Annotated in this window: 51 protein-coding genes and 4 pseudogenes (1 of these 55 cut by a window edge); 27 read left to right on the top strand and 28 right to left on the bottom strand. The window is 58.4% G+C overall.

Annotated features, from left to right (window positions below):
• Positions 1 to 400: 400 nt before the first annotated feature.
• The 3 genes from ACSFA7_RS00005 to ACSFA7_RS00015 all read right to left on the bottom strand — a co-directional run bounded on the left by ACSFA7_RS00005 (position 401) and on the right by ACSFA7_RS00015 (position 3,283).
• Positions 401 to 1,153 (bottom strand): hypothetical protein, encoded by a 753-nt coding sequence (locus ACSFA7_RS00005; protein WP_435497501.1) that lies wholly within the window; start codon positions 1,151 to 1,153, stop codon positions 401 to 403.
• A 325-nt stretch (positions 1,154 to 1,478) separates the two neighbouring features.
• Entirely contained in the window at positions 1,479 to 2,381 is a 903-nt protein-coding gene (locus ACSFA7_RS00010) for a LysR family transcriptional regulator (protein ID WP_435497502.1), read from the bottom strand.
• Positions 2,378 to 3,283, bottom strand: a complete 906-nt coding sequence (locus ACSFA7_RS00015; protein WP_435497503.1) for a LysR family transcriptional regulator — start codon at positions 3,281 to 3,283, stop codon at positions 2,378 to 2,380. Before ACSFA7_RS00015 ends, ACSFA7_RS00010 begins: the two co-directional genes overlap by 4 nt.
• 147 nt (positions 3,284 to 3,430) lie before the next feature.
• On the opposite strand from ACSFA7_RS00015, the gene ACSFA7_RS00020 reads away from it, so the two are divergent.
• The 9 genes and pseudogenes from ACSFA7_RS00020 to gudD (ACSFA7_RS00060) all read left to right on the top strand — a co-directional run.
• Positions 3,431 to 3,859 carry a nuclear transport factor 2 family protein gene (locus ACSFA7_RS00020; RefSeq protein WP_435497504.1) on the top strand — a complete coding sequence of 143 codons (429 nt, stop codon included), beginning with the start codon at positions 3,431 to 3,433 and terminating at the stop codon, positions 3,857 to 3,859.
• 44 nt (positions 3,860 to 3,903) lie between these two features.
• Positions 3,904 to 5,058 carry an ABC transporter ATP-binding protein gene (locus ACSFA7_RS00025; RefSeq protein ID WP_435497505.1) on the top strand — a complete coding sequence of 385 codons (1,155 nt, stop codon included), beginning with the start codon at positions 3,904 to 3,906 and terminating at the stop codon, positions 5,056 to 5,058.
• Between the two features lie 24 nt (positions 5,059 to 5,082).
• Positions 5,083 to 6,147: an ABC transporter substrate-binding protein gene (locus tag ACSFA7_RS00030; protein ID WP_435497506.1), complete on the top strand. Its 1,065-nt coding sequence runs from the start codon at positions 5,083 to 5,085 to the stop codon at positions 6,145 to 6,147.
• A gap of 24 nt (positions 6,148 to 6,171) precedes the next feature.
• A complete protein-coding gene (locus ACSFA7_RS00035) occupies positions 6,172 to 7,968 on the top strand; it encodes an ABC transporter permease subunit (protein ID WP_435497507.1) in 1,797 nt (598 codons plus the stop codon).
• A 245-nt stretch (positions 7,969 to 8,213) separates the two neighbouring features.
• A complete protein-coding gene (gene fahA, locus ACSFA7_RS00040) occupies positions 8,214 to 9,539 on the top strand; it encodes a fumarylacetoacetase (protein ID WP_435497508.1) in 1,326 nt (441 codons plus the stop codon).
• Positions 9,540 to 9,585: 46 nt separating this feature from the next.
• Positions 9,586 to 10,527, top strand: a complete 942-nt coding sequence (locus tag ACSFA7_RS00045; RefSeq protein ID WP_435497509.1) for a tripartite tricarboxylate transporter substrate binding protein — start codon at positions 9,586 to 9,588, stop codon at positions 10,525 to 10,527.
• A 23-nt stretch (positions 10,528 to 10,550) separates the two neighbouring features.
• Positions 10,551 to 11,093: a cupin domain-containing protein gene (locus tag ACSFA7_RS00050; protein WP_435497510.1), complete on the top strand. Its 543-nt coding sequence runs from the start codon at positions 10,551 to 10,553 to the stop codon at positions 11,091 to 11,093.
• A 256-nt stretch (positions 11,094 to 11,349) separates the two neighbouring features.
• Positions 11,350 to 11,513, top strand: a pseudogene (gene gudD, locus ACSFA7_RS00055) (glucarate dehydratase); the annotation flags it as partial.
• Positions 11,514 to 11,744 (top strand): annotated as a pseudogene (gudD, locus tag ACSFA7_RS00060) (glucarate dehydratase); the annotation flags it as partial.
• Between the two features lie 180 nt (positions 11,745 to 11,924).
• Here gudD (ACSFA7_RS00060) and ACSFA7_RS00065 read toward each other — a convergent pair.
• Positions 11,925 to 12,860, bottom strand: a complete 936-nt coding sequence (locus ACSFA7_RS00065; RefSeq protein WP_435497511.1) for a LysR family transcriptional regulator — start codon at positions 12,858 to 12,860, stop codon at positions 11,925 to 11,927.
• A 137-nt stretch (positions 12,861 to 12,997) separates the two neighbouring features.
• On the opposite strand from ACSFA7_RS00065, the gene ACSFA7_RS00070 reads away from it, so the two are divergent.
• The 4 genes from ACSFA7_RS00070 (at position 12,998) to ACSFA7_RS00085 (ending at position 18,077) form a co-directional block, all read left to right on the top strand.
• A complete protein-coding gene (locus ACSFA7_RS00070) occupies positions 12,998 to 13,927 on the top strand; it encodes a Bug family tripartite tricarboxylate transporter substrate binding protein (RefSeq protein ID WP_435497512.1) in 930 nt (309 codons plus the stop codon).
• Between the two features lie 11 nt (positions 13,928 to 13,938).
• A complete protein-coding gene (locus ACSFA7_RS00075; protein WP_435497513.1) occupies positions 13,939 to 14,751 on the top strand; it encodes an alpha/beta fold hydrolase in 813 nt (270 codons plus the stop codon).
• Positions 14,752 to 14,772: 21 nt separating this feature from the next.
• The gene (locus tag ACSFA7_RS00080) at positions 14,773 to 15,486 is read left to right on the top strand and encodes a Crp/Fnr family transcriptional regulator (protein WP_435497514.1); all 714 of its coding nucleotides are present in this window, start codon (positions 14,773 to 14,775) and stop codon (positions 15,484 to 15,486) included.
• A 296-nt stretch (positions 15,487 to 15,782) separates the two neighbouring features.
• A complete protein-coding gene (locus tag ACSFA7_RS00085; protein WP_435497515.1) occupies positions 15,783 to 18,077 on the top strand; it encodes a DUF6351 family protein in 2,295 nt (764 codons plus the stop codon).
• Positions 18,078 to 18,184: 107 nt separating this feature from the next.
• Here ACSFA7_RS00085 and ACSFA7_RS00090 read toward each other — a convergent pair whose 3' ends face one another.
• The 5 genes from ACSFA7_RS00090 to ACSFA7_RS00110 form a co-directional block, all read right to left on the bottom strand.
• Positions 18,185 to 19,186 (bottom strand): NADP-dependent oxidoreductase, encoded by a 1,002-nt coding sequence (locus tag ACSFA7_RS00090; protein ID WP_435497516.1) that lies wholly within the window; start codon positions 19,184 to 19,186, stop codon positions 18,185 to 18,187.
• A gap of 29 nt (positions 19,187 to 19,215) precedes the next feature.
• Positions 19,216 to 20,046, bottom strand: a complete 831-nt coding sequence (locus ACSFA7_RS00095) for an alpha/beta fold hydrolase (protein ID WP_435497517.1) — start codon at positions 20,044 to 20,046, stop codon at positions 19,216 to 19,218.
• 150 nt (positions 20,047 to 20,196) lie between these two features.
• On the bottom strand, positions 20,197 to 20,985 hold the full coding sequence (locus ACSFA7_RS00100; RefSeq protein WP_435497518.1) for an SDR family NAD(P)-dependent oxidoreductase: 789 nt from the start codon (positions 20,983 to 20,985) through the stop codon (positions 20,197 to 20,199).
• Positions 20,986 to 21,044: 59 nt separating this feature from the next.
• A complete protein-coding gene (locus ACSFA7_RS00105; protein WP_435497519.1) occupies positions 21,045 to 22,139 on the bottom strand; it encodes an alkene reductase in 1,095 nt (364 codons plus the stop codon).
• Positions 22,140 to 22,190: 51 nt separating this feature from the next.
• Positions 22,191 to 23,036, bottom strand: coding sequence for an alpha/beta fold hydrolase (locus ACSFA7_RS00110; protein WP_435498865.1), 846 nt, complete (start codon positions 23,034 to 23,036; stop codon positions 22,191 to 22,193).
• 132 nt (positions 23,037 to 23,168) lie between these two features.
• Here ACSFA7_RS00110 and ACSFA7_RS00115 point away from each other — a divergent pair, with 132 nt between their 5' ends.
• Positions 23,169 to 23,765 carry a TetR/AcrR family transcriptional regulator gene (locus ACSFA7_RS00115; protein ID WP_435497520.1) on the top strand — a complete coding sequence of 199 codons (597 nt, stop codon included), beginning with the start codon at positions 23,169 to 23,171 and terminating at the stop codon, positions 23,763 to 23,765.
• 54 nt (positions 23,766 to 23,819) lie between these two features.
• Here the strand turns inward: ACSFA7_RS00115 and ACSFA7_RS00120 are convergent.
• Together ACSFA7_RS00120 and ACSFA7_RS00125 are read right to left on the bottom strand one after the other, a co-directional pair.
• Positions 23,820 to 24,026 (bottom strand): annotated as a pseudogene (locus ACSFA7_RS00120) (IS3 family transposase); the annotation flags it as partial.
• Positions 24,027 to 24,225: 199 nt separating this feature from the next.
• Positions 24,226 to 25,113, bottom strand: a complete 888-nt coding sequence (locus tag ACSFA7_RS00125) for a LysR family transcriptional regulator (protein ID WP_435497521.1) — start codon at positions 25,111 to 25,113, stop codon at positions 24,226 to 24,228.
• A gap of 122 nt (positions 25,114 to 25,235) precedes the next feature.
• On the opposite strand from ACSFA7_RS00125, the gene ACSFA7_RS00130 reads away from it, so the two are divergent.
• The 7 genes from ACSFA7_RS00130 (at position 25,236) to ACSFA7_RS00160 (ending at position 31,941) form a co-directional block, all read left to right on the top strand.
• Positions 25,236 to 26,300, top strand: coding sequence for a threonine aldolase family protein (locus ACSFA7_RS00130; RefSeq protein ID WP_435497522.1), 1,065 nt, complete (start codon positions 25,236 to 25,238; stop codon positions 26,298 to 26,300).
• Between the two features lie 46 nt (positions 26,301 to 26,346).
• On the top strand, positions 26,347 to 27,528 hold the full coding sequence (locus tag ACSFA7_RS00135; RefSeq protein ID WP_435497523.1) for a M24 family metallopeptidase: 1,182 nt from the start codon (positions 26,347 to 26,349) through the stop codon (positions 27,526 to 27,528).
• Between the two features lie 26 nt (positions 27,529 to 27,554).
• Entirely contained in the window at positions 27,555 to 28,547 is a 993-nt protein-coding gene (locus ACSFA7_RS00140) for a Bug family tripartite tricarboxylate transporter substrate binding protein (RefSeq protein WP_435497524.1), read from the top strand.
• 86 nt (positions 28,548 to 28,633) lie between these two features.
• Complete coding sequence (locus tag ACSFA7_RS00145) at positions 28,634 to 29,554, top strand: amino acid ABC transporter substrate-binding protein (protein ID WP_435497525.1); 921 nt, start codon at positions 28,634 to 28,636, stop codon at positions 29,552 to 29,554.
• A 49-nt stretch (positions 29,555 to 29,603) separates the two neighbouring features.
• Positions 29,604 to 30,317, top strand: a complete 714-nt coding sequence (locus ACSFA7_RS00150) for an amino acid ABC transporter permease (protein WP_435497526.1) — start codon at positions 29,604 to 29,606, stop codon at positions 30,315 to 30,317.
• A 41-nt stretch (positions 30,318 to 30,358) separates the two neighbouring features.
• Entirely contained in the window at positions 30,359 to 31,042 is a 684-nt protein-coding gene (locus ACSFA7_RS00155; RefSeq protein WP_435497527.1) for an amino acid ABC transporter permease, read from the top strand.
• Between the two features lie 26 nt (positions 31,043 to 31,068).
• A complete protein-coding gene (locus ACSFA7_RS00160) occupies positions 31,069 to 31,941 on the top strand; it encodes an amidohydrolase family protein (RefSeq protein ID WP_435497528.1) in 873 nt (290 codons plus the stop codon).
• Between the two features lie 114 nt (positions 31,942 to 32,055).
• Here the strand turns inward: ACSFA7_RS00160 and ACSFA7_RS00165 are convergent, their stop codons facing one another.
• From ACSFA7_RS00165 to ACSFA7_RS00190, 6 genes are all read right to left on the bottom strand, one after another.
• Positions 32,056 to 33,699: a 3-(methylthio)propionyl-CoA ligase gene (locus ACSFA7_RS00165; RefSeq protein ID WP_435497529.1), complete on the bottom strand. Its 1,644-nt coding sequence runs from the start codon at positions 33,697 to 33,699 to the stop codon at positions 32,056 to 32,058.
• Between the two features lie 244 nt (positions 33,700 to 33,943).
• Positions 33,944 to 34,744 carry an HpcH/HpaI aldolase family protein gene (locus ACSFA7_RS00170; RefSeq protein WP_435497530.1) on the bottom strand — a complete coding sequence of 267 codons (801 nt, stop codon included), beginning with the start codon at positions 34,742 to 34,744 and terminating at the stop codon, positions 33,944 to 33,946.
• A gap of 86 nt (positions 34,745 to 34,830) precedes the next feature.
• Positions 34,831 to 36,816, bottom strand: a complete 1,986-nt coding sequence (locus ACSFA7_RS00175) for an aconitase family protein (RefSeq protein WP_435497531.1) — start codon at positions 36,814 to 36,816, stop codon at positions 34,831 to 34,833.
• A 157-nt stretch (positions 36,817 to 36,973) separates the two neighbouring features.
• Positions 36,974 to 37,738: an alpha/beta fold hydrolase gene (locus ACSFA7_RS00180; RefSeq protein WP_435497532.1), complete on the bottom strand. Its 765-nt coding sequence runs from the start codon at positions 37,736 to 37,738 to the stop codon at positions 36,974 to 36,976.
• Positions 37,739 to 37,744: 6 nt separating this feature from the next.
• Complete coding sequence (locus ACSFA7_RS00185) at positions 37,745 to 38,278, bottom strand: type II 3-dehydroquinate dehydratase (RefSeq protein ID WP_435497533.1); 534 nt, start codon at positions 38,276 to 38,278, stop codon at positions 37,745 to 37,747.
• A gap of 43 nt (positions 38,279 to 38,321) precedes the next feature.
• Positions 38,322 to 39,293, bottom strand: a complete 972-nt coding sequence (locus ACSFA7_RS00190; RefSeq protein ID WP_435497534.1) for a Bug family tripartite tricarboxylate transporter substrate binding protein — start codon at positions 39,291 to 39,293, stop codon at positions 38,322 to 38,324.
• A 326-nt stretch (positions 39,294 to 39,619) separates the two neighbouring features.
• Here ACSFA7_RS00190 and ACSFA7_RS00195 point away from each other — a divergent pair, with 326 nt between their 5' ends.
• On the top strand, positions 39,620 to 40,810 hold the full coding sequence (locus ACSFA7_RS00195) for an acetyl-CoA C-acyltransferase family protein (RefSeq protein ID WP_435497535.1): 1,191 nt from the start codon (positions 39,620 to 39,622) through the stop codon (positions 40,808 to 40,810).
• 213 nt (positions 40,811 to 41,023) lie between these two features.
• On the opposite strand, the gene ACSFA7_RS00200 is transcribed toward ACSFA7_RS00195, so the two are convergent.
• The 6 genes from ACSFA7_RS00200 to ACSFA7_RS00225 all read right to left on the bottom strand — a co-directional run bounded on the left by ACSFA7_RS00200 (position 41,024) and on the right by ACSFA7_RS00225 (position 46,395).
• Complete coding sequence (locus ACSFA7_RS00200; protein WP_435497536.1) at positions 41,024 to 42,016, bottom strand: Bug family tripartite tricarboxylate transporter substrate binding protein; 993 nt, start codon at positions 42,014 to 42,016, stop codon at positions 41,024 to 41,026.
• A gap of 87 nt (positions 42,017 to 42,103) precedes the next feature.
• Positions 42,104 to 42,892 carry an alpha/beta fold hydrolase gene (locus ACSFA7_RS00205; protein WP_435497537.1) on the bottom strand — a complete coding sequence of 263 codons (789 nt, stop codon included), beginning with the start codon at positions 42,890 to 42,892 and terminating at the stop codon, positions 42,104 to 42,106.
• The gene (locus ACSFA7_RS00210; RefSeq protein WP_435497538.1) at positions 42,889 to 44,040 is read right to left on the bottom strand and encodes a CaiB/BaiF CoA transferase family protein; all 1,152 of its coding nucleotides are present in this window, start codon (positions 44,038 to 44,040) and stop codon (positions 42,889 to 42,891) included. The genes ACSFA7_RS00205 and ACSFA7_RS00210 overlap by 4 nt, the downstream gene beginning before the upstream one ends.
• A 4-nt stretch (positions 44,041 to 44,044) precedes the next feature.
• A complete protein-coding gene (locus ACSFA7_RS00215) occupies positions 44,045 to 45,196 on the bottom strand; it encodes a thiolase family protein (protein ID WP_435497539.1) in 1,152 nt (383 codons plus the stop codon).
• The gene (locus tag ACSFA7_RS00220; protein WP_435497540.1) at positions 45,193 to 45,591 is read right to left on the bottom strand and encodes a Zn-ribbon domain-containing OB-fold protein; all 399 of its coding nucleotides are present in this window, start codon (positions 45,589 to 45,591) and stop codon (positions 45,193 to 45,195) included. The genes ACSFA7_RS00215 and ACSFA7_RS00220 overlap by 4 nt, the downstream gene beginning before the upstream one ends.
• Positions 45,592 to 45,609: 18 nt before the next feature.
• Positions 45,610 to 46,395 carry an enoyl-CoA hydratase/isomerase family protein gene (locus ACSFA7_RS00225; protein ID WP_435497541.1) on the bottom strand — a complete coding sequence of 262 codons (786 nt, stop codon included), beginning with the start codon at positions 46,393 to 46,395 and terminating at the stop codon, positions 45,610 to 45,612.
• A gap of 325 nt (positions 46,396 to 46,720) precedes the next feature.
• Here ACSFA7_RS00225 and ACSFA7_RS00230 point away from each other — a divergent pair, with 325 nt between their 5' ends.
• The 4 genes from ACSFA7_RS00230 to ACSFA7_RS00245 all read left to right on the top strand — a co-directional run bounded on the left by ACSFA7_RS00230 (position 46,721) and on the right by ACSFA7_RS00245 (position 51,953).
• A complete protein-coding gene (locus ACSFA7_RS00230) occupies positions 46,721 to 47,506 on the top strand; it encodes an IclR family transcriptional regulator (RefSeq protein WP_435497542.1) in 786 nt (261 codons plus the stop codon).
• A 596-nt stretch (positions 47,507 to 48,102) separates the two neighbouring features.
• Complete coding sequence (locus ACSFA7_RS00235) at positions 48,103 to 49,098, top strand: Bug family tripartite tricarboxylate transporter substrate binding protein (protein ID WP_435497543.1); 996 nt, start codon at positions 48,103 to 48,105, stop codon at positions 49,096 to 49,098.
• A gap of 57 nt (positions 49,099 to 49,155) precedes the next feature.
• Positions 49,156 to 50,598, top strand: a complete 1,443-nt coding sequence (locus ACSFA7_RS00240; protein WP_435497544.1) for an aldehyde dehydrogenase family protein — start codon at positions 49,156 to 49,158, stop codon at positions 50,596 to 50,598.
• Between the two features lie 44 nt (positions 50,599 to 50,642).
• A complete protein-coding gene (locus ACSFA7_RS00245) occupies positions 50,643 to 51,953 on the top strand; it encodes an MFS transporter (protein WP_435497545.1) in 1,311 nt (436 codons plus the stop codon).
• 200 nt (positions 51,954 to 52,153) lie between these two features.
• On the opposite strand, the pseudogene ACSFA7_RS00250 reads toward ACSFA7_RS00245, so the two are convergent.
• The 3 genes and pseudogenes from ACSFA7_RS00250 to ACSFA7_RS00260 all read right to left on the bottom strand — a co-directional run.
• Positions 52,154 to 52,318 (bottom strand): annotated as a pseudogene (locus tag ACSFA7_RS00250) (IS66 family transposase); the annotation flags it as partial.
• 41 nt (positions 52,319 to 52,359) lie between these two features.
• Positions 52,360 to 52,707 (bottom strand): transposase, encoded by a 348-nt coding sequence (locus ACSFA7_RS00255; RefSeq protein ID WP_435497546.1) that lies wholly within the window; start codon positions 52,705 to 52,707, stop codon positions 52,360 to 52,362.
• Positions 52,708 to 52,799: 92 nt separating this feature from the next.
• Positions 52,800 to 53,813, bottom strand: a complete 1,014-nt coding sequence (locus ACSFA7_RS00260; RefSeq protein ID WP_435497547.1) for a Bug family tripartite tricarboxylate transporter substrate binding protein — start codon at positions 53,811 to 53,813, stop codon at positions 52,800 to 52,802.
• A gap of 201 nt (positions 53,814 to 54,014) precedes the next feature.
• On the opposite strand from ACSFA7_RS00260, the gene ACSFA7_RS00265 reads away from it, so the two are divergent.
• Complete coding sequence (locus ACSFA7_RS00265) at positions 54,015 to 54,983, top strand: SMP-30/gluconolactonase/LRE family protein (RefSeq protein WP_435497548.1); 969 nt, start codon at positions 54,015 to 54,017, stop codon at positions 54,981 to 54,983.
• A 20-nt stretch (positions 54,984 to 55,003) separates the two neighbouring features.
• On the opposite strand, the gene ACSFA7_RS00270 is transcribed toward ACSFA7_RS00265, so the two are convergent.
• Together ACSFA7_RS00270 and ACSFA7_RS00275 are read right to left on the bottom strand one after the other, a co-directional pair.
• Positions 55,004 to 55,966: a LysR family transcriptional regulator gene (locus tag ACSFA7_RS00270; protein WP_435497549.1), complete on the bottom strand. Its 963-nt coding sequence runs from the start codon at positions 55,964 to 55,966 to the stop codon at positions 55,004 to 55,006.
• A 140-nt stretch (positions 55,967 to 56,106) separates the two neighbouring features.
• Positions 56,107 to 56,335: the 3' end of a glutathione S-transferase family protein gene (locus tag ACSFA7_RS00275; protein ID WP_435497550.1), read on the bottom strand. Its footprint extends 449 nt past the window's final position; only the last 229 of its 678 coding nucleotides appear in the window; its start codon lies off the right edge, out of view; it ends in the stop codon at positions 56,107 to 56,109.

The following is a 56,335-nucleotide window of genomic DNA, read 5'->3' on the forward strand; positions in this document are numbered from 1 at the left end:
GGGCCGCAGGGCCTCTCGAACGCACGGGATGCTCGGCGAGACGAGCCTGTGAGCGCAACGACCGAATACGCACGCTCGCCATCAAGCTGATTTACGACTTGATCAGACCTTCCCTAGACCTTGTCCATCGCCATCAGATTCTTGCGCGCCATCCACAGATGCGAGAGCGCAAACAGCGGGATCATGCGCCGTTCTTGTTCAGCCCTTTGAACCTCACCTTAACGGGGCCGAGCTGCCGCTTGAATAGGGCTTGAGGTGACCAACCGCCGATAATTGGGTGTTTCCGTGATCTTAGTTATCGCGAGTTGAAACGTGAGGCTGACAGCCCCCCGACAAATTGGGTTTTTCTGTCGGTCTCGTTATCGTAATTGACGTAGCGGAGTCGAGCACGCATCTAGCGTCATCGCCGATCATTGCGCCTGGTCCGCCCCCTTGACCTTGGCAGGCCGTTAGTGGGCTGCACAGCAAATGGGACGCCGGTTGCCATTGGTGATGCATCGAGCACGAGGTGTGCTGAGCTCTTGCCAGTGAGGGAGGCAAACTCTTTGATCATCGGAATTTCCTGAGCATTTATCGACATTTGATCCATGTTGCGCTGGGCCAGAGTTGCGGCGCGCTGTGCTTCTTCCGCGCGTGCATCAGCCGCGTCGGCCGCGATTTTTGCCGCCAACAGTTCAGCGCGTAGTTCGTGTAGTTCTTGCTCCTGCGCGGAGAGCCGATCGTCGCAGTTCTTGAGCTCGTGCTTGTGCTTCGCCAGTTGCCGCGTCAGTTTCGCTGCCTGCTGCTCGACCTTTTTTATTTGCGCGACATGCGTATCGCGAACATTGGCGAGCTGCTTCGCCCCAAGGGCAAAGATCAATGTCTCAGTGCTGTTGGGGCCGGTGCGCCAACGCTGCAACGAGTGCAGCTTGGCGTCACCTAGCAGGTCAGCCAGTTCGGCGCGGGTCGTGTATCCATCCCTAATCGCATCCATGCGCCGGCAAATACCGACGAGCTTCTTCTTTCCCGAGGCGCTCATAACAAGTTGATTTTCCAGATCAATAGACTTGGTTGTACCCCAAAAGCTGCGATGCGCGGCTGGCGCCGCACTGGCGTGATTTTCGTAATCGCAAGTTGAGCTGTGAAACTGAACCAACCGCCGATAACGAGGCATTCTCGGAACTCTCGTTCTCGCGACTTGGTCAAGCACTCATCAACGAAATGATGCTGCCCCTAGCCGTTCACCAAAGCCAGCCTTCGTAAAGGCCTGCTTCTCGTGAGTTGAGGGCGGCAGCAAGGCCAACCGACGGTAAGTAGGAATTCTCGTGACTATCGTTATCACGAGTTGCGACGTGAGACTGAACCAACGACTGATAACTGGGTGTGGACGTGCCTGCGCTTTGAATTCGAAGGTCGCCAGGTCGACGGCTGGCTCGGACCGTTCGGATGGAATCGATGTCTAGTGTCACCCAGTGAGGCAAGTACTTGGTCATCATGGTTCACATACTGTCTTTGGATACTGACTCGTTCGCGACGATATCGCGAACGAGTTCCAGGAATCCGATCGCGATTCGGGGCGCATCAGGCAGGTAGGCAGCAGTGATCAGCAGCGGCGGGGCCCGAAACGGGCGAAGCACATTGGAAGGGTGCGGGCGATGTGGGTTCCTGATCATCGACGCGGGGACGAACGTGCAGCCAATTCCAATAGCGCTCAACACCAGCATGGTGGAGCGACTGAACACCAGCGCCCCGATCTTTGGTTCCATGCCATGTACCCGGAAGGCTTCGCGAATGATGTCGTGGCCGTGCGACGACCACATCGGGTCGCCGAGCAGAAGTTCCTGGTCGCCGAAATCCTGGCAGTCGAGCGAGTCCTTCTTCGCGAGTGGATGGCCACTGCGTATCGCCGCCAGCCAGCCGTCGGACCACAATACCTCCGTCAGCAGCGATTCCGACAGGTCGACGACCGGCAGAATCAAGGCCAGGTCGAGCTCCCGTCGTTGCAGCGCCGCGACCAGCGCGGAAGACGAGTCTTCGACCAGGTGCACCTGTGTTGCGGGATACCGCTCCTTGTGTGCGGCAAGGAAATGCGTGAGCCGGTTGGTGACGGCCTCCTCGCACACACCGAGCCGCAGCTCACCGGCTTGACCACGCGCTGCACTTGCGGCTTCCGCAATGGCGCTCTCATGCATCTGCAGCATTCGTTTGGAAGCCGCCAGATATTCCAGGCCCGCCGGCGTCAATCGGAAGGTGGCAGTGCCCTCCCGCTCGATCAGCCTTGTACCCAGCTCCCGCTCGATGACCCCGGCGTGAGACTTGAAGTGGGACCAGGCCGATGGGGCATCGCCTCTCTCGAGCGCCTGGGCAAACTCGACGAAGTAGTGGAGCTGGCGCAGATTCATGGGGACGAATCAGGTCGTTGTGGGGATGCCAGGCGGAGGACGATCCTCTCGGAGGCCTCGTTCAGCGGGTGGTCTGTGGCAGGAACGGTGGAAACCACGCCGATCTCGAGACTGGGTGCCAGAAAGGGAACCATGCGCATGCCGGGGAGGTCGAGGAGCCGGAGCGATTCGGGCACGAAGGCGATTCCTCTTCCGGTGGCCGCGAGCACCATCATCGTCGAGCGATGCTTGGCGCGAACGATGCTGGGAGCCGGCATCCCGCTCTGACTGAACGCTTGCTCGATGAGCTGAAGGCCGGCGCCGGGCTCATCCCTTTCCCCGAGGATCAGCGACTCATCGGTCAGATCGGCCGGACTCAGTTGCGGACGATTTGCGAGGCGATGTCCAGCGGGCAGGACCGCGAGCCAGGACTCGGTCCAGCGATGGACGACGCGCAACCCTTGAAGGTCCATCATCAGCGGAACGAACGCCAGATCAATCACACCTGCGCGGACGAACTGCAGGAGCTCGGCGGGCGGCAATTCAACAAACCGCAGCATCACGTGGTCCAGCTGCACACATGCGCCGAGCGTGTGCCACACCGGGCTGCCGGTGGCGACATCCTCGCAGAGCCCGATCTTGACGACTGCCGCATGCCCGTCTGCGACATCCAGTGCCGACTGCTGGGCCATACGCAACTGGACGACCAGTTGCTGGGCTGCAGGAAGGTAGCAAGCGCCTGCAGCGGTCAAGCCAACGATGCGGTTCTGATGACGCTGGAGGAGTTCGAAACCGAGTTCCGTCTCCAGGACTTGGAGTTGCACGCTCACCGCAGGCTGCGTCACGCCAAGGCGTTTGGCTGCCAGGCGAACGTTCAATTCGGCGGCGACCACAACAAAGGTCTCGAGGCGGCGAAGCTCCATTTGCCATCCAGCAGGCGGGCGAGTCCGCCAGGTTATCGCGTCATAAGAATGCAGATGTTGCCCCTGGATGCCCCCTGCCCATAACCTTCGGCAGCAGGCTTCATCCCATGAGGCCGGCCATTCTAGTAACCACATTCAAGGAACCCAATGAGCCCCAAGGAAATCGTCGAGGCGTGGCACGTCACCTGGCGCACGGACGTGGCCGAAGCAAACAAGCTCTACCTCGCGGAGAACGTCAAGGTGCTGCTTCCGGGCGCGAAGGCCGTCGTCGGCTGGGACGCGGCAAACGCGCACTTCCTGCGCGTCGCCGCGGGCCTGAATGCCCAGACCCTGATCATGGATCCCGCCTACATCGTTTCCATCGGCGAGGGCAACAAGGTCGCGCGTCGATTCCGGCTGGACATCGAATCGACGGACGGCAGGAAGTGCGAAATGTTCGTCTTCAACTTCTACATCGTCGAAGACGGAAAGATCGTTCACTTCGAGGAGCACTTCGACACTTACGCGCGTGCCGGCAGCACGGACCTGTCCGCGTACCGCAAGGACCATGACCCGAAGGCCTGGATCATCAACTGAGTTCCACATCCACCACGTCGAGCACCACGAGGCATTGAAAGCACATGAAGACAGCACGCAATGAGCAGTCCACTGGCCTGCAGGCCATGGGAGGGGCCGCGGCGGTGGAAATCGTCGGACACGGTGCCGTCGAATTCAGGGGTGTGAGCAAGATCTACGACGGCGTGCCGGCTGTCGAGAACGTGGACCTGAAGATCAACCCGGGGGAGTTCGTTTCGCTCCTCGGACCCAGCGGGTCGGGCAAGTCCACGCTGTTGATGATGCTGGCGGGATTCACGGATGTGACCTCCGGAACCATTCTGGTGGACGGCCAGCGCCTGGACCGGGTCCCTCCGAATCGTCGCAACCAGGGCATCGTGTTCCAGAGTTATGCGTTGTTCCCGCATATGTCGGTCCGGGAAAATGTGGAGTTCCCGCTCAAGGCGCGCGGCGTCGCCGCTGCTGCGGCGAAGAAGCTGGTCGACGCTGCGCTGGATCGGGTGCGGATGTCCATGTTTGCCGATCGGCGCCCCGCACAGTTGAGTGGTGGGCAGCAGCAGCGCGTGGCCTTGGCGCGCGCGACCGTCTTCGATCCCCCGCTGATATTGATGGATGAGTCGCTGAGCGCGCTGGATCGCAAGCTCCGGGAGGAAATGCGCGTCGAGATCAAGGACCTGCACCTCGAGCTCGGCAAGACGATCATCTATGTGACGCATGACCAGCAGGAAGCGCTCACCATGTCGGATCGCATCGTGGTGCTGCGAAACGGCAAGATCGCCCAGGTTGGCAAGCCGCTGGATGTCTACGAATCGCCCAGCGACTCGTACGTCGCCGGTTTTGTCGGAGATGCCAACTTCTTCTCGGGCGTGGTCGGCCTCGCAAACAGCGGTCTCGTCGAAGTCGTCACGCCATCGACGCGCATGCATGTGCATTCGGATTTGAAATGTGTGGCAGGAGACAAGGTCGTCGCCATGGTCCGCCCCGAAGCCATTCAGCTCGGCCCGCGCGGCATGCACGCCGGTGAGAGGGAATGCATCACCTTGCCTGGCATCGTCGGGCAGGTGGCATTTCTGGGAAATGCCCACGAGTACCACGTGAAGGTCGACGACCAGATGATCGTTGCCAAGATTCCCCGCTCTTTCAACAACGTCCTGCACCAGCGGGGAGCCGCGGTCGAAGTGAGCTTTGCCATGGACGACGTCCATCTGTTCAACGCCTGAAGCCCCATCAAGGAGAAGTTCCCAATGAACACCGTTGTCCGTTGGTCAGTGATCGCAATCGCAATTTCCACGCTGGCCGTATCCGCCCAGGCACTCACCGTGGTCGTCGGTGGAGGGCTGCAGGGAGACAGCGCCATCAAGGCCTTCGTCGAACCATTCGAAAAGGAAACCGGCATCAAGGTCAACGTGGTGCGCGACCAGGCGACCACCGCAAGCGTGAAGCTGAAGGCGCAAAGCGGAAACATGGACTTCGACGTGGCGGGCTTTTCGCCGGCGGGAGGGACGATGCTGTCCAGGAGTGCGCTGCTCGAGCCCGTCGACTACGCTCGCTTCAACAAGGCCGTGATCGACAAGTTGAGCCCGGAGTCCAGGAAGCCCTGGGGTGTGCAATTCATCTACTACTCCTGGGTCTTGGGGCTGGACGCATCCAGGTACCCCGCCGGCAAGCCCGCACCCGCCAGCTGGACGGATTTCTGGAACGTCGAGAAATTTCCGGGCACCCGCGTGTTGCAGAACGGAGAGCTGGGCAGCCAGGGGCCCTTCGAAGAGGCACTGCTGGCGGACGGCGTGCCCATGGACAAGCTCTATCCGCTCGACGTGGACCGGGCGTTCCGTAGCCTGGACAAGATCAAGCCGCACATCCGCAAGTACTGGAAAGTGGGCAGCGAACAGATGCAGATCTTCTCCAGCGGCGGTGCGGCGTTGGGCATGGGCTTCGACGGCCGGTTCACCGCGCTGTCCCAATCCGGCAGGCCAATGAAGATCGTCTGGAACCAGGCAAAGATGACCGGCCTGTACTGGATCATTCCCAAAGGAGCCAAGAACGTCGGCGAGGCGCACAAGTTCATCGAGTCCACGCTCGATCCCCAGCGCCAGGCGGCGTACGTCACGTTGACCGGCTACAGCCCTGCCAATCCCGACGCGTTCAATTTCATCAGCAAGGAGATGGCGGACACGATGGTGACAAGTCCCCAGAACCGCAAGCACGCCTTCATGGTGAACGACGCGTGGTACTCCGACGTGGGACCCGATGGCAAGAGCAATGGGGAACGCCTGGCGCAGCGCTGGAATGCATGGATCACGAAGTAATTGCGTTCTTTCGCGGACCACACCATGACGCTCACCATGACGCTATCCCGCACCTCGATGCTTCGCCTGGCGGTAGCTCCCGCCGCCTTGTTGATGATCGGATTCTTCTTTTATCCGCTGCTGCGCATTGCCGGATTGAGCGTCCATCTGCCCGGCTTTTCATTGCGGGAGTACGCAGAGGCATTCAACCCGATCAATGTGGGCATTGCAGTCAAGACGTTCGTCATCGCCGGGACCGTGACCCTTGCGTGCCTCGTGCTGGGTTATGCGCTAGCCGCTTGCCTGGCGCAGACGCGGGGCAGGATGAAGCAGGTGGTTGCGCTTTGCATCATCGTTCCATTCCTCACGAGTTTTCTTGTCCGCACTTATGCCTGGGTCGTCCTCCTGGGTGACCAAGGCGCATTGAACGGCGCGCTGCTCGGAATGGGCCTGATCAAGGAGCCGTTCGAACTGCTCTACAGCCGAACCGGCATGTACATCGGCATGATCCACGTCATGCTGCCTCTGATGGTCCTGCCGATCTATTCGGCGATGCAGGCCATTGACCCGATGTTGTGGCGCGCCGCCCGGGGACTTGGCGGCGGCGGGCTGCGGACGTTTCTGACCGTCTACCTGCCGCTGACCATGCACGGGGTCCGCAGCGGATGCATCCTGGTTTTCGTTCTTTCGCTGGGTTTCTACATTACGCCGGCGATGTTGGGCGCTTCGCGCGACGTCATGCTGGGCAACCTGATCGCCACCAACGTGGAAACCACCCTGAATTTCGGCTTCGCCGCCGCCTTGGCCTTGGTGCTGCTGGGTGCAACTTTGATGATCTATGCCTTCCTGCGTCTCGTCGGCGCGGGAGCCGCTGCACCCGACGGTCGGCGGCCTGCGTTCTCGCGCTGGCTGGGTGACAGGGGTGAAGCAATCGGCGCACGCTTCTTTGGCGGTGGCACACCCGCCGTTGCATGGAGCGGGGCGGGCTGGCGAGCTGGTTCGGGCCGATCAGCGGGGCGGTGGAAGGGTGCGGGCCGCCTCATCCTGTTCAGCTTCGGGTTCCTGGCCTGCGCCTATCTGGTGGCGCCGAGTGTGATCGTGGCCATCGTGTCATTCAACGATGGCGACAATCTCGCTTTTCCTCCAACCAACTGGTCACTGCGCTGGTTCAGATTCCTGTTCGCCGATGCGCAATGGGCGGCGGCAGCGGTGACGAGCGCCAAGATCGCCTTTGTCAGCACGGTGCTCACGCTGGTTCTCGGAACTGCGGCAGCTTACGGCGTCGCGCGTCTGAATCATCGGAGGGAGGGGCGTGTCATCTACGCGCTGGCTCTCGCGCCGATGGTGGTGCCCTCTGTGGTGACAGCGCTGGGCGCATTCGCCGTGTTGTCCGACATCGGCTTGTATGGAACGCTCACGGGCGTCATCACCATGCACGTGTGCCTCAGCATTCCCCTGGTGCTCGTCGTCATGGTGGCGTCCTTCTCGGGCTTCGATCCTCGGCTGGAGATGGCGGCGCAGAGCCTGGGTGCTTCCCGCACCCTTACCTTCAGGCGTGTGATGCTGCCGATTCTTGCCCCCGGCTTGATGTCGGCGGCGATGCTGGCGTTCCTGCACTCGTTCGACGACGTGGTCATGACCAGCTTCATCGCCGGTACCAAGGTGGTGACCATTCCCCTCAAGATGTGGGAAAACATCCGCAACCAGGTCGACCCGGCCGTGGCTGCGTTGTCCACGCTGCTCATCCTGCTGCCCTTCATTGCGCTGGTGGTACGTCGAGGCACTCAGGCTGGCGATGTTCGTGCCGGGGCTGCATCAAAGCCCGCCTCGGTCGCACACTGAAGCAGCGCCAACTGAGCACGGCAACTCTTCAAGAGTGCCGCCCAGACATGCTATTTGTCGCACTCCCTTCAGCGCGCTGATTCGCCTGTCGAGACACAGGCCGGACGTCAGTCGTTTCGGGGTATTTCGGCCGACTCCATCAATTTGAAAAACGGATTAATCGATCTAAACATTCGATTATGCGGATCACGATTCCAAAAATACATTAGCTCTGATGGTCCCACCACACATCCGTGCCGAACCCCATGACTCAACTCAATGCCACTCATGATCCGGCGCGTCGCAGCTGGGTGGAGGCTGCGAACCTGCCCGCCCACGACTTCCCCGTGCAGAACTTGCCCTTGGGCATTTTTGCGACGCCTGATCATCCGCCGCGCGTGGGGGTTGCGATAGGAGATCATCTGCTCGATCTTGCCGAGGCAAACAGGGCAGGGTTCTTCACGGGCGATGCCAGGGAGGCAGCGAACGCCGCTGCGAGTGGTTCGCTCAACCAGCTCATGGCGCTGGGTTCAAGTGCCAACTCGGCACTACGCCTGCAAGTGTTCGAGATGCTGACCGAAGGCGGCGCCCTGTCCGTGCGCGCGCAAGCTCAGGCTGGCAGGTTGTTGCTGCGCAATGACGCAGTGGCGATGCAGTTGCCTTGCACCATCGGAGGCTATACCGACTTCCTCACATCGTTCGATCACTTGTTTCGCGCGCGCCGAAGCACGCACCCGGAAAATCCGGTTCCCGACGCCTTCTTCCACTTGCCACTTGCCTACAACGGCCGCGCGAGTTCGGTGCGGGCCAGCGGGCACGATGTTGTGCGCCCCAATGGGCAGTCGAGGGGCGTCGACGGGACAATGTACTTCGGGCCGGCGAAAGCACTGGATTTCGAACTGGAACTCGGTGCGTTCGTCGGGCCGGGAAATGCCCTCGGCCACCCTGTTCCCGTGCATGCGGCGCAGGAGCAACTGTTCGGATACTGTCTGCTCAACGACTGGTCCGCGCGCGACATCCAGCGATGGGAAACGACACCACTGGGTCCTTTCCTAGGCAAGAGCTTTTGCTCGGTCATCTCGCCCTGGGTTGTCTCTGCGGAAGCTCTTGCGCCTTTTCGTGTGCCGGCGCGGTCAAGGACCGCCGATGAGCCCGGCGTCATGCCCCATCTCCACGGCTCTATCGACGCCACGCAGGGCGGGCTCGATTTGCAACTCGAGGCGTGGCTGACGAGCGCGAACATGCGATCTGCCGGCTTGCCGCCATTGAATGTCACTTGGACCAATGCCAAACACCTGTACTGGACCTTTGCGCAGATGGTCGCGCACCACACCTCGAATGGTTGTGATCTCAGGCCGGGCGATCTGATTGGAAGTGGGACCGTATCGGGCCCCGACCTGGCGAGCCGAGGCTGCCTCGCAGAGTTCCAGGAGCTACTGCAACTGCCAGATGGAACGACCCGGCAATGGCTGATCGACGGCGATGAGCTCGTCTTCAAAGCGTTCGCCAGCAAAGACGGACATGTGTCGATCGGATTCGGCGAATGTCGATCTCGGATCTTGCCTGCGGCGCGCTGGCCAGCAGCCGCCTAGTTCCCAGAAGTTTCGTTTTTCAAATTCAAATAGACAGGAGACAAAGATGAAATCAACGGCTGCATTCCTTGCGCTTTTTGCAAGCGCGATTCACGCCGGCGCCCAGACCTATCCGGCGCAACAACCGATCCAGGTGATCGTGCCGTTTTCCGCCGGAGGTGCGGTGGACGGCATGGCGCGAGTTTTCAGCCGGGCGATTGCCACGCAGCTCAGTGCCCAGGTGGTTGTCATCAACAAGGAGGGCGCGGGTGGGACGATCGGCTTCTGGCAGGTCGCCAGAGCGGCTCCGAACGGCTACACCCTGGCGTTCGGTCCGTCTACACCGGTGACCAGTGGCTCGATCCTGTTGAAAGGGCCCAAGTACGACGCGCTGATACCGGTTTGCCAGACGCATGAGAACGTCATGACCGTGGTCGTCAGCGCCGATTCGCCGATCAAGTCCATTCAGCAGTTGATTCAGATGGCCAAGGCCGATCCGGGAAAGATCGCCTATGGCGCCGCCGGGCAGGGCACTGTGCCGCATCTGTCCGCCGAGCATTTTGCGCAAGCGGCAGGCCTGAAATTCAACGCCATCGCGTATCGCGGAGACAGCCCCATGCTCGTGGACTTGGTCGGCGGCGCCATCCAGTTTGGCGTGTCCTCTGCCGCGGCCGCCGGAGCAAACGACAAGCTGCGGGTGCTCGCAGTTTTTGCGGAGCAACGGCAAGACCGCTATCCCGATGCGCCGACCTTCAAGGAATTGGGCATCGCTTCGCTGGCTCCGGGCCTGAACGGTCTGTGGGCCCCCAAGGGGACTTCTCCGGCCGTTGTCGAAACACTGGCCAAGGCTTGTGAGGTCGCCGTGCAGTCGAAGGAGTTTCGCGACACCGCCAGGACGCTGTCGCAGCATCCTGCCTATCTCGGCAGCCAGCCGTACTTTCAGCGTGTCGGTACCGACTTTCAGGCGCTGGAAAAGGTGATTCGCTCGCTCCATCTCAAATCCGAATGACGAATGCCCAACCGGAAAATCACATGAACACGCCCCATCGCTCCATACGCCGGATCGTCACAGGCCATGACTCCGAAGGCCGCTCCTGCATCGCAGAAGACACCTCAGCACTCAATGTGCGCACCGTGGAGTCCAGGCCGGGGTTTCAAGCGGTCAATCTGTGGTGCACGACGTCGTCGCCAGCGTCCATCAAAGCCGCGGACGGGCTAGACCACTTGCAGGGCATAGCGCCTCCTCCACGAGGAACCGTCTTGAGGATCATTGACCTGCCTCCTGAGTCGAAGGATCCGGAGGAAACGCGACGGCGGATCCAAGCGACCTTCGGCAAGATGTTCGACGATGCGCATCGTGATGACGCCGGGACGAAAAAACATCCTGGCATGCATCGGACCACAACGGTTGACTACGCGTTGGTTCTCGAAGGTGAGGTCGTCGCGGTCCTGGATATGCAGGAAGCCACGCTTCGAGCCGGCGACGTTCTCATCCAGCGCGGCACGAACCATGCTTGGGCCAATCGTTCGGACGCGGTAGCGCGTATTGCTTTTATCCTCATCGACGGGGCTTGAGGCGTAGACCGTATGGACCATGAAGTTGGCCGAGGCTGCCGAGATCGCGGTCGATGAAATCGACCTGGGAGTAGGTAAGAAGCTGCGGTCGGGACATAAACGCCAGCCTATCGAGTTGAGGTTGGCGTTTGGTCAACCGACGGTAATGGGGTGTTCTCGTGACTGTCGTTTCACGAGTTGAGACGTGAGAGTGAACCAACGACCGATAACGGGGTGTTTACGTGCCTGTGGTTATCGTCGGTTGGGCAGTAGGCCCATCCATGAGGTCACCGCCGTCAAGGCCGCGCTGCTCGACCTGCTGGGACAGTTCCTCGAAGTGCCCGTTGCGGCCCTGCTCGGCGAAGGCCAGCAGCGCGATGCAGTGCAGATCAGATGCTCGGCTACCTTTTCTATGTGGGCGACCGCAAGAAGATCGACCTCGCACGCACGCCGGGCAAGGTCACGGCCATCGATACGCACTGGATCTGGTAGGACGGCCAGCGCCTGACCAAGGCGCCGCTGCAGATCGAGGAGGGCTTCGTGAAGGTGCCCACGCGCGGCGGCCTGGGCGTGGAACTCGACATGGACGAGGTCGAGAAGGCGCACCAGCTGTACCTGAGGCACGGCCTGGGCACGCGCAACGAAGTGCAGGCGATGCAATACCTGATCCCGGGGAACTGCATTCAAGGTGCAGGCGCCGCCCAACTTGGAAGAGCCGCTGCCGCAACCAGTCAGCGGGGAGGGATGCCTGCCCTCGGGTGCAATCTCGGCCTGGGGGCTTGAGGACAGGTGCTGGATGAGCCCCTGGGAGGAAGCGAAGAACTCAGCGCGGGGGGTGTTGGAGCGGGCGATTCACGTAGTCGATGTCGAATCCTGCAGGAAGTCGAAAAGCTTTTGCGCAGCTTCTCCGGACTGCAGTGGTGCCAGAATTCCGACTGGCTCGATGTCTAGGTCGACTTCCGCGTTCACCCGACAAAGTTGCCCACTGGCAAGCAGCGGTGCGACTAGCGAAAGTGGAAGCAGCGCCAAGAGATCTCTCTCTTGCAATAGCCAGAACAGCATTGGCAGCGCGCGCGTGGTGACCGGAAAGGCGATCGGTTCCGCCTTGAACTGCGCAGCTATCTTTTCGAAGTGCTCCCTTGCTGCCGCTCCGGCTGGCAAGAGCAGCCACTCCCAGTCGGACAAATCTGCTACCTTGACCGAAGTAACGCGCGCAAGCGGATGAGCATAGCGGGCCACCACCACAAAGCGATCCGGAAGCAACGGGTAGAAGGCCCAGCCCTCCGGTGAAACTGCCGGCCGCCTACACACTGCCAAGTCGACTTCGCTTCTCGCGACAGCGAGCAACTGATCCTCCCCTTCTGCCTCATCGAGTTGCACGCGGATAGAAGGCTCTGCTTCAGCGAATCGAGGCAAGGCGCGGACGAGCAGTCCATGGATGGCAGAAGAAGAAGCGAGCAATCGAACGAACCCCGTGCTGCGTTGTTGACGAGCAGCAACGATCTCAGCGCCTCGCGCGATCCCGATTATCAGCTGGCGCGCGACCGGCAGCAGGTCGATGCACGCTGCGGTAGGTCGCATTCCCCTCGCATGGCGCTCGAACAGCTTCACTTCAAGCATCTGCTCCAGATGAGCCAGGGCTTGAGTCACCCCAGACTGGGTGATTCCGATCGCATTTGCTGTTCGCTGGATGCTGCCGAGCTCCGCCACCCTCAGAACGATCTGCAATTGGCGGAACTTACCGCGCGTGAGCAGGCGATTGAGCAAGCTAAGGGCGTTCAACGACATGGTATTAGTAGCACTGATAGCTAGGACCGGAATTTAATTTGGATCGAGGAGGCGGTACGTGGAAGATTCGAGATCGCAAACGGCAGATCATAAAAAGGAGACGAAAAATGTTGAGGCTACTCATGGCCATCGCTTGCTTGAGCAGCATCGTAGCGACAGCACAAACCACCGCTTGGCCAACCCACCCAATCAAAGTCGTTGTGCCAGCTCCTGCAGGCGGCCCGTACGACAGGATCATGCGCCCGTTGGCACAAAAGATGGCTGCATCGCTAGGTCAACCGCTGGTCGTAGACAACCGCCCGAGTGCCGGAAACATTGTTGGAACGCAATTCGGAGCTTCTGCAGCGCCTGATGGCTACACGTTGACCATGACCGGAATGTTGAACACGATTGCGCAAGAGATGTACGACAAGATCCCGTTTGATATTGCGAAGGACTTTGAGCCAGTTGGAGCTATTGGCGAAGGGGCGCAGTGGCTCATCGTCCGCTCCGATTCCGGCATCGCGAGTCTGTCGGATCTGCTCGCCAAGGCGAAGAGGGCACCTGGCACGGTCGACTACGCCAGCTCGGGCGCAGGCAGCACTGGCCATCTGCTGATGGAACTGTTGCAGCGGGCGGCCAAAGTGCAGTTGACGCATGTTCCATACAAAGGAGGCGCGCCTGCTTTACAAGACGTGCTCGCCGGCGTAGTGGCGGTGATGATCATTCCTCCAAATGCCGCCCAGGCGAGTGTTCAATCCGGAAAGCTCAGAGTGATCGCTGTATCGAGCGCTCAGCGAAGCCCTGCTTGGAGAGATGTCCCCACTTTCGCCGAGCTTGGCTATCCAGACCTGACCGTGAGCTCTTGGGTTGGCCTTTCCGCACCCAAGGGCACCTCTGCCGCAGTAGTCAACAAGCTGAACGCCGCATTGATCGAAGCCTTGAACGACAAAGCGCTCCTGCAGCATCTCGACGCCGAAGGTCTCACGCCTCTTAGGACCACGCCGAAGCAGTATGGTGACTTGGTTGTAAAAGACCTGAATCGCTGGAGCACGTTGGTTCGGAGCTTGGGCCTTCGCGCCAACTGATTCTTCGAGATATGGCGTACGCGAACTCAAACGGAAGAAAAATCTACTTCGAACTCTGCGGTTCCGGTCCTGCGGCGGTCTTTCTTCATGGGGCTGGTTCCAACGGAGCGACCTGGTGGCAGCAGCTTCCGAGCTTCAGTAAGGCTTTCACCTGCATCACGATCGATCTTCGATGCTTTGGGCGATCCGTCGCCCCACTTGACGAGTTTGGGATGGACCAATTCACAAGTGATGTTCTGGCAGTGCTTTTTCTACTGGACATCGATCGATTTGCGATCGTCGGTCAATCATTGGGCGGCATGGTTGGCCTCCGCCTGTGCCTGGAGGATCCCCAGCGTGTTTGGGCTTTCTGCGCTTGCGACTCGACCTTGGCTGTCGATCATCCGCAGATCAACCGAATCCTCGCAGAACGTCGCCTCACTCAGAAGGCTGTATCCATCGAGCAAAGGTCACTAGGTCGATGGTTCTTGGCCCATTGCCCCGAGAAAGCAGTCTTGTACGCGCAGATCAACCACTTCAACCCCAGTGCGCGAGACATTGATGAGCACGACTGGGGGAATGCCCTCGCCAAGCTCCTGGCACCCGAGAAGCTTCTACGCATGTCAGAACTTCGGAAAGTCACGACGAACACCCTTGTTGTCGTGGGACGGGAAGATCCGATTGTTCCTGTAGGTGTGGCGGAGGAGATGCTCGACCTGCTTCCCAATGCCGAGATGGTGATTGTGGAAGATGCGGGCCATTCCGCATACTTCGAAAAGCCAGAGGAGTTCAATAAACAGGTGCTGTCATTTTTGAGCAGGCACGCCCCCTTTACACCAACATAGCAATTCCCCGGGGTAAAGAAGATGGTCGTACCGCATACGGAGTCGCGAGCGGCGGACGTGTTGGACCGAACGCCCTGGGTGAAGTCGCTTGGTGCACCCGCCCGCGATCGCCTCTATTCAGATGCTTTCTTGGCTTCTTACGAGCCGGGACAGGTGGTTGCCCGCAAAGGTGCGCTATCCAGTTCCTGGATCGGCGTCGCAGACGGTCTTCTAAAAATTGCTTCTGTCAATCGATCCGGAAAGATAGTCATGTTCACCGGCATCCCCAGTGGAGGCTGGATAGGGGAAGGTACGGTCCTGAAGCGCGAACTTCGCCTCTATGACATAGTGGTAGTTCGATGTAGCACCGTCGTCCACATCCCGATGCGGACGTTCGAATGGCTGCACGCTCATAGCATTGAGTTCAATCACACTCTCATTGCACACTTGAACGAGCGGCTCGGGCAGTACATCACCATGATGGAAGCGGGACGCGTAAGTGACGTCGTCGAACGCACCGCAAGGTCAATCGCGACGCTCTACAACCCAGTGCTTTATCCGAACATGGACTCGCACTTGCGCCTGTCGCAGACCGAACTTGGCGAACTGGTCGGCCTGTCTCGGCAGAGCATTGGCGTAGCGCTCAAGCGGCTCGAGGTCGAAGGTCTTCTACGCATCGAGTACGGAGGTCTCACGGTCACTTCTGTTGAGCGCCTGCGATCCTATGAGGAAGCCGAGAGCGGCGACTGCCGATAACCACTGTGGGCCAACAGATGACGTGGATCCGTTCGAGTGACTCCTGCGTTCTGGGCCACCGCCTGTTGCACGCCAGCCCAAGCATGTCAGCCGCAGCAGCGACGGCATGTACCACTTCGTAGCGATGTTCCCGGCATCTAGGGAAATCCCCTGCAGGGTGATCACGAGCATTGTTATCTCATAGGCAATCTTGCCTTTCTCCCCTCCCTAGACTGCCTAAGGGGCATTGAGCCCTGGTAGTGGGTGGCAAGCGCATGCCTCCCGCAGCGGTGAAAACACAGCTCTAAGGAGACACCATGTCCGATCAATTTATTGGCAAGCTTGCCACAGTGGCTTCGTTTGTCCTTCTGGCAATTGCCGGTTGTGGTGGAGGCGGAGGCGGAGGCGGCTCGCCGCCGGTCACCATACCCCCTCCGAGTTCCAGCGCCGAACCGGTCTTTACAGCTTCGAGTATCCAGGTGCTTTCATCGAAGTCTGAGATGGTCACTGGCGGAGATGTCGTAGTTGATATTCCGCTTCCTAACGGGGTTAGCGCGTCTCAAGTTGTTGTGACCCGCAACGGAGTTGCAGTATCTAATACCGATCTTCAGATCTCTGAAACAGGAACACTGCGCGGCCTCATCACAGGACTCAAGGACGACCAGAATGAACTCCAGGCCCGGTACATTCCTACTGGGGCATTGGTCGCATCTGTGAAGGTCAAGAATTCGCCGACTTCCGGGCCAATCTTCAGCGGACCTCATCAGCGGCCTTGGATTTGTGAAACGCAAGCGTCGGGACTGGGGGCTCCACCAGCAGAGGGACCGTGCCAGGTGGGGTCACGCTACGACTGGTACTACAAGAATACCTCCGGCATCTTTGTGCCACTTCCGAGTTTGGAACGACCATTCCCGGCTGATCTTGCCCAAACAACGACGATTGACAATCGCACTGTCGACTACATCGTGCGGGTTGAATCCGGGACGATCAACGAGTCGATCTATCGGATCGCGATCCTCGATGATCCAACCAATCCCACATCGAAGCCTTGGGCTAAGGACGGCAGGAAGCCCGGAGCAGGTTGGAACGGGAAGCTGTACATGCACTTCACGGGCGGGGCGGCACCCGCCTACCGCTCCGGATCAAATGATGTGTCTGCGCCTTGGCGTCTGAGCGACAGCATCATCAGCAACAAAGACGATCCGTTGGCGCTGGGTTTCGCCGTCGCTATCGCCACTCGCTTCACCTTCGGTACCGGCCAGAACGATGTCGTCTCCGCCGAGTCGGCAGCCATGATGAAGGAGCACTTCATCGAGGACTACGGTCTGCCGAAGTTCACCATTGGCCTTGGCCCATCGGGCGCCTCAATGCAGTTGCACCTTATCGCTCAGAACTATCCGGGAATCTTTGACGGCATCATTCCCGATAGAAGTTTCCCTGACAACTTCTCTATTCTTGGAGACGTCGTAGATTGCGCGTTACTCGAGAACTACTACAAGACGAAAACCACGGCAAATTGGGATGTAAACAAGCGCGCAGCAGTAGATGGACACGGCAAGAGCGCGACGCAGACTTCGTGCACGACGTGGTTGTCCTACTCCACTCAATGGCAAGATCCGATGAAGGGTTTTAGCTCCGTTGTTCCTACATCCATTCGATACGACGCAAGTAAAAATTCAACGGGACTGCGTGGTGACATATGGACTTCGAACATCAACTCGTTCGGCATGGACCCGGCAACTGGTTTTGCGCGAAACGGATTTGACAACGTTGGGATTCAGTATGGCCTTCAAGCGCTGAATGCAGGTCAGATCACGGCGGAAGAGTTCCTTGATTTGAACGAGAAGGTTGGTGGTCTCGACATCGACGGCAAGTATGTCGCGACACGCTCCTCTGGCAACCTCACAGCCATCGAGAACGCCTATCGCACAGGTCGCATGAACAGTTCGTCCAATTTGACCCTGCCTATCATCAACTATCGCTCGTACATTGACGACAAGGCCGATGTTCACTCGTTCCACCGTACTTTTGCAACGATGGAGCGCCTGATCAAGGCAAATGGCACACGTGACAACATGGCTGTTTGGGTGATTCCCGGGACCGGGACTGCCAACAACCCGAATCTGATTCGACTTGGCGTGACGACGATGAATGAGTGGCTGGAAAAAATCGCAGCAGACAAATCGCCGACGCCCTATGCAAAGAAGGTTATTGCCAACCGCCCCGACTCGGCCGCAGATGCATGCTGGGATACAAACGGACGGCGCATCAACGAACCATGGACAACTGCGGGAGCTCTCGGCCGGCAATCGACCTGCGCACAACTCTACCCGGTCAATGGAGACGTTCGCCTCGCGGCCGGTGGTCCACGCACTGGCGACATCCTCAAGTGTCAGCTGAAACCAGTTAACGCAGCTGAGTATCGTGCGAGCCTCACACCGGCGGAGCTGGCTCGCCTCAACGCCATCTTCCCCACCGGCGTTTGTGATTGGAGCAAGCCAGGCCTGAATCAGGTTAAGCCTGACGCCGACTGGCTTGTTTTTGGAGAGGTCCCGGGAACTTGGTCGGTTCTTGCTCAGCAGATCGCGCGCAATGAGGCCGGCGTGGAATAGGTGGGCGACAGTGCTTCACGGCAAAGAGGATGCGGTGTGGGCAGACTCGGGCTCTCGCGGAACAGGCGGGGGCTGATCGGCGATGCTAGCGCAGGCATGCGCGGCAGTTACACCACTTGCACCACGATTTTGCCCTTGGCGCGCCCACTGTCGACGTAGACCAGAGCTTTTTGGGTGTCCTCAAACGCGAATACCTTGTCGACGACCGGTTGGATTGCGCCTGATTCGACGAGGGAAGTGATCTCGCGCAACTGCGTCCCATCTGCCCGCATGAAGACGAATGTGTATTTGCTCCCATTCTTCTTTGCCTTCCTCCTGATGCCGAAACTCAGCAGGCGCAGCACCTGCTGGAGCGGCCAGGCCAGTCCTCGCGCGACGGCGAACGTCGGGGTGGGTGGCCCCGAGATGGAGATGAGGTGCCCGCCCGGCTTGAGAACCTGGAGGGATTTGTTCAGCTCGTTGGTGCCGAGGCTGTTCAGCACCACGTCGTAGCCGCGAAGCACCGTGGCGAAGTCCTGCTGCTTGTAGTCGATGACGACGTCCGCGCCCAAGGCCTTCACCCAGCCTATGTTGGCCGTACTGGTGGTCGTGGCCACGAACGCGCCGAGGTGCTTGGCAAGCTGGATGGCGATGGTGCCGACGCCGCCGGAGCCGGCATGGATCAGCACCTTTTGCCCCTTTTTGAGCTTGGCGGTTTCGACCAGCACCTGCCAGGCCGTCAGGGCCGCCAGAGGAACAGAGGCGGCCTCGACCATGCTGAGATTCGCGGGCTTCAGTGCCAGCGACGATTCCTTGACGGCAATGAACTCGGCAAAGGTGCCGATGCGATCGTCGTCAGGGCGTGCGTAGACCTCATCACCGGGCTTGAAGTTGCGAACGCGAGCGCCGACCCGCACGACTGTTCCGGCCATGTCGTTGCCCAGGATCAGGGGAAGGCGGTAGGGAAGAATCAGCTTGAATTCGCCGCTCTTGGTCTTCGAGTCCAGGGGATTGATGCTCGCCGCGTGGATCCGGATCAGGACGTCATCGTCCCGGACCTCGGGGTCGGGCATTTCGCCGATACGGCCAACTTCCTTCTTTCCGTACCGATCGATGATGAAAGCTTTCATGGGGGACTTTTTTCCAGGGTTTTGATTGTTCAGTCATTGAGGAAGGCCAGCGCCTTGGGCACGAACTCGCCGTGGTACTGGAAGATCCCGCCATGCCCGGCATCCTTGTAGATGACCAGTTGTGAGCCAGGAATGCGACGCGCCATGTCATGGCTGTTCACGGTGGGCACCATGATGTCGTTGTCGCCATTGGCGATCAACACAGGGATGCGGATGCTGCCCAGATCCTGGGGCGCCTGCCGGCCCCAGGCCTTGATGGCCTTCAGCTGCCGCAGGAAAGCACTGGGCGTTGGCCCCTTGTCCCGCTCCGCCTTGCGCTCCTTCAGTCGCTCCAGGAAGGCCTTCGCGGCTTGCCTGCCATTGGCCGTCGAGGTGAAGAAGAGGTAGGTCTTCGGATCGCGCAGCGTCAACAAGCCTTTGGCCATCAGCGGCCAGGAGACCGCCCCTACCTGATCGATGCCTTTGCCGCCTGCCGGCCCCGTGCCGGTCAGGATGAGCCGGCGCACCAGGCGGGGGGCTTTCAGCACGATGTCCTGCGCCACGAATCCTCCGAGGGAGAAGCCGAGCAGATCGACCTTCTCGAAACCCAGTGCGTGGATCAGTGCGATCGCATCCTGTGCCATCGCATCGATGGTCACGGGTGCCGTCCCGCCCGAAGCGCCGATCCCCCGGTAGTCGATCGCGATGATGCGATGCCTTCGGGAAAGCCCATCGACGATCCGCGGGTCGAAATTGTCGAGGACTGCGCCCCAGTGGTTGAGCAGGACCAGCGGCACGCCGCTGCGTGGCCCGAGGTCACGGTACGCGAATGCAGTCCCGTCGACATCGATCGATCGGTTAGGTGCGTCGATGTAGGGCATGCGCGATCCTGGGTGCTTGTCGGTAGGGGGCATCGTCTCTTCAAGGTGCTTCATGTGGCGCGGCGAATCGAACGGTGTCGTCGGCCTTGCTGGCGAGCGCTGCCCTGAATGCCATGTGCCGTCCGTTCCGTCATTGAGTTTTTTGCCGTTTCAGGCGGCGGTTCGATAGCGCTCTGCCACATGCGCTTGCCGGATGTCCCCGATCAGGGCCTGGCGTGCCGTGTTCAGCACCTCCCAGCGCGCGGCATCGTGCAGCGGCGGGATGGTCACGAGTTCACGGCGGTCGAATCCCGCCAGCGCGGCATTCACCAACTCGTCCGCGTCCATCAGATCAGGCATCGCACTGCTGTCGATGCCGGCGCGCCCCCAGATCTCGGTGCGCGTGCCGGCCGGCAACACCGCCTGCACATAGACCCCCTTGGGCGTGAGCTCCAGGCTCAGCCCCTGGGACAGGAACAGCACGAAGGCCTTGGTCGCACCGTAGACCGACATGCCGAACTCGGGCGCCAGGCCGACCACCGAGCCGATGTTGACGATCGCGCCTTTGCCGGCCTGCGCCAGGCGCGGGGCGACGGCGCTCGCCAGCCTGACGAGTGCGGTCGTGTTGAGGTTGACCAGGCGGGCGACGTCGTCTGTCGACTGGTCGATGAACTGACCGGACAGCGCGGCCCCGGCGTTGTTGATCAGGGTTTCGATCCTGGCGTCCTCGCGCAGGCGCGCCTCGACTGCGGCCAGATCGCTGGGCTGGGTCAGGTCGGCCGCAAGGATCTCGACGGCAGCGCCGGTTTCCTCGCGCAGGCGCGCAGCGAGCGTTTCCAGCCGTGCCTTGTCGCGTGCCACCAGCACAAGGTCGTGGCCGCGGCGGGCGAAGCGGTCGGCATAGATGGCGCCGATGCCGGTCGAGGCGCCCGTGATGAGAACAGTGGAATGGGAGGTCATGCGTTTTTTCCCTTGATAAAAGGTGAGCCCATGCCGCGGTGTGCGGCATGGGGCAATCACTACTGGACGCTGGAGCCGGCGAGCGCCGGGTAGTCGATGTAGCCCGCCGCGCCACCCCCATAGAGCGTGGCCGGGTTCAGGGCGGCGAGAGGGGCGCCGGCTTTCAGCCTTTCAACCAGATCAGGGTTGCTGATGAAGGGGCGTCCAAAGGCGAACAGGTCGGCCTCGCCACCGGTCAAGCGGGCGTTGGCCAGTTCGAGGTCATACCCGTTGTTTGCCAGGTAGGTGTTCTTGAAGCGGCTGCGCAAAGCATCGAAGTCGAATGGTGCGACATCGCGTGGACCGCCGGTGGCGCCTTCCACCACGTGCAGATAGACGATGCCCAGCGCGCTGAGCTGTTCGGTGATGTATTCGTACTGCGGTTGCGGATCGCTGCAGGAAATGCCGTTGGCCGGCGAGACGGGAGAGAGACGCACGGCAGTGCGGTCCGCACCGATTTCCTTGGCCACTGCGGCGGTGACTTCCAGCAAGAGGCGGGCACGGTTCTCGATGGAGCCGCCGTACGCATCCGTGCGTGCGTTGGCGCCGTCCTTGATGAACTGTTCGAGCAGATAGCCGTTGGCACCGTGGATCTCGACGCCATCGAAGCCTGCGGCGATCGCGTTGGCCGCAGCCTTGCGGAAATCTTCGACGATGCCAGGAAGCTCATCCAAGGTCAGAGCACGTGGCTCGGAGACGTCGTGAAACCCATTGTTGACGAAGGTCTTGGTCGCGGCGCGGATGGCCGAAGGTGCAACCGGCACAGCGCCGCCGGGCTGCAGATCGACGTGCGAGATGCGTCCGACGTGCCACAGCTGGACGAAGATCCGCCCGCCCTTGGCATGAACGGCGTCGGTCACCTTGCGCCAGCCGTCGATCTGCGGCTGCGTGTAGAGGCCCGGGGTGTCCTGGTAGCCCTGAGCCTGTGCCGAGATCTGCGTGGCTTCCGTGATCAACAGGCCGGCCGAGGCGCGCTGGCTGTAGTAGGTGGCGGCATGCTCGCTGGGTACCAGACCCGCACCGGCACGATTGCGCGTCAGCGGCGCCATCACGATGCGGTTGGAAAGTTTGAGTGAGCCAACGGTGTAGGACTCGAAAAGCGTGTTGTCAGTCATGTTGGTTTGCTGTGTCGTCGTCGATCAGGTGGGAAAAGGGGATGCAGGGCATCACTCCTTCAGAAACTGGATCGCGTGCTGGAGGAAGCGCTCGGGGCACTGGAACTGCGCGCCGTGTCCGGCGTCGGGGTAGATCAACAGCTGCGCATTGGGGATGTTCTGCGACAGATGCCAGGAGTTGATCGTGGGGATCATGATGTCGTGGACGCCGTTGAGCACCAGGGTCGGCTGCGTGACGGCGTTCAGGAAGGCGTAGGGATTCGCCCCCGGCAATGGCTGCAAGTAGGCGGCGTGCGCCTCGGTCTGGGCTTGAGCGACCGCCATGGAACTGGGCGGGTCCTGGTCGACGCGCTGGTGGCGGCGCTCCCAGAAGGCCAGGCCTGCCTGCTTGGCAGCCTCCGAGCGGCCGAAGAACAGGTAGAGGAAGTCATCCGCGGTTGGCACGGGATTGGGCGCGACTTCCAGCACCCTGGGTTCCATCTTCGGATCGCCGCCGCGGAGGCCCGTGCCAAGCAGAAGGAGCTTGCGAACCAGTTGCGGGTGACGCAGTGCGACCTCCTGCACCTGAAAACCCCCGAGCGAAAAACCGAGCAGATCGACCTGGGACAGGCCCAGCGCCCGGATCACCAGGGCGATGTCGTCTGCCATGTCTTCCATCCGGTTGCGGGGCGTGCCGGTCGAGGAGGCAATGCCGCGACCGTTGTAGAGGATGACTTCGCGGCCTGCGGCTAGCCCATCGGTCAACAGGGGGTCCCAGTGGTCCATGCCGCCGCGGAAATGCTGGACGAAGAACAGAGGGGGCTGTCCGCCGGAGGCGTTGCCCCAGCGGCGATAGGCGAATTTGTCGCCATCCACTTCGACGAAGCGGGTGGGGGCGGTCAGGTGGGTGTTGCTCATATCCGTAAGCCTTTCAAGGTAAGTTGGCTCAATGATGTCGATCATCATCTTTGTTGTCAAGGATTTTGATGATAGTTAACATCAATGTATATTCAAGACTTTGCCGATGGCACATCTAGAGGGATCCTGGACATGAAGGTCACCAAAGCGCAGGCGCAGGCCAACCGGGCGCACATCGTCGAAACGGCCTCGACCCTGTTTCGCGAGCGTGGCTACGACGGGGTGGGGATTGCGGACTTGATGGCGGTCGCCGGCTTCACCCACGGCGGGTTCTACAAGCACTTCGGTTCCAAGGCCGACTTGCTGGCGGAAGCGGCTATCTGTGGTTTTGCCCAATCGGCGGCCAAAGCCGAAGGGGCCGATGCGGCGGCGGTCGTCAAGCAATACCTGTCCCGAGAGCATCGCGACGCTCGTGCTGAAGGCTGCACGGTGGCCGCGCTATGCGGAGACGCGGCGCGTCAGCCGGCGGCGATCAAGACGGCTTTTGCGACCGGCATTGAAAGCCTGCTGATGGCCCTGGGAAGCCAGTTCGGCGCGCCAGATGAGGGCGATCAGGGCGGCGACGCACGCGCTAGGCGGATCGACATCATTGCGCAGGCAGTCGGTGCCATCGTGCTGTCGCGGGCATGTCCTGACGACTCGCCACTCGCCGATGAAATTCTGGACGTCTGCCGCGCCGCAGTCCTATCGAGGCTTTCCTCAACGCCTCTTGGTTCTTTCGGCTCCTAGATCAGCTAGTCCAACGTCCTCCGCATCGACTCGAAGCTTATCCGGTGTCAGCTCAGCCGCCTCCTTCTGCGCCTGCGAGTACTTGGGTACGTTGACCCGTATATTGCCCACGGGCAAATCGAGGCGCTGCTCGAATTCCCGGCACCAGCCTTTCAAGGCATTCTTGGTTGGGTAACCCAGCTGACGAATGGTCGCTCTGACGCGTTTGCCGAGCTTGATGTAGAGCTCGACCGCTCGAACCCTGTCTTCGTGCGAATACATGAACTACCTCCTGGTAGCCCAAGTTTTTGTCCGCACCCCCGAAGATCAAAGAGCGGCGGAATCCAACAGCGGCAGTTGCTGCTTCCCGGACAAGGGCTCGGAAAAGGGCTTTCGCGCCAGATCGAAAGCGCTTCCCTCAAATTTCTTTAGATGCGCAGGTTTGGTGCGGTGCCCCAATCGTGATACCGCGCCATGCGATTCAGACGGTGATGACCCTGGCCTTTTGAACCTCTGCGAAAGCACTGGCCACCTCGATCACCTTTCTGTTTCCGTCATCCGTGCGTCGCCAAACCAGTGAGATACGGCGGAACGGTGCCAGCTTGCCGAGGCTGACTTCCTTCAACTCATATGCCTGCAGGAGTTGATGCCGCGGCTGGGGTACCACCGTGACCCCCAAACCGAGAGAAACCATCGACACGATGGCATCCATCGACCGCAGTTCCAGGCTGCAGGCGATGTGAGGTGCCAGGGCACGAACATGCCTGGCAGCAATCTTTCCACCCGGCAGGCTGGTGTCGTAACCAATCCATCCGTGATCGGCCAACAGCCGACGGGGGTCGATGGACGTAGCGTTGGGCGGAGCCAGCATGACATAGGGCTGCTTGTGCAGGTCCTGCCAAACCATCCGCGTCGAGCCACCCGCTGCAGGACGCACCAGCAACGCGGCTTCGATCCGCCCGGCGCGTAGCTCGGTCAGCAGCTCGTCGGTGTCATTGAGGGGCGGAATGCGGACGTCGAGACCGGGGTGACGTGCCCGCAAAAGCTGCAACGCCGGCGGCATCAGGTCGCTCTGCATGCTGGTGATGACGCCGAGCCGGAACCGCCCCTCGATCACCATCGTCGGCTTGGCCCGCAGGGCGTCCAGACGGTTGCTGAAATCGGAAGCAGCTGCCGCGACTTCTCTTGCGAACGGAGTGGGCCTGACCACCCGCGTGCTGCGATCGAAAAGCGGTTGGCCGAAGAACTCTTCCAGCTGGCGGACCTGCAGGCTAACGGCGCTGGGAGAGCAGCCGACCGCAGCACCGGCGGCGGTAAATGTGCCATGCACCAGGATGGCACGAAGGGTGTTCAAGGAGCTGATATTCATGAGTTCAACTCAAAGTTGAAATGTGAATATATCAATTCTCGATAAGGCACGCGCTGCCAAAATCCGCTCCATACAAGGGGGACGACGCAGTCCTCGATCAGCAAACCACAAGACCGCGAATCATGAATCCTTCAACTCTGACCTCTACGGTCGACCTTCGCAGCGATACCGTCACCCTTCCGACCGAAGCCATGTACGAATCGATGCGCGGGGCGGTGTTGGGTGACGACGGATTGGACGGTGACCCGACGGCCGCCGAACTTGAACGCTTCACCGCCGGGCTCCTCGGCAAGGCAGCTGGCATGTATGCGCCGAGTGCCACCATGGCCAACCTGCTGTCGATCCTTGCTCAGGTGGACAGGGCAGATACGGTATTGGCCGGCAGCGGTTCGCATATCTACACCGCTGAACGCGGTGCGGCCACCTTTACCGGAACCTTCTATCAGCCCATCCCTGATCCGAATGGCGCGATGGATCTGAACGTGTTGAAGGCAACGCTGAGCTCGACCAAGGGCAACCTCAAGCCGGGCCTGGTGTGCGTCGAAACGTCTCACAACAACGAAGGCGGTTCGGTCGCATCCCTGGACCACATGCGCCAGGTCTATGAAGCGGCGCACGCTGCGAGCGTTCACGTGCATCTCGACGGCGCTCGGCTGTTCAATGCGGCCCTGGCCCTCGGCGTGCCCGCTGCGGAACTGTGCACCTATGCCGACACGGTCTCGGTATGTCTCTCCAAGGGGCTCAGCGCGCCGATGGGTGCTGTCCTGGTGGGTTCCAAGGAAGTCATCCTGCGCGCTCGTTGGCTGCGCAAGCTGCTTGGCGGTGCGCAACGCCAGGTCGGCATTGCCGCCGCTGCGGGCGTCACGGCTCTGACTTCGATGATCGACCGGCTCCACGAAGACCACACCCAGGCAAAAGCGCTGGCCGAGGGGCTGGGTGCCATCACGGGACTGCGCATCCGTCACCCCCAAACCAACATCGTTCAGCTCGACCTGTCGGGCACCGGTTTGAACGCGAAGCAGTGGGAAGCCGAGCTTCGCGTACGCAACGTGCTGGTACGCCCCTGGGGGCCCGCGCTCCTGCGGTGCGTGACCCATCGTCACATCGATTCCGCATCTGTCGACTCTGCAGTTCAGGCTTTCCGCGCCGTGGCCGCGACCGCTGCTGCAGCCAAGGCAGAGGCCTGAACAGCCAAGTCAGACGCCGCGTTTTCATCCAACCAAAGAGGCTCTCATGAACAAAGAAATCCAATTCGAAAAGCAACCCCCGAGCTTTTACGCCGGCGACGAACTGCATGCGATCAAGCAGCAGAAGCTGCAGAAGGCGCTGGAAGAGTCGGGCTTCGATGCCTTCCTCTTCTTCAAGGCTGAAGCCGTGCGCTACGTCACCGACTTCTATGTGAAGGGTTTCCGTCCCTTCCTGGAACCGGAATATGTCGCTCTGGTGGTCAAGGGCAAGCCGCCCATCGTTGGCTACATCTCTGGCAGCGATGACCTGCGCATCAAGTTCAAGTCGGACATCGAGGATGCACGCCGCCTGCCGCATGTCTCGAAGTGGCACGAGATCATCGAAAAGATGCTCAGCGACTATGGCGTTTCGGCCGGCCGCATCGGCACCGACATCATGCCGCACATGGTCTATCAAGGGCTGACCCGCGCACTGCCGGCACTGCAGATCGGCGACGTCACGCCGATGTGGCTGCAGCTCACCGCCGTCAAGCACCCGCTCGAAGTCGAACTCATCCGCAACTCGCTGAAGGTTGCCGACCTGGGCGCGCTGGCCGCCATCGAAGCGATCAAGCCGGGCGTGAGCGAGCATTTCGTTTCGGCCACCGCAGTGGCCGCGATGCGGCGCGCCGGCTCCGAATTCGAGCCCTTCATTCCGCTGATCGCATCGGGCCCGAACGCCTCGATGTTCGAACGCATCGCCACCGAAAAGATCATCCGCGAAGGCGAGATGGTGATCCTGGATCTGGGCGCCGTGGTCAAGGGCTACACCGCCGACCTGGGCCGCACCGTCCTCTGCGGCGGCGAGCCGACCGACACGCAGCGCGCCATCTACCGCGCTACGTACGAGGCGCTGCAGGAAGCCAAAAAGATGATCCGCCCGGGCGTGACCGGCAAGGCCATCGATGCCCGCGCCCGCGAAGTCATCGCGGACCACGGCTGGGGCGATTACGTCTACACCGGCAACACCGGGCACCAGCTGGGTTACGGCCTGCATGGCGAGCCGCTGGTGGACCGCCGCGTGGACTTCGTTGTCGAAGAAAACATGGTCATGTGCCTGGAGCCGCGCGTGGTCCTGCCGGACCAACCGCACGTCGGCGGCGCCCACCTCGAAGACGTCGTTGTCGTGACGGCAACCGGCGTCGAGCAACTCAATACCACCCCCTACGACGACCGCCTGCTGGGCTAAGTCGAATCTCTTGAAGGAGAGCAGTCATGAGTGACGTTTCAGTCAGCCGCCGCAAATTTTCCGCGGCAATGGCTTCTGCAGTTCTTGCGATGGCCGCACCGCGTCTCGTCCATGCCCAGGGCGACAAACCGCTGTCGATCGTCGTTGGCTATCCCCCTGGCGGCAGCACTGACGCCTTCGCACGGCTGATCTCCGTTCCACTCTCGACTGTCCTGAACGGTCGCAATGTCCTCGTGCGAAATGTCCCTGGCGCGGGCGGCCAGATCGCCGCGACCACGTTGCTGCGTGAGGGCGCGGACGGCTCCACGGTGCTGGCCATCAACCAGCCGGACCTGAACCTCGCTGTCGCGCGAGGCAGCGCGAACTTCAAGATAACGGACTTCCGCGTCATCATGGCCGACCTGCATGAGCCGCGTGTGTTCTTGGTCAAGAACGACTCGGAGCTCAATACCTTCGCAAAGTTCGTTGCGCAGGCCAAAGCCAAGCCCGGCAAGCTGTCCATCTCGGTCACCGGCGGCTCGGCCCAGGAAACCATGGCGCAGTGGCTGGTCGAGCACCTCAAGATCGACGCGACCATCGTTCCCTACAAAGGCGGCTCCGAATCCATCAATGCGCTGCTCGCCGGCGAGGTGACGGCCAACCTAGGGGATGATTTCGTTCGCTCGATCATGCGCACGAAGACCACCGCGCTGTTCATCGGCTCCGACAAGAAGAGCCCACGCTGGCCGGAGGCCCCGACGCTCGAAAGCCTGATGACGGGCTACGGCGTGAAGATGCCTTCGCCGCATTTCCTGGCGCGTTACGGCGTCTACGTGGTGTCGGCCGCCTTCGCGGAGAAAAACCCCAAGGCCTACCAGGAACTTCAACAAAGCATGTTGAAAGCACGTTCGGGCACGGTTTTCACCGAATACCTGCAAAAGAACAATCTGAACGATCTGTCGCTTGGTACTGCGGGCGAACAATATGAACCGATTTTTGCTTCCGAAATGAAGGAAATCGAACGTCTGAGGCCCCGCTGATTTGCATCGGCCGCAGGCATCAATTTGGGTTGAAACCTGAATCAGCCGATCCGGAAAATTACCTTCACCCACCTTGAAAGAATGAGATGAAACTCAAGAGCCTTCATGCGGTTGCCGCCGTCGCAACCAGTTTCCTTGCTTCCATCTTGACGGCCCACGCGCAAACGCCCAGCCGCCTCGACAAGATCAAGGCTGAGCAAACCATCTCCATAGGCTCTCCCACGAGTTCGCTGCCATTCGCGTTCATGGACGGCAACCAGAAGATGGTGGGGTATTCGATCGAGATTTGCCAACGGGTGACGGACATCATCAAGTCTTCTCTCGCCGTTCCCGAAGTAGACATCCGCTATGTGCCGGTGACCTCAGCCACTCGTCTGCAGTTGCTCGCCAACGGAACCATCGACCTGGAGTGCGGCAATACCACCAACACCGCGGAGCGCCACCAGTTTGTCGATTTCGCGCCGACGACCTTTGTCGCCAAGGTCGTCCTTTTGGGCAAAAAAGACAGCAAGCTGGACATGAACGACGTGCAAGCGTTCAAAGGTAAAACCGTCACCAGTCTTTCGGGCGGGCTGAACCTCGCGGTGATTCAAAAAATCAATGCGGAACAAAAACTCGGTATGTCAGTCGTTCCGGTCAAAGACGCTCCCGAATCTTTTCTTTCTGTGAAAACGTCGCGCGCCGCGGCAACAGTGGCTGACGACGGAATGGCATATGCACTCGTCGCCACGTCTGGCGCGCCTAGCGATTACGTCATCGGCACCAAGGCGCTCGTCGTCGCGCCCTACGGAATTGTGATGCCGAAGGATGATCCCCGCTTCAAAAAGGCAGTCGACGCTGCAGTCGTGTCCTTGATTCAAAGCGGCGAAGTCGCCAAGATTTATGACAAATATTTCAATGCTCCTGTGCCGCCGCATGGTGTCAATCTGAAATACCCGATGAGCGCCGAGCTCAAAAAAGCACTGGCCAATCCGACCGATTCTCCAGATCCCAAAGCCTACGAGTAGCCGCGTCTGGATTGTCGTAGGGTATTGATAATCGTCGAAGAGATTTGCCATGAATTACAAATGGAACTGGTCAATTTTTGGCGAGACGTCTCTTGATGGTGTTCACACGTTTTATGAGTCTTTGTTAATTGGAACCGCGTGGACATTATCCCTGGCCATTTTCGCATGGATTTTTGCCTTTTGCCTGGGTTCGGTTTTTGGCATAGGCAGAACGGTTCCGAGCAAAACAATGAGGATCGTTTCGGCCGCTTTCGTGGAATTCTTTCGTGGAATTCCGCTGCTGGTTCAGATGTTTCTTTGGTATTTTGTTTTTCCGGAAATAATCCCGAGCGCCTGGGGGAATGCCATCAAGGGTTTGCCTGCACCCTGGGCGCAATTTTTTCCAGCTTTGCTGTGCTTGAGTCTTTATCAAGCCGCACATGTCACGGAAATCATCAAGTCAGGCGTTCAGTCGGTAGCGCGCGGTCAAAAAAACGCAGCCGCTGCCGTGGGATTTAACGCCGTACAAATGTACCGTTATGTCATCCTGCCTCAAGCTTTCAGAATGGTGATTCCGCCATTGACCTCACAGTTTATGTCGACGGTCAAATCCTCATCGGTTGCAATGACGATCGGCCTTATTGAGCTTACGGGTGCGGCTCGATCGATGCAAGAATTTAGCTTCCATGTTTTCGAAGCATTCGGTGCGGCCACGATCATCTACCTCTTGTTAAATATTATTGTGGTCCGCGGTATGCGTCGGCTGGAGGTGCTGCAGCGCTAAAGACAGCGATGTAGTTCAAAATAATCTTTGCGGTATTGACCATGAATATTTTCGACAGCGTGAGTTCAGGCAATGAGCTTCAGTATCTTTTTGCGACCGGCATGCGCTTCTCCCTCGAGCTGACCCTGGCGTCCGCAGTGATGGGGATGCTCATCGGGACAGGCATGGCACTTATTCGCATTGCAAATGTCCGCGTTCTTTCCAAAGTTGTAGAGATTTATGTCAACACCATGCGGTCGGTACCGCTATTGCTGGTGATATTCTGGATCTATTTTCTGTCGCCGTATATCTTGGGGTGGGTATTGAGAGCGACTCAGCCCGTGCAGGTCGGTGGCTACACGTCGGCTTTCGTCACGTTCATTTTGTTTGAGAGCGCTTATTTCTGCGAAATCATGCGAGCCGGCATCGGCTCCGTTCGCAAACCACAGGTGCAGGCGGCATTCGCGCTTGGCATGAACTATCGCCAGGCCATGACATTGGTGGTATTGCCGCAAGCTCTCAAAAACATGGCGCCCACGATTTTGTCGCAAATTATCGTCCTGTTCCAGGATACGTCACTTGTGTATGTATTGTCTTTAACCGATTTCTTCGGCGCTGCATCGGAGCTGGGCGCACGAGACGGGCGGGTGGTGGAACTGTACGTCTTCGCGGCAGCAATTTATCTCGTCATCTGCGTTTGCGCATCAGGCGGCGTCAAATATCTGCAGCGCAAAGCTGTTGTTTAAGCGATTCATTTTTTATTAGGCTTCCAATGGCTTCCGATCTCGTGATTCCTCACAATGCATGCGATTCACACTTGCATATTTTCGATCCGCGTTTTTGTGAAATTCTGCGCGCTGACGATATGGATGCAATTCCGTGCACCGTTGGCGCATACACATCCGTTCAACGAGATTTGCAGACGAACCGGGCCGTCATCGTCACGCCGCGCAATTACGATGTTGACAATGCAGTGACTGCAGATGCGATTGCACAATTGGGCCTTCACCGCGCCCGCGGAGTGGCTGTGCTTCGGCCAGACGTGAGTGATTCGACGTTGGCCTTGCTGGATGAACAGGGAATTCGAGGCATACGGTTTACACTTTATACGCCGGAAAATGCGCCGACCTCCTTTGACATGATTTCCCCGTTGGCAGATCGGATCAAGGTGTTTGGCTGGCATTTGCAGCTCCATTGGACTGCCGATCAAATCGTAGAGCATGAACGCATGCTCTATGAATTATCGGTCGAACTTGTTTTCGATCACCTGGGAAGGCTCCCTGTGAAACAAGGTCTTCAACACCCCGCAGCCGCAATTATTGAAAGGCTCTTGCGCAGTGGCAGAGCATGGATAAAGGTTTCTGCGCCTTATCTGGATTCCAAAACCGGGGAACAATCTTTTTACCAAGACGTCGATCAAATAGCGCGGCATTGGATCAACGTGGCGCCCGACCGTGTTGTTTGGGGTAGCGATTGGCCCCATACATCACTCAAAAATCCGACGGATACGAAAAGCTTTATGCGGAAACTGCTTTCCTGGGTAGATGACCAAGAGACCCTCGACAAGATTTTGGTATCGAACCCTGAACGTCTCTACGGCTTTCCCAGGGCCGGTGTCCAAAACCTGCGTGGAAAGGACGCTTGAGGTGCTGCCTGCCAACATATGAAGTTGCGGTGTCGCTCCGCATCGAATGCGGCTTCATTGGGGGAGGGCCCACTCCGCGAACGTCAGATGGGATGTCGGCGGGGTAGCTCATGCCTAATCCTGAGGCAGCTTGTAGTCCTTCAGCATTTCGCGCAGCCGGGTCTTGAGGATCTTGCCGGTGGCGCCGATCGGAATCGCCTCGACAAAAACCACGTCGTCGGGAATCTGCCACTTGGCGGCCTTTCCCTCGTAGAACTTCAGCAGCTCCTCGCGCGCGACGTCCGCGTTGGGCTTTTTCACGACCGCGATGATCGGCCGCTCGTCCCACTTAGGGTGGTACACGCCGATGCAGGCAGCCATGGCAACGGCCGGGTGCGCGACGGCGATGTTCTCGATCTCGATGGAACTGATCCATTCGCCGCCCGACTTGATCACGTCTTTGCTGCGGTCTGTGATTTGAAGATAGCCGTCGGAATCGATGGCCGCAACGTCTCCGGTAGGGAACCAGCCCCGGTCTTGCTCATCGCGAATGAGGGGGTCGCCGCCCTCACCTTTGAAGTATTCTTTGGAAATCCACGGTCCCCTGACTAGTAGATCGCCGGAGGCCTTGCCGTCCCATGGAAGCTCCTTATCGTTGCCGTCGACGATCTTCATGTCCACGCCGAAGATGGCGCGGCCCTGCCTCATGCGGATTTTCAGCTGCTCATCGGGCGGCAAAGATAGGTGCTTATTCTTCAGCGTACACAGGGTGCCGAGTGGGCTCATTTCGGTCATGCCCCAAGCATGTAGAACCTCTACGTTGTAGGCCTCTTGGAACGCAAGAATCATCGCTGGTGGACAGGCTGAGCCGCCGATTACGGTGCGGTTGAGCGTGGAGAACTTCAGCTGGTTGGCTTGCATGTGGCCGAGCATCATCTGCCAAACGGTGGGCACGCCGGCCGCGAACGTGACGCCTTCAGCTTCGATAAGTTCGTACACCGATTTGCCATCGAGCGCTGGGCCAGGAAACACGAGCTTTGCGCCCGCCAGCGCGGCCGAGTACGGAATGCCCCAGGCGTTAACGTGGAACATTGGGACAACAGGCAGAATCGAGTCGCGCGCGGAGATCCGCATCACGTCGGGCAGGGCAGCAGCGTAGGCGTGCAAGAGTGTCGAGCGGTGGCTGTAGACAGCGGCTTTTGGGTTGCCTGTTGTGCCGCTGGTGTAGCACATGCTTGACGCCGAGGTCTCGTCGAAGGTCGGCCAGTGAAAGTTGTTCGATTGATCGCCCATCCAGGCCTCGTAGCTCACGAGGTTGGGAATGCCGCTATCCACTGGAAGCTTATCCGCGTCACACAGGGCAATCCATTTCCTCACTGTTCTGCACTTCCCATGCACGGCTTGCACCAGCGGCAGGAAGCTCAAATCAAAGCAGAGGATCTGGTCTTCGGCGTGGTTGGCGATCCAGGCGATCTGGTCCGGGTGGAGGCGCGGATTGACGGTGTGCAATACGCGGCCTGTACCGCTCACACCGTAGTAGAGCTCCAGATGGCGATAGCCATTCCAAGCAAGCGTAGCTACTCGGTCACTGAAGAGAAGTTTTTCACCGTCCAACGCATTGGCGACCTGCCGTGCACGCGACGCGACCGTGCTCCAGGTGCTTCGGTGGATATCGCCCTCAACGCGGCGCGAGACAATTTCGGCGTCGCTATGGTGCCGTTCAGCGAACTCGATGAGCGACGAGATCAGAAGCGGTTGGTCTTGCATCAAACCCAGCATGGGTGTCTCCTTTTTTTAAAGTTGGCGTAGCGCTACAGACCGCCTCGGGCAATCGGCCATGCTGTGCCTCAGAGAGAGCAACAAAACGATAGCTTGTGCCGGTCTATTCGATGTCGGATGCGTTTGTTCGGGCCGACAGGTCTATGGCGGGCTTAATGGCGCACCTGCATCTAAGGCAATCGGACGCATCGCTGCAAACGAAATGATCGAGAGTTGAGCGCGTGCTGAAACCACTCAGCGAGGCTTACTTTGCGTTGATGTGAGCGGGCTGTACCAACGCGCTTCTGTAGTCCTTCACTGCTCGCTCTGCGTCCGATCTCATGGCGCCAATGTCAGTCGCGGCGGTAATGAAGTTGAATCCGAAATCGATACTTCTACGAAGTCCGCTGGGGCCCGAGGCGAGCAAACCAACAACCAAGCCGCGCCGTTTCGCGTGGCTCACGATTGTCGACACTGCAGCATCTAAGACTTCATCTTCAAAAAGCTTTGCCTTCGGGCGCCCGAGGGACATTGCCAAATCCATGGTACCCAGGTAGATCCCCGTCAGGCCGTCGACATCGGTAATGGCCTCAATGTTTTCCACCCCTCGGGCGGTCTCAATCATCGCGAACGTAGCGATGGTGGTGTTGGCTTGCTCCAAGTACTCACTTCCATACTGACTCAGCGGCAGAGTCGGCCCAAAGCTTCTTCGGCCAAGGGGAGGGTAGTAGGCATACTCGACCAACCGGGCGGCTTGCTCACTCGTCTCAATCATTGGACAGGTGACACCTAAAGCGCCGGCATCCAACATCTGCTGGATCACTCCCTCGTTCAGCGCTGGCACCCTGACCAGAGGAGTCACATCTAAGCGGCTTAGCAACTGAAGCATCGGGATTGCTTCAGAGGAGCCAATCAAGCCGTGTTGTAAATCGATCGTGACACAGTCGAAACCTTGAGATGCAAAAATCTCAGCACTAAATGTGCCCGGCATCATGCAATAACCATTGCTCAACGCACCACCGGCTGCAGTAGCACGTTGCTTGAGTGAAATGAGAGGAAGACGCATATTTCTTGTTGTCAGTTGCAGCTTGGTTCAACGTGGAAGGCCCGCACCTTGAGCTCACGAGCTAACGGGTGAAGCGCGGTCCTTCGTTATCCACCCAACGGAAGGGCAGCACCTACGGCTTGCTCATCGCACCGCGACATGAGTTCGGCGAAGGACAACAACTCGCCACCGATTGCGCTTGCCGCGACAGTAGGTGGACTGGCTAGCCAAATCTGTCCAGGACCAGAGCGACCGGGAAAATTGCGATTCTGCGCACTGACTGTGACCTGGTCGGACCGCAAAGACGCGCCTGGACCAGTGTTGGCACACGCACCGCAGTCGGGTAGCAGGACGGTCGCGCCGACACGCTCAAAAGTCTTCAAATAGCCGTTGGCTTCGCAGTAGTCGCGAACGGCCAGCGTGCCGAACTGGAGATAGAACTCGACGCCATCCGCCACCTTCAAGCCACGGTCTGCCGCCCATGATAGGACGGCGTGATAACCATCGAAGTCTTCACGCTTCCCACCAGTACATGACCCGGCAAAAGCGATGTTGATTTTCGGCCGGTCGGTCAGGGTCGACAGTGGCACGCCGTTTCCAGGATCGCCAGGCGCAGCGACCATTGGCGACAGCTCAGATGTGTCGACCACGATAATGTCTGAATAGCTCGCGCCCTGGTCACTTTTCATCCAAGGCTCAAGCGTGAAGTCAACGCCGCGCCTCGCACGCAAAAACTCACAGGTCTTCTCGTCAGGCTCGACGATCCCTGCAAAACCGCCGAGCTCTGCCACCATGTTCGTCAATGTCGCTCGCTCGTCGATCGACAAGTGGCGAATGCTGGTCCCAGCGAATTCGAATACCTTCCCGAGCCCAAGACCGCTACGGATCTTTGGATTGGCAAGTAGGCTCAAGGCGAGGTCCTTGCCAGTGATGCCTGCTGGCACATCGCCGTTGAACTCGATACGAAGCGTTTCGGGCACAGTTAACCGAACAGCGCCAGTTAGCATGGCACTGGCCATGTCAGTTGTGCCAACGCCAAACGCTAAGCATCCAAGCGCGCCCGAATGAGGCGTGTGGGAGTCAGTGCCCACCAGTACTTGTCCCGGGAGCGCGTATTTTTCGGCCATGAGAGGATGACAGATACCTTCAGAGCCGCCAGAACCTGGCAGATATCCGTGCGAACGGATTCCATATTCCTTCATGAACGCGTCGTGGGTATCGTGCATGACTCTCATGCCGACCGGTGCCTTTGCAGGAAAGAGGTACTTGGGGTGATGGCTGATGTATGACGCGTGCTCGGCAAATCCTATGATGGAAGGCAGGTCCACCAACTTCAGCGGCCGGCCGAAAGTGGCGTGCATCATGTGCCCCGCCATTCCGGTATAGGCCTCGATGATGTAGCGCCAGTCCGCACGAACGAAGGCGCCTTGCCCAGGGATTAAGTCGCCACTTGTGTGGCTCGTCCTAACCACGTGCCTCGCCAAAATCTTCTGCGTGAGCGTCAAGGGCTTGTGATCGTCCTCAGACACAGGTTGGCTTTGAACGGACTGCAGGTGCTCACGACCGTAGAGAAGCAGCCCACCCATACGAAGGATTGAGGCCGCCAGCTTGTCACGCGGAGCAAGAAGTTCTTCTATCTCAATCTGCTCGCCACGCTGAATACGATCGACAAGACCCAGGTCGGTGGAGGTATAGAGGCCAACGTTGTCAGCGTTTTGCCGATAAATTCGCTCGAAGCTCTCTGCAATCACCAAGCGAATGCCGGCATACCGCTGTGCCATCGGGCTGTGCTCACGCGATGACCCCTTGCCAAAACGGCGACCACCTACGGTGACGGAAAAATTGCCGGCAAGCGTCGCATCCCTGCTGATAGGTTGAGTGCCCCCAGCGCTAAAACCCGTGTAGACGTAGCGACCCAACTCCTTATCGACGTGGACCAGCGAAGGGCCAGGCGTAATCTCATCGGTCGATATGTCGTTGCGCAGTTGTCCTGCATCGCTGCGGCTAAGATTGGCGCCGGCCAACTGGGCTCGAACTTTGCCTTCGTCATCACACATAAAAAGAATACGGCCAGGAAGTTCAAGGTGGGTCATTTGTGTCTCTCCATCCCTTCGAAGTCTAAGTAGCGTGGCTGCTTAAAGAACTTCTCGTTGTGCAGCCTGCCGTTCTCCGAACGCGAAACAGCCTGAGTGCAGCGCTGCCAGGCCAAGTCACCTCATCTTGCGCGCCAGCTTCGGTGTTCCCGCTTCCCTAATCCAGATCGAGTCCTGCCCACCAACCCAAAATAATGCGCGCGACCAAATAAGGCTGCTCTACGATTGGCGTGTGGCCAGCGTCCGCAATACTTGCGAACAGCGTTCCAGGCCGGTCGACGGCCATTACTGCCGAATCCCGAGCGGGACGAATTTTGTCTTCTGTTCCAGCAAGTACTAGTACAGGTGAACGAATGCTTGAGAACGAGGTTCTCATGTCAGGCCGGGACTGAATCGCTAGGGCTGTATCCACCATTCCAGGTCCAGCGTTTTCGAAATGTTTTTTCCAACGATCCACAAGTGCTTGCTGCATCTTCAAGGTTGAATTGCCGAACATAGCTGCTGCTATCGCTGAAGCGACTCTGTCGCCTCGCTCAGATTCAAGCATCTTGATCAAAGGCTCCTGACCTGTTGGATTTGACTCCGGCTGGTGGGTAGTGCCGACGAGAACAAGGGAATCGAAAAGCCCCGGTCTAGCGCTTGCAGCGAGAATGCCCACGTAGGCCCCCATCGAGCTACCTATAAATTTGACGGGGGTCCCGCGATACCTCGATTCAACATAGGCAATGAAGTCGCTTGCAAGGAGTTGAATCGTTATGAGGTCTTCGCCTTTTGGAATTCCATTTTGCCCGCGGTAGGTGGGCGTATCAATGGAACCTTTGGCCAGCTGGCTTTCGAGTTCGGAGAACATGGAGCCGTCGAAGAACGCAGAGTGAAGCCCGACGACTGCAGTTTGACCACGGCACAGCATTCTCGATGCCATGTCAATCTAGGAGCGCAGAGATCTGTGAAACTCCTCGTCGTCCAGCGTAAAAGTGACGGCTAAGATTGCCGCCAGATAGCTGTATTGTCGAAAACCCATGCACAGACCAGTGGCAGTCGGCGTGAACAATGATTCACCTGGGCCTACTGATGCTCCCCGTGCCGAAGCCGCGCTTGCTGAGATATTCGAGAAGTGAACTTCCGCAACGGGCTTGCCTACTTCTTGAAGGATTTGGCGAACCGCTTGCCCCGTTGTGGTCAAGCCAGCGGGATTGATCACGAATGCATCGACGCGCTCAGCCGCTTCGTGAATGTATTCAAGGATGGCGCCCTCATAATTGGACGAGAAGTTCTCAATATCGACGCCGAGCTGTTTGCCAAATTGCACCACCTGCTGTTTGAGGCTATCAAGTGAGTCGATCTCGCCGTACATTCGTTTATTTCTTCTTCCAAGATACGACATATTCGGTCCGTCGATTACCGCAATGCGGTGTGTTTGATCGCCAACGCGCGTAATGCTAAATGTCTTAGAGTTGCTCATGGATGATGGCCGTAATAGGTGAGTGATCGAATTTAGTGCTCTGCTACTGAGGTTCAAGCCCGGCTTTTTGGACCAAGCCCTTACTCAATTCTCTGCCCCGGATAAACTCCTCTGTCGCTTCTGTGGGGGTGGTAATCCTGATATTGAAGCCGTTGGCATCCATAGCGGCGACTACATCGGGCTGTTGAAACGTAGAGGCCACAGCGGAGTGCGCCTTAGCGATTGAATTGTTGGACATGCCCTTGGGCCCCAAGACGGCTAACCAAGCATCGAATTTGAAGCCCGGAAATTTTTGCTCAGCCAGGGTTGGGATTTCTGGCGCAGCGGTTGCTCTTTGGGGGGTATATACGCCAATAGCACGCAGTGCGCCGCTTCGAATGTGAGGAAGCACGCTGATCAGCGCTGGACTAGCAAAGTCGACTTCTCCACTCAAGAGATCGTTGAGCATTGGTCCAACTCCCTTGTAAGGAATATGTTTGGCGCGCGCCTCGGCTGCACTCAAATACAACTCTGTGGAAAGGTGCAGTGTTGTGCCGTTTCCTCCTGACCCATAGTTCAGTTCGCCGTTTCTCGCTCGCAGCAAGCTAATAAACTCTTGACTGTTTTTTGCATCGATCTTTTTGGGATTGACGACGAGTACCATCGCACCGTCGGCAACAATCGCAACGGGGGTGAAGTCGTCCGGTATTTTGAATGGCATCGACTTCAACATACTGGGCAAAATCACCACGTTGCTCGAAACCACAGAAAGCGTGTTGCCATCCGGAGCGGCGCGCGAAAGCGCCTGCAGCCCCACTATGCCGCCAGCTCCTGGCATGTTCTCCAAAACGACGGGGGCGGCGAGCGCCGTCGAGAGATACCTCTGCGCCACGCGCATTGCACCGTCAACTGCCGACCCCGTAGCGTTCGGCAAGATGATCCGGACGTAGTTTGATTGCGCCAACCCGTGGCCGCTCGCCAGCGCGATCGTTGATAAAGCGACAAACTTTCGGCGCGAGAGTGAATTTCTAAGCATGCTTGTCTCCTAGTTATCCGTATCGAGTGCGCTTTGATCCCGATTAATGGGATAAAGAATCGTTAATCGAGATGATTGCTTGCCTGTGGTGGCTTGTCAATGGGGTTGACAGGGGGCAGAATGCGCTAGGTCTAATCCCGTTAATCGGCAACTTATCCCGTTGATCGGGATTTTGGAACTGCCAAGGGGGACTCATTTGTAGTGCCGCTGTTCCATGCTTCGTTTGCCACCGCCGACCAGAAAGAAAGGCATGGATGCCTTCGTCAACAAACGTAAGGCGGCGTTCACGCACGCCTGACCTTTGCCCCCATTCATGAAAGAGAGCTATGACTGCTAACAATCGCGACATCTTCGTGGTCGGCACCGCCCGCACGGCCATCGGCACTTTCGGCGGTTCGCTCAAGGACGTCCCCAACACCCAGCTGGCCACCACCGCGGTGAAGGCGGCGCTCGAGCGCAGCGGCGTCGCGCTCGACGCCATCGGCCACGTGGTCATGGGCAATGTGATTCCCACCGACGTGAAGGATGCTTACCTGAGTCGCGTGGCCGCCATTGACGCGGGCTGCCCGATCGAGACGCCGGCCTTCAACGTCAACCGCCTCTGCGGCTCGGGCCTGCAGGCGATCGTCTCGGCCGCACAGGCCATTGCGCTCGGCGACTGCGACATCGCGATCGGCGGGGGCTCCGAGTCGATGAGCCGCGGCCCGTACTTCGACACGGCGGCGCGCCACGGCGCGCGCATGGGCGATGCGGTGCTGGTCGACTACATGCTTGGCATCCTGCACGACCCCTGGGAGAAGATCCACATGGGCATCACGGCCGAGAACGTGGCGGCGCGCTACGGCATCACGCGCGAGCAGATGGACGCGCTGGCCGCCACGAGCCAGCAGCGCGCGGCCGCGGCCATTGCGGCGGGCCGTTTCAAGGAACAGATCGTTCCGGTCGAGGTCAAGACGCGCAAGGGCGTCGTGCTGTTCGACACCGATGAGCATGTGCGCGCTGACACCACGGCCGAGGCGCTCTCGAAGATGAAGCCCGCGTTCAAGAAGGACGGCCTCGTGACCGCCGGCAATGCCTCGGGCATCAACGACGGTGCCGCGGCCGTGGTGCTGGCCGAGGGCGCCCGCGTGAAGGCGCTCGGACTCAAGCCGCTCGCGCGGCTGGTCGGCTACGCGCACGCGGGCGTCGAGCCGGCGTACATGGGCATCGGCCCGGTGCCGGCCACGCACAAGGTGCTGGCACGCACGGGGCTCAAGGTGAGCGACCTGGACGTCATCGAATCGAACGAAGCCTTCGCCGCGCAGGCCTGCGCCGTGATCCAGCAGTTGGACTTCGATCCGGCCAAGGTGAACCCGAACGGCTCGGGCATTTCGCTGGGCCATCCGGTCGGTGCCACCGGCGCGATCATCACGACCAAGGCCATCGCCGAGTTGCATCGCACCGGTGCCCGCTACGCCCTGGTGACGATGTGCATCGGCGGCGGGCAGGGGATCGCAGCGATATTCGAACGCGTTTGAGGGCTTGGCGTTGAAATCCCGATGAACAAGAGGCTATGGCCATGAAGTTCATCGTGATGGCCTCTGCGCCGAGGAAGGTCTGGTAGCACTGCAGGGCATAGTCGCCTGTTATGGCTCACCGAACCTGAGCTTTTGCTCACTCCCGCCGATCCAATGCAACTTTCAAAACCATCGTAGTTAACCGGCAGGATTAGAAGCCGGCGCTACGAATGTTTAATTGAACTGGATGTTTCTTTCCTTGGCCAACTCATTCCAGCGTTTTTCTTCTCTTTTTACCAGTGCCCCCGTTTCTTCCGGACTGCCGACATTGGAGATTTTAATGCCGCCAAAAGATTTCAGTTTTGTAAAAAACTCGGGATCTTGTTTTGCGTGATCAATAGCCTTGTTCAGCTGCAGAATATCTTCCTTTGGAGTGTCTTTCCGCGCTAGCAGTACATATGTGAACATTGCTTCGAAACCTTTGAGTCCTCCTTCTTGTAGAGTCGGCACTTGTGGCAATTCAATCGTCCGCTCAAGCCCAGTCGACCCAAGAACTCTTAGCTTTCCACTAGCCACAAATTCATAGGCTGAGACTGGAACCATTGAGTAGTCCAGTCGACCAGCCGTAAGGTCTAAAAGGACAGCCTGCCCAGAGTTATATGGCACATGGTTGGATTTGGCGCCGATTTCTGCATTCAGCTGTTCGGTGAATAGGTGGAGTGGACTACCGACTCCCGCTGACCCGTAGCTATATTTTCCCGGATTCGCTTTCAACTCGGCCATGAATTCTTTAAAATTTTTCACAGGAAAATTCGGCCCGACTGCAAGCAAGGCTTGCACCGTCAGGAGCGATGCAACTGGAGCAAAGTCCGACAGACCGGCGAAGGGCAGATTGCTCTTAAGCGCCGGCGGAATCACGGATGGCATTGCTGCCAAAAAGAGGGTTTTACTGACAAGCTGCGCGCGAGCAACATAAGAGGCCGCAACGATTTGGTTTGCGCCGGTTTTGTTTTCGATAATTATCGGAACGTTCAAATTCTTGCCAAGTTCGACACCCAAAGATCGCGCCATCACATCGGCCAACGATCCGGCAGCATATGCAACCACGATTGAGAGCGGTTTATCACCTTGCGCACGGGCAGCAAGTGGAGAAATTAAAGTTGCTAAGCTGCCAGCAAGGATGATTTTGCGGCGGTTAGTGCGAAAATCGGGTTGGAAAGAAGTCATGCTGTCTCCAATTTCAAATTTACCGTTGCGAGATTGGGTTATCGCATTCAAGCAGCTCCATAAGCATAGTAATGCTGTTGAAAAATGCTACAAATGCTTGATAAGAATCTCGGCAAGCTCGTCAGCATTTGATAATGGAAGCAGATGGTGGGCCCCTTCAATGAAAATAGGCCCGGTCTTTACACCCGCTACCTTCTTCAAATCGTGCACAATTGCTGGTGTTGCAGAAGCATCTGAACTGCCTCCAATGCAGATTGAACGCAGCTCGTTGCTCAGCGGAGGAATGGGTTCAAAACTTGCCATTGCCCGCCAGCTTGCGGCCCAGACCTCTGGCCGCAGCGCGAGTAGCTGGTCACGCGCATACCGCACCCAATCTTGGTTGGTTGCTATGTCTATTTCAGAAAACCAGCGCCTGATCGTCTCGTCTTCAACTGCCACCATCCCCCCGGCCAGGGCTGGCGACCCCCTACTTGCGAGTGCTGCAACAGGATTCGGTCCTCCAGCGACCAGGGCGACACTCGTCCAACGGTGGGGATCCAGAGATGCCGCAATGCGTGCCACTGACGAGCCCATTGAGGCACCCAACAGTCGCGCTTTCTCGACTTGCAATGCATCGAGCATGTCAAGAACGTCCTGAGCCATTCCTTCGAGGGAAATTGAAGCTTCATCCGCAGTGGAAGCCCCATGTCCCCTGAGGTCTGGGGCGAGGATCCAAGATGCCCTGCGGCGTGCCATGGCAGCTGCCAGCCAGCGAAAAGAGGATCCTTCAACACCGAGGGAGTGCAGTAGAACAAGGGGAATCGGGTCATCTGCTGAGACGCCCCATTCATGCATCCTGGTTGTCCCAGACGGCAGCCTCACGAATCGTTGACTCATGCGCGCCCCAAAATTTCTTCAGTGTGCTCGCCAAGCCGAGGAGGGAAGTCGTGCTTAGTTCGACCAGACGGCGAGAAGCGCAGTGGATCGCCCGGCACAACGATTACCTGCTCGTCTCGCGGACTCTGCACCTCAAGACGCATACCGCGCTGAACCACTTGTGGATTCTTGAAGACGCCATTGAGGTCATCAACGATCGCAGCCGGCACCTGTGCGGCAATCAAAGCATCAAGGACTTCTGTCCCTTCTCGACTGGCAAAGGCCGCATCGAGGATGTTGATCAATTCCGCTCGGTTCTCGTACCTGACCTTGAAGTCCTTGAATCGGGGGTCGTCAACGAGTTCCGGCATTCCCAAGACCGCTACGAGGCTTCGGAACATTCCTGCTGTATTTGCGGTGACTGCAATCACCATTCCGTCGCGACTACGAAAGCATCGGTAGCTGGGAATGGAGTCGTGTGAGCTTCCTTGCCGGCCCGGAAGGGGCCCGCCTTGCAGATAGCTCGCCGCGTGGTACGACAGCATTGCTACCTGCACGTCCAGCATCGACACGTCAACGGTACGTCCCACCCCAGTTTGTCGCGCCTCCAAAAGGGCGGAAAGAAGCCCGATGACGGCGTACAACCCGGCGCATAAGTCACCGACTGGAATGCCTGCCCGAACCGGCTCACCACTTGGGGTGCCAGTAAGGCTCATAACCCCGGACATGGCTTGAACGATCATGTCGTATGCCGGTCGGTCACGCAGTGGACCATCTTGGCCAAAGCCCGAGATACTCGCCCAAACAAGCGAAGGTTTTCGGGAGCGGGCTGAATGCTCGTCCAAACCCAGCTGGGCGAGTTTCCCCGGCCGAAAGTTTTCAACCACCGCGTCTGCCTCATCGATGATCCGGGTAGCTGCAGCAACGCCGGCTGCACTCTTTAAGTCCAGTACGACAGACTTTTTGTTGCGATTAGCGCTTCCGAAATAGGTACTTGAGCCGTCGACGAAGCTGGGCGGCACCGAGCGCGACATATCTCCCTCCGGTGGTTCGATCTTGATCACCTCTGCGCCAAGGTCGCCGAGAATTTGAGTTGCGAACGGTCCAGAAAGAAAAGACGTGAAATCGGCAATGCGTACGCCGTTGAGAGGGCCTTGCGTTTTGGTCATGTGATCAGCTTTTCAAGAGGGTTACGGCGCATGCGCCATGCTCGAAATTAGCGACGCCTCCGCCGGTCACGTGGGCAAGACCCACACGGGCATTCGTCACCTGGTGCGCGCCACTTCTGCCTTGAAGTTGGCGTGCAATCTCAGCGATCTGGGCGACGCCGCTGGCAGCCACCGGATGTCCGCGAGACATGAGACCCCCAGAAGGGTTGACTACTTGTTTTCCTCCTAACGAAGTCGATCCGCTGCGAAGTAGAGCAAGAGCCTCTCCTGGTTTGCAAAACTGAAACGCCTCGTAGTACATCAACTCGGCGATCGAAAACGAGTCGTGAATCTCGGCGACATCGATGTCTTTAGGATCGACGCCAGTCGATTCGTACAGCTCTTTGGCCGAAAGTGTTGAAACGTGAGACGTTGTCATCGAGTAAGGGCCGGGCTCATACTTGCCAGAATGAAGCCCTGATCCAGCGATCTGCACGGGACGAAGTCCGCTGGACGCTTTTTTGAGCAGTCTTTCCGAACCAAGTACTACCGCTGCGGCGCCGTCACCAGTTGGACAACAGTGGAGCAGCCGAAACGGATCTGCGATCTCGCGTGATGAGTTCACCTCATCTAGCGTCACCGGCTTTTGGAAGAACTGCGCTAGCGGATTGCGCGCACCGTGTGCTCTTGCTTTCACCGTGACTTCGGAAAAGCTCCGGGCATCAAGTCCATATTCATGCATGTAACGGCGCGCCCGCATCGCATAGAGGACTGGCATGCTAAGGCCGTTGATAGCATCCCAATCCTCACGATTGAGTGGCAATGCGCCGCCACCGAGTTTGGAGAGCATGTCAACGCCGATGACAACAGCCGCCTCGGCGCGACCACTTGCGATCCGAGCGGCTGCTTCTTGTACTCCGACTGCGCTACTGGAGCAGGCATCTTCGACGTTGATGATGGGAATCCCAGAGAGGCCAAGTTGTCCTAGAACTTGCTGACCAATCATTGAGCCGCCGAACACCGATGACGCGTAGGCCACGTCAATGTCCTGGTGTTCGAGGTTGCCTTCTTGAAGTGCCTCAAGCACAGCGGGCGCAGCGAATTGCTTGTGCGTCAGGTGAGGAAACCGGCCGAACTTCTGAATCCCCGTTCCGAGAACATAGACCGCGCGATTCATTCAGTCGCCCTTTCGTCCGATGGTGCAAACGCAAAGCATGGGCCGCTGCCAGGCGGCTGTATAGCCGTCAGCGTGACCCGAGTGCCGCAACTTGGCCTTTGCTGCTCTGAACTCGTTAGGCGCCCGAAAACTCTAACCTGCTCTGGCAAGTCGACGTAGCCGACGAAATGCTTTTCGCCAGCAAATACTTGCGAAGAAAAGCTATATAGAACGCCGTTCCCGGACAGCTCTGTGAGCTGGATATTTCGCGACCAGCATTGCGGACAAATTTCCGAAGCTGGAAAGTTGTTGTACCCGCAGGCCAAGCAGTGAGAACAGGCGAAAGGAGGCGGAGGCGGCTCTCCAACCGTCTTGGCACTCGGCGCGTCCTTGGTGGATATGGAGCTAGTAGTCATCGAAGTGCACCTGGTGCCTTAGCGACCCGTGAATCGCGGCGGGCGACCCTCAGCGTGTGCCTGAGTTGCCTCGGTCACGTCACTGCTGTACTCAACAGCAGCTCGGAGAGCATCGGATAAGAGTCGCGAGCTCGAAAACCCGGAGTTCATACGGGCATTGACAACTCGTTTAGCGCCACGAATTGCAAGTGGACCGTTGGCGACGATCTGTTTTGCAAGCTTCATCACTTCCGGCATCAGTTCTTCGGCTGGATAAACCGCACTCACAAAGCCGATGCTCTGCAATTCCGACGCTAATACCCGACGCCCTGTAGCAATGATCTCAAGCGCGCGGGCACGCCCCACAATGCTTGGCAACCGGACTGGCCCGCCTGCGCCTGGAAATCCTCCCCAAGCCGCTTCTGGAAGACTCATGGATCCCGTATCGGAAATTACTCTAATGTCGCAGGACATGCTTAGTTCGGCTGCGCCGGCACGCGCCTCGCCGTTTATTGCCGAGATAACGATTTGCGGCAGCGCCTCGATATCATCGAGGAGCCTATTAACCCACTTGAGCATTCCGACGATGTCTTCTTTCGATAGTTCTTTTCGAATGGTGGGACTCAAAGCGCCGCTAGAAAAGAATTCACTGCCCGAACCCGTAATGATTAGGACATGTGTCGCTTCATCTTTCTCCAAGTCCCTAACGAGCTGTAGAAGGTTTTTCCAAACGTCGGGTGTGAGGCGGTTTCCGTTTGACGGTCCTTGCAAAGTCAATGTCACGATGCCTGGTTCGCGTTTGATATCTAGCAGAGTTTGAGACATGGAAAGTGGCTTTCAGAAGTTGACGTGATCAAGGATGTATGACGGGCGGGATCAGCCTAAGAAGCTCAACTCTGGAGCCCTCGAGTTCGATGGACCGGATTGAGCTTTGCGCTGTTTATAATCCCGAATAACGGGATGACATCCCATTTAACAGTAATTTTGCTTCATGCTCGTTGCTTGTCATTAGTGGTTTCCCTGGTCCAAACGGATGCCAAGGGCCTTGCAAGCTCGCGCGTGCGTCCTGCCCACTCCTCTATAGTTAGCTTTTCAACCATCAGACGAGCAGGGCGAAACTGTCGCCCTATGTAGCCGTCAGCAGCGACCAATGAACAGTGAAAAAGCTATGACCGGGACGGTCGCGCGAGTCGCCCTGTTGCTCAAAGTGTTGGCAGAGGCCGAGGGTGATCTTTCGGTGGCGCAGGTGAGCGAAAAGATGAAGCTGCCAACATCGACAGGCCACCGGCTCCTCGGACTGCTCGTCGAAACTGGACTCGCGGAGCGAGGAGGGCGGGCAGGTAGCTACCGCCTCAGTTTTGAATTTCTCCGCCTAAGCGGATTGGTTGTTGGCCGCATCGACGTCACCGCCGTTGCTGAACCTTTTATGAAAACGGTTGCCAGTGCGACAGGGGAAACATGCATTTTTAACCTCTACAGACCCTCTGACGGAATGGGGATGATTGCAAAGATAGTTCATGGACGTCATCCCTTAAGGTATGAATCTCAACCATTTCAAATCGCACCTTTGGCATTTGGAGCAACCGGGCGGGCTATCCTTGCATTCCTACCTCGGGAAAGCGCTCAGAAGAGTCTGGATGTGGCAGGCGTTTCCCCCACATCCGGTATGCCGGTCGATTTCCAGATCCTGGAATCTGAACTCGCTGAAATCAGGAAAAAAGGCTATGCACTTACAAAAGGTCAGCGAATCCCTGGCGCTGTTGGGTTAGGCGCCCCTGTATTTAATGGTGCGGGGCTTGTCGTGGGAGCACTCTGTATTAGCTTGCCAGAAACTCGTTTCGATGATTCGAAGGAGCTTGAACTTGCAAATACGATGGTCGAACAGGCCAGGAAGATGAGCGAAGTTCTAGGCTATATGCCAAATCGAGCCGACTAGTCGTTTCGAGCACGCTATTGGGCAGAATACGCAGCACCTTGTGCAGGGGCCAACCCACGGGTTGCAATACGAGACGATTTGGGTCCAGGAATCGATAGCAAATGCTGCGCGTTGGCCCTTGCCCATGAAAGCAGTGCCGTGAAGATGTCCAGCGGCACAACAGGTGCATAGACTTGGTCGTTGCCACGGGCGACTTTTCCGCTGCCCAAAGTTAACTAGGCAAGCGCTTCGAACAAGCCTGCCAGACCGCGTTTGCATCACGCATTCGGGGGCAAACCCTAGGATGCCGCTCGTCCGGGCACTCAATGCTGCGCCGTTCTTTAGGGCCACGCCGTCCTCGCGAACGGCGAACGGCCGGCTGCAAAAAGGGAAGCTTTGCACTGCCCTAAGGACTCTACATTTCGAGCTGCCGCGCAGCTGCGGAAAAGATGTGGGGCGTCGTCGTCGCACCGCTGCATGCGTCAAGTGACACCCACTTTTCAGGACACCTGCAGCGCTAGGCCAGTGTTTAGGCGTCGCCCAAGGCGTGCCGATTTAAAAGATATCACGAAGCAGTCCTGCTCAACTGCACACGTGAACATAACGAAAGAGACAAGATGCTACAGAAGTTTTTTCACTCTGGCCGTCGGTATGCAGCTGTGGCCGTGCTGACTTGCCTGCCTTTGGCGATGACTGCAACGGCATCCGCACAGGCTACAAGGAGCGGGCAACTTCGCCTCATCGTTCCAAATCAAGCAGGGTCGGGCAACGACGCCTTTGCGAGGGCAATTTCGGGCGCTATGAACGCTGCGTTCAAGCTCCCGGTTGTGATTGACAACATCCCTGGTTCAGGGGGAATGATCGGCACGCAGCAGATTGCGCGTGCGCCAAAGGACGGCTCTGTCCTGGGTCTGGTCTCCTCAAATTTAGTCATCAATCCCTTCATCTACAAGTCCGCACCATTCGATGTATCCCGAGACATCACGCTCGTTTCGGTCGTGGCTTCTGGGCCACTTGCTTTAGTCACCAACCCAAAGAAGATGAGCGCCCAAAGCACTAAGGAACTGATCGCCGAGTTGAAGGCCGATCCGAAGCGGTTCTCTTATGGCTCCGCAGGCAATGGAACGGCGCTGCACTTGGCGGCTGAACACGTCCTTAACGAAGCGGGTGTGCAGATCCAACACATTCCTTACAAAGGGGCGTCAGCAGAGTTGACCGACATCATGAGCGGGCAGGTCGATTTCGGAATGTTGCCGCTGGTCATGATCGAGCAGCAGGTTAAGGCTGGAAGATTGCGCGCTATTGCGATTACGTCGCCGAAGCGGAGTTCATTCATGCCCGACATCCCGACTTTCGCAGAGAGCGGATTGCCAGGTGTCAACCTCGATTCCTGGATTGCAGTGATTGGGCCAGCAGGGATGCCAGCGCCTGTCGTCGCGGACACGTATCGACGAATTCAGAAAGCACTCTCGACGCCGGAGGTGCGCACCTATCAGCAATCACAAGGGAGCCTGCCCCCAACTCTAACGCTTGAGCAGTCGCGCGACTTCCTAATGAGCGAACTGGATAAACACGGCAAGCTGGTTAAGCGTACTGGCGCAGCGGTGGACTAGCTATGGACTACGCAACGCGTATTCCTGCCTCTTATTTTCACTATCGTTAGAAAAAACATGCTTCATCTGAACAGTTCGTACATCTCAGGTGCCTGGCGGCAGAGTGCTACAGACGCGCCCACCATTTCGGTTGTCAATCCCGCTACCGGCGAGGTTATAGGAACAGTTAGCCAGGCTTCCGCCGCCGAAGTAAACCAAGCAGTCGAGGCTGCTGCAGCAGCGTTCAACCGATACTCACAAACTTCGCTGCAAGAGCGCCTTGGCTACCTACAGGCTATCGTGGCGGGCTACGAAAAGCGAATGGAGGACATGGCCCGCGCCATTACGCAGGATATGGGTGCTCCATACGCAAGTTTGTCGGTCAAGATGCAAGCTGCAATCGGGCTCGGACATTTTGCGACGGCTCTCCAGATTGCTCAGACCTACCCGTGGCGAGAGCCTCATGGATCCACGCTAGTGGTAAGAGAGCCCGTGGGTGTCTGCGCTTTGATTACGCCGTGGAACTGGCCAATGAACCAGATCGCTTGCAAGGTTGCTCCTGCACTGGTCAGCGGATGCACGATCGTTTTGAAGCCCAGTGAGTTGGCGCCAGCCTCTGCAAACGTTTTTGCCGAAATACTGCACGACGCGAAGCTGCCGGCTGGTGTCTTCAACATGGTGCATGGCAAAGGCGAAGACATCGGCCCAATTCTCTCCGCCCATCCGTTGGTTGATATGGTGTCGCTCACAGGATCGCAGCGTGCTGGAAGCTCCGTGTCTTCCTTCGCCGCAGCGTCGGTAAAAAAGGTTTCGCTCGAACTGGGCGGGAAGTCGGCCAACATCATCCTGCGGGACGCAAATCTTGAAGAAGCTGTGACGCACGGCGTTATGGCAATGATGCACAACAGCGGTCAGAGTTGCAACGCGCCGTCGCGAATGCTTGTGCCTGCAGACCTTCTTGAGGACGCTGAACGCATTGCAGCAGCCGCTGCCAACAAGCTCGTAGTTGGAGATCCGATGAGCAGCGAGACGGACATTGGTCCAATCGCCAATGAGCGGCAGTACGAACGCGTTCAGGTTTTGATCCAGAAAGGTATCGACGAAGGCGCACATCTTGTTGCTGGAGGGCTTGGACGGCCTGGTGGGCTGGACCGAGGGTTTTACGCAAAACCAACTGTGTTCAGCCGAGCGAACAACAGCATGACGATCGCGCGCGAGGAGATCTTCGGACCGGTGTTGACCATCATTCCCTACGAAGATGAAGAAAGTGCGATTTCCATTGCCAACGACAGTCCGTATGGTCTGTCTGGATACGTGTATGGCGGCTCGCTTGATCGAGCGAGCAAAGTTGCCTTGCGGCTGCGCACTGGCATGGTCCATCTAAACGGAGCCCCTCCAGATCTGGCTGCGCCTTTTGGCGGATACAAACAGTCCGGCGTCGGCCGCGAGTGGGGTCGGGCAGGTTTCGATGAATTCGTTGAGACGAAAGCCGTTATGGGCGCGCAGTTGGGCGGCACCTGAAGCTCTGGTGCGTCTTTGAAGTTCGCTAAAAGTTTGGATAAATGATGTCATCACTTCCGTCGGCTGTTGTGCCGACCTCAGCCGCTTTCGCCAAAGACCGTGTGTATGCGCGGATATGTCTCAGGTTGTTGCCAGTTCTGGTGTTTGCATTCATCGCCGCCCAGTTGGATCGGGTCAACGTGGGTTTTGCTAAGGCTCAAATGCAGTCGGCGCTTGAATTCAATGACGCTGTATACGGGTTGGGGGCCGGAATTTTCTTTATCGGCTACTTCATCTTTGAGGTTCCGAGCTCAGCGATCTTGGCGCGGGTGGGAGCCAGGCGCTGGCTTGCGCGAATCGTGATTAGCTGGGGCATCCTCTCTGCGATGACTGCGTTCGTGCAGACGCCAGGGCAGTTTTATGTTGTGCGATTTTTGATTGGCGCAGCTGAGGCGGGGTTTGCCCCGGGGGTGATTTACTACCTCAGTACTTGGTTTCCAAGCACTCGTCGAGGTCGCGCTACGTCATATATCGGCACTGCGATACCACTTGCATTCATCATTGGCGCGCCCGTGTCGGGTTGGATACTCCACTCCTTCGCGGGCTCGACAATTATGAAGCCCTGGCAGTGGCTCTTCGTTCTCGAAGCGATTCCAGCTCTGGTTGCAGGGATCCTGCTGCTCGGCTTTCTCGATGATGGTGTTGGCTCAGCCAAGTGGCTGTCCAAAAGCGACAGGGATACGGTTGAAAGTGATCTCAGAGCCGACAGTCAGGGAAAAATCGCGGGCGTTCCGCTTGCGAGCGTGTTTCGAATGCCGGCAGTTTGGAAGCTCTCATTTATATCCTTTTGCCTCTTCATGGGACTCTACGGTCTAAATTTTTGGATGCCATCGCTCATCATGCGTTCAGGCGTAAGTAACGAACTGACCGTCGGTCTTTTGGCAGCTATCCCATTTGCAGTTGCGCTTATTGCGATTCTCGTGACCGGTCGAACTGCGGACAAAACGCGTATGCGCCGAGCTCACTTTATTGGGGCGATGATTGCGGGCGCTCTTGGACTCTCTGGCGCTATGGCTGCCGGCGGAGGACCGGGTGCGACAGTGCTGTTGCTCTCTGTTGCAGCAGCAGGCCTGTTGTCTGCGACGCTTTTGATCTGGGCCTTTCCGACGGCCATGATGCACGGCGCAACGGCGGCAGTTGGCATTGCCATTGTGAACTCGCTTGGAAACCTCGCAGGGTTTGTATCGCCGTTCGCAGTTGGTTGGCTCAATGTGCGAACTGGTAGACCCGAGCTTGGGATGTATCTTGTGTCCGCAATGGTGGCCATTGGCGCTGTAGCGGCGTATACGCTGCCGGCTCATGTGGTGGACAAGTAATCTTTGAATCGCACGCTTTGCTGGTGCAAAGATCAGGTACTTTTTGCTGGGTACCTCCTGTCCAGACACATCGCTTTAGAAGGTTAGATTGAAGCAACGGCTTTCGCGAGCTGAGCTCGCGAAGACGACAATCCCTCGGTAAGCGGCCGGCAAAGTCAGGATGAATCGGGCGCCCTTGAGAGGATCAACCGAGAGGCTGACACGGCCATCTCGTGGGTCAGTTTGTCGATGGCGGCCTGCTTGAACGCGATCTCGTGATCACGGCGTGCGATCTCAAGCTTGTCGGCTGCCGCCCCTCTCCTCAGGGAGAGGATCATCTCGCGCAGTTGCTGCGCGTCCAGGTGGTCAAGGTTGCCCGCACGCATGTCCAACGGCTCGATGGCAAGCCACAGCGCGTCGACCCGGATCACCTGAGGATCTCGCACAGCCAAGCGACGCATTGGCCTGACGCGCTCAACGGCCATGTCACGTTCACCGCGATTGCACCACGGCGAAGCTCGAGGTGAATGTCGCTTGCAACGGTCGGGCCTGGCGCCAACGTGAGCGAGACGAACTCGGCTTGCGCGTCGCTGGCCTTCGAGGCGATGCCTCTCGCGTCGACCATGCGGCGCCAACTGTGAACAAGGTAGGCGTTGATGCCATGGGCCAGTGCCACTTGAGCCACAGACGCCCCGGGTTCTGCGCACGCCGCCAACACTTGCCGCTTCAGATCGGCCGCGTGGAGCCGCCGGCTCACGCGCTTGGAGTCTTCCATAGGTGTCAGCCCAAATCCTTGGTGGACACCATCGTCATAGACACCGGAGCCAAGCTCAAGACGGGATCACCGCGCGCTTACCTCCCTCGCGCTTAATCTAACTTGATCGCCATTGGCTTGACTATGGCTTCCCAGAAGGCAACTTGCTCGCGGCTGAATGTAGCGGCCTCCGGACCAGTTTTCAGAAAAGCCTGGGCGCCGATCGTTTCGAGTTTCGATTTGGCTTCTGGTGACTCGAGTGAAATCTGTGCAGCTTGCGCCAGACGTGTCACCGCGCCTTCAGGCGTGTTTACTGGAACGGCAAGCGCAAACCAAAGGGAGATTGGAACATTCTTGACTTCGAGTTCTTCAAGGGTTGGTACTAAAGGCAGTTGGGACATCCGCTTCTCAGTGGCAACTGCAAGGATCTTGATTCGTCCTGACGCAGCGAAGGATCTCGCGGATCCAAAATCCACTAAGGCGGCCCCGATAGTTCCAGTGGATAGGTCCGTCAGAATGGTGCTCATGCCACGATAGGGCACATGCTGCATTTTCGTGCTGGTCCGTGATTGGAGTAGTTCCATTCCAACATGCAAAGGCGAGCCGACGCCTGGCGTGCCGTAGCTTATCTTTCCTGGGTTGTCCTTCGAAGATTGGATGAACTCCTGGAAATTCTTGCTTGGGCTGTCGCCAGGGACTGCTAGCACGAGTGGTATCCGCACGAGCGTGGCAACGAGTTTCAGATCCTTGGGTGCCGCGTAGGGCAGCTTGCTGAAAATTAGGTGAGCCGTCGTGAACAGAGAGTTATCAATCGTCAAAACGGTATAGCCGTCAGGAGCGGACTGGGCAACGTAGCCAGTCCCGATCGTGCCCGCGGCTCCGGCGCGATTGTCGACCACCATAGGTTGGTTAAGGACAGTGGCCATCCCCGCTGACACGATCCGCGTCACGGCGTCCATCCCACCGCCCGCTGGAACAGGGACGACCCACTTAATCGGCCGGTCGGGGTACGTGTTCGTTTGCGCGAGAGCGTCCGCTCCGATCGCCACGAGGATGGCGGAGGACAGGACAGTCAATATGGTTCTTGCCACGGCACGGCGGCCAGGCTGCGCTTTTGAATTATTCAAGCTTTGTCTCCTGTAATTATTTTTCAGCACCAAGGGCACTCTGTGTGCCATCCTATTTTCCCGGTGCCCCATCACGTTGATCTTTCGTCAGATGGCCATTCGCAAACGGAGAAGGGCCTATGCAGCTGCTTCGCGGAATGCCATGTACAGGCTCGCGAAGAAGCAATGTGGAGCGTGCGAAACGCAATAGACTTTTGGTCTATGACCGACCTTCACACTCAAAACCCTAAGTTGGATTTCCTTGGCGAGAACCTTTCACGGCCTGAAAGTGTGCTCGTGACCGAGAGCGGTCGAGTGTTCGTCTCTGATCATGAGGCTGGTGTGCTTGAGCTGGGGTGCCCGCGCAAGCCTTTGATTGACCTACCGAAAGACTTCGTGCCTAACGGCTTTGCGCTCCTGGAAAGCGGCGATTTATTGATCGCAAACTTGGGAGGCGAAGGCGGCGTCTGGAAGCTGGATGCGTCGCGCCGCCTCTCGCCGTTTCTTGTGGAGGTGGAGCAGCAGAGCATGAGGAATACCAACTTCGTCATGCTCGATCACAAGGACCGGCTTTGGATAACTGTGTGCACCCGCCAAACGCCGAGAGAACTGGCGTTCGACCGTCAAGTTGCTGACGGCTACATTGCGGTCGTTGATACCCAGGGAGCACGCGTTGTCGCTGATGGGTTGGCTTTCGCTAACGAGTGCCGAATGCACCCTAACGGCGAATGGCTCTATCTGAACGAGTCCGTCGGGCGTCGACTTGTTCGGTTCAGGATTAACGAAGAGTCGGGGCGCGTCACACTGGGTGCAAAAGAATGCGTCCATGAATTCGGTGACGGAGACTTTCCGGACGGCCTGGCGTTCGACTGCCTTGGCGGCGCCTGGGTAGCGTGCGTTATCTCGAACCGCGTTATACGCATTTCACCCTCTGGGGAAGCGCAGGTTGTGCTGGACGATTCTGATCCCGAGCTCAATGCCCTCGCCGACTCGGTCTACGCGAAATCTGGTATCTCAAAATCTGTATTCGAGATGGGCCGGCGGCGCAGCTTGGGCAATGTGTCCAGCGTTGCTTTTGGCGGAGCTGACCTGCGCACCGTTTACCTTGGTTCTCTCGGCGGTGACCGATTGGCGAGCTTTCGATCCGAAGTTGCTGGCCACCAACTTGCACATTGGAAGTTTGGAACTTGACGTTGCGAGCGAGTACCGTGTCAGCTCGAATTTTTGGTGTCGGTGAGGAATGTAGTCAGCGTTGTCACTGCCACAGAGTGAGGACGTGATGCAAGTGTGAGGATGCATAGGTCTCGCTCCGCCCACTTATCCGTGATTGGGATTGAGCGAACCCGCTCTGCGTCTTCATACGGCCACACCATTCCTGACGGTTGTATCGCCACGCCGAGGCCTGCACGGACAAGACTACGTGCGGCTTCGCCAGAGGCAACTCGATACCTGGGCTGATATTTCATCTTCAGTTGTGCTGCCGCATGTTCCAGCAGCCGGGTCATTCCGCTCTTTTCGCCGCTGCCTATGAGATCTGTTTCAAGGAGGTCTCGAAAGGAAAACTTCTCCGCGCTGGCAAGGGGATGCAAGACACTGACGACTGCCACGAGGCGGTCGGTGCGATAAGGCTGGATCAGTAGTTTGGGCGACGGGTCGAGTGGAGGCGAGCAGATTCCAACATCGGCCAGGCCAGACGTCACAGCGTGTTCGACCTCAACTGAATCGCCCTCGTCAATGTCCAAGGTCACTGCAGGAAAGTTGCGGGTGAACGTGCCGAGATCCTCAGCTAAGTATTCAGCAAGAGCGGAAGCGTTGGCCCAAAGTCGAACGTGTCCCTGCACCCCTACGACGAAGTCGCCAAGTTCATGGTGGAGGTCATCGATGGCAGCCAAAATGCGCTTGACGTGTGAATCAACGATCGTGCCTGCCGCTGTTAAGCGCGTACCTTTTGGGTCCCGGTACATCAGCCTAAAACCGAGCGTGTCTTCCAGCTGCTGAATTCGCTTTGTGACGGCCGAGGGAGCGATCGACTCGCGGACAGCAGCGCGCCCGATGTTTCGCTCTTCGGTAATCGAGGCAAACAAGCGCAACGTCATCAGGTCCAATTTTCGGATCCACGTCCGCACGTTCATAGGCACCATTCGCGCCCCATCTCCTTTGGTGTCATTCGACATTTGCGTTCCCGTCAACAAGCTCATTGAAACATTGCAAAGCCCTCCATTCCACGCCGAAGTGCGCAGCGGAGATAGAAGGCGCGGGCCCATTGAATCATCTCAGCATCTTCCCGCCATGCGGGTTAGCTTGGAGTGGGCAGTCAGCTACGATCCGGCCTGATCTCTGGGGCAGGGGTCGCGGAAACGCCTTGCGTCTTTGCGGCCCTTGCTTGCGCGCTCATTGCGGCCTTAAAGCCCGGTCGCGCCTGTAGACGATCCCAATATGCGGCCACCGACGGAGTAAAGCGCCCGGCCAACTCAAGGTGTTGGGCCAGCAGCAGGGCGTAGCCGACCGACACATCCGCTGCCGTGAAGCGCCCTGCACAGAGG

The organism is Variovorax trehalosi (assembly GCF_051216415.1).
Taxonomy (GTDB): Bacteria; Pseudomonadota; Gammaproteobacteria; order Burkholderiales; family Burkholderiaceae_C; genus Variovorax.

Coding starts and splice junctions, on each gene's coding strand:
- ACSFA7_RS00085 (WP_435497515.1), top strand. CDS start 15,783: ATGTCCGATCAATTTATTGGCAAGCTTGCCACAGTGGCTTCGTTTGTC.
- ACSFA7_RS00210 (WP_435497538.1), bottom strand. CDS start 44,040: ATGACCAAAACGCAAGGCCCTCTCAACGGCGTACGCATTGCCGATTTC.
- ACSFA7_RS00225 (WP_435497541.1), bottom strand. CDS start 46,395: ATGTCTCAAACTCTGCTAGATATCAAACGCGAACCAGGCATCGTGACA.
- ACSFA7_RS00035 (WP_435497507.1), top strand. CDS start 6,172: ATGACGCTCACCATGACGCTATCCCGCACCTCGATGCTTCGCCTGGCG.
- ACSFA7_RS00240 (WP_435497544.1), top strand. CDS start 49,156: ATGCTTCATCTGAACAGTTCGTACATCTCAGGTGCCTGGCGGCAGAGT.
- ACSFA7_RS00030 (WP_435497506.1), top strand. CDS start 5,083: ATGAACACCGTTGTCCGTTGGTCAGTGATCGCAATCGCAATTTCCACG.
- ACSFA7_RS00135 (WP_435497523.1), top strand. CDS start 26,347: ATGAACAAAGAAATCCAATTCGAAAAGCAACCCCCGAGCTTTTACGCC.
- ACSFA7_RS00155 (WP_435497527.1), top strand. CDS start 30,359: ATGAATATTTTCGACAGCGTGAGTTCAGGCAATGAGCTTCAGTATCTT.
- ACSFA7_RS00200 (WP_435497536.1), bottom strand. CDS start 42,016: ATGACTTCTTTCCAACCCGATTTTCGCACTAACCGCCGCAAAATCATC.
- ACSFA7_RS00160 (WP_435497528.1), top strand. CDS start 31,069: ATGGCTTCCGATCTCGTGATTCCTCACAATGCATGCGATTCACACTTG.
- ACSFA7_RS00195 (WP_435497535.1), top strand. CDS start 39,620: ATGACTGCTAACAATCGCGACATCTTCGTGGTCGGCACCGCCCGCACG.
- ACSFA7_RS00230 (WP_435497542.1), top strand. CDS start 46,721: ATGAACAGTGAAAAAGCTATGACCGGGACGGTCGCGCGAGTCGCCCTG.
- ACSFA7_RS00170 (WP_435497530.1), bottom strand. CDS start 34,744: ATGCGTCTTCCTCTCATTTCACTCAAGCAACGTGCTACTGCAGCCGGT.
- ACSFA7_RS00245 (WP_435497545.1), top strand. CDS start 50,643: ATGTCATCACTTCCGTCGGCTGTTGTGCCGACCTCAGCCGCTTTCGCC.
- ACSFA7_RS00115 (WP_435497520.1), top strand. CDS start 23,169: ATGAAGGTCACCAAAGCGCAGGCGCAGGCCAACCGGGCGCACATCGTC.
- fahA (WP_435497508.1), top strand. CDS start 8,214: ATGACTCAACTCAATGCCACTCATGATCCGGCGCGTCGCAGCTGGGTG.
- ACSFA7_RS00005 (WP_435497501.1), bottom strand. CDS start 1,153: ATGCCTCGTTATCGGCGGTTGGTTCAGTTTCACAGCTCAACTTGCGAT.
- ACSFA7_RS00270 (WP_435497549.1), bottom strand. CDS start 55,966: ATGTCGAATGACACCAAAGGAGATGGGGCGCGAATGGTGCCTATGAAC.
- ACSFA7_RS00205 (WP_435497537.1), bottom strand. CDS start 42,892: ATGAGTCAACGATTCGTGAGGCTGCCGTCTGGGACAACCAGGATGCAT.
- ACSFA7_RS00075 (WP_435497513.1), top strand. CDS start 13,939: ATGGCGTACGCGAACTCAAACGGAAGAAAAATCTACTTCGAACTCTGC.
- ACSFA7_RS00010 (WP_435497502.1), bottom strand. CDS start 2,381: ATGAATCTGCGCCAGCTCCACTACTTCGTCGAGTTTGCCCAGGCGCTC.
- ACSFA7_RS00015 (WP_435497503.1), bottom strand. CDS start 3,283: ATGGAGCTTCGCCGCCTCGAGACCTTTGTTGTGGTCGCCGCCGAATTG.
- ACSFA7_RS00220 (WP_435497540.1), bottom strand. CDS start 45,591: ATGACTACTAGCTCCATATCCACCAAGGACGCGCCGAGTGCCAAGACG.
- ACSFA7_RS00255 (WP_435497546.1), bottom strand. CDS start 52,707: ATGGAAGACTCCAAGCGCGTGAGCCGGCGGCTCCACGCGGCCGATCTG.
- ACSFA7_RS00080 (WP_435497514.1), top strand. CDS start 14,773: ATGGTCGTACCGCATACGGAGTCGCGAGCGGCGGACGTGTTGGACCGA.
- ACSFA7_RS00180 (WP_435497532.1), bottom strand. CDS start 37,738: ATGGCATCGAGAATGCTGTGCCGTGGTCAAACTGCAGTCGTCGGGCTT.
- ACSFA7_RS00050 (WP_435497510.1), top strand. CDS start 10,551: ATGAACACGCCCCATCGCTCCATACGCCGGATCGTCACAGGCCATGAC.
- ACSFA7_RS00185 (WP_435497533.1), bottom strand. CDS start 38,278: ATGAGCAACTCTAAGACATTTAGCATTACGCGCGTTGGCGATCAAACA.
- ACSFA7_RS00100 (WP_435497518.1), bottom strand. CDS start 20,985: ATGACCTCCCATTCCACTGTTCTCATCACGGGCGCCTCGACCGGCATC.
- ACSFA7_RS00175 (WP_435497531.1), bottom strand. CDS start 36,816: ATGACCCACCTTGAACTTCCTGGCCGTATTCTTTTTATGTGTGATGAC.
- ACSFA7_RS00045 (WP_435497509.1), top strand. CDS start 9,586: ATGAAATCAACGGCTGCATTCCTTGCGCTTTTTGCAAGCGCGATTCAC.
- ACSFA7_RS00190 (WP_435497534.1), bottom strand. CDS start 39,293: ATGCTTAGAAATTCACTCTCGCGCCGAAAGTTTGTCGCTTTATCAACG.
- ACSFA7_RS00095 (WP_435497517.1), bottom strand. CDS start 20,046: ATGCCCTACATCGACGCACCTAACCGATCGATCGATGTCGACGGGACT.
- ACSFA7_RS00165 (WP_435497529.1), bottom strand. CDS start 33,699: ATGCTGGGTTTGATGCAAGACCAACCGCTTCTGATCTCGTCGCTCATC.
- ACSFA7_RS00020 (WP_435497504.1), top strand. CDS start 3,431: ATGAGCCCCAAGGAAATCGTCGAGGCGTGGCACGTCACCTGGCGCACG.
- ACSFA7_RS00025 (WP_435497505.1), top strand. CDS start 3,904: ATGAAGACAGCACGCAATGAGCAGTCCACTGGCCTGCAGGCCATGGGA.
- ACSFA7_RS00140 (WP_435497524.1), top strand. CDS start 27,555: ATGAGTGACGTTTCAGTCAGCCGCCGCAAATTTTCCGCGGCAATGGCT.
- ACSFA7_RS00130 (WP_435497522.1), top strand. CDS start 25,236: ATGAATCCTTCAACTCTGACCTCTACGGTCGACCTTCGCAGCGATACC.
- ACSFA7_RS00150 (WP_435497526.1), top strand. CDS start 29,604: ATGAATTACAAATGGAACTGGTCAATTTTTGGCGAGACGTCTCTTGAT.
- ACSFA7_RS00145 (WP_435497525.1), top strand. CDS start 28,634: ATGAAACTCAAGAGCCTTCATGCGGTTGCCGCCGTCGCAACCAGTTTC.
- ACSFA7_RS00235 (WP_435497543.1), top strand. CDS start 48,103: ATGCTACAGAAGTTTTTTCACTCTGGCCGTCGGTATGCAGCTGTGGCC.
- ACSFA7_RS00105 (WP_435497519.1), bottom strand. CDS start 22,139: ATGACTGACAACACGCTTTTCGAGTCCTACACCGTTGGCTCACTCAAA.
- ACSFA7_RS00125 (WP_435497521.1), bottom strand. CDS start 25,113: ATGAATATCAGCTCCTTGAACACCCTTCGTGCCATCCTGGTGCATGGC.
- ACSFA7_RS00065 (WP_435497511.1), bottom strand. CDS start 12,860: ATGTCGTTGAACGCCCTTAGCTTGCTCAATCGCCTGCTCACGCGCGGT.
- ACSFA7_RS00090 (WP_435497516.1), bottom strand. CDS start 19,186: ATGAAAGCTTTCATCATCGATCGGTACGGAAAGAAGGAAGTTGGCCGT.
- ACSFA7_RS00110 (WP_435498865.1), bottom strand. CDS start 23,036: ATGAGCAACACCCACCTGACCGCCCCCACCCGCTTCGTCGAAGTGGAT.
- ACSFA7_RS00215 (WP_435497539.1), bottom strand. CDS start 45,196: ATGAATCGCGCGGTCTATGTTCTCGGAACGGGGATTCAGAAGTTCGGC.
- ACSFA7_RS00265 (WP_435497548.1), top strand. CDS start 54,015: ATGACCGACCTTCACACTCAAAACCCTAAGTTGGATTTCCTTGGCGAG.